At 59.5% G+C, this 57,671-nt stretch carries 51 protein-coding genes (1 of these 51 cut by a window edge); 33 read left to right on the forward strand and 18 right to left on the reverse strand.

Annotation, left to right across the window (positions count from 1 at the left end; translation table 11 throughout):
- Positions 1-102 precede the first annotated feature (102 nt).
- The 5 genes from B7Y89_RS00755 to B7Y89_RS00775 all read left to right on the forward strand — a co-directional run bounded on the left by B7Y89_RS00755 (position 103) and on the right by B7Y89_RS00775 (position 11,716).
- Positions 103-1,536 (forward strand): aldehyde dehydrogenase family protein, encoded by a 1,434-nt coding sequence (locus B7Y89_RS00755; protein ID WP_292934805.1) that lies wholly within the window; start codon positions 103-105, stop codon positions 1,534-1,536.
- A 247-nt stretch (positions 1,537-1,783) separates the two neighbouring features.
- Positions 1,784-3,133, forward strand: coding sequence for a multiheme c-type cytochrome (locus tag B7Y89_RS00760; protein WP_292934807.1), 1,350 nt, complete (start codon positions 1,784-1,786; stop codon positions 3,131-3,133).
- Positions 3,133-5,121 carry a heme-binding protein gene (locus B7Y89_RS00765; protein WP_292934808.1) on the forward strand — a complete coding sequence of 663 codons (1,989 nt, stop codon included), beginning with the start codon at positions 3,133-3,135 and terminating at the stop codon, positions 5,119-5,121. Before B7Y89_RS00760 ends, B7Y89_RS00765 begins: the two co-directional genes overlap by 1 nt.
- Positions 5,121-7,136, forward strand: coding sequence for a hypothetical protein (locus B7Y89_RS00770; RefSeq protein ID WP_292934809.1), 2,016 nt, complete (start codon positions 5,121-5,123; stop codon positions 7,134-7,136). The genes B7Y89_RS00765 and B7Y89_RS00770 overlap by 1 nt, the downstream gene beginning before the upstream one ends.
- Positions 7,137-7,147: 11 nt before the next feature.
- The gene (locus B7Y89_RS00775) at positions 7,148-11,716 is read left to right on the forward strand and encodes a hypothetical protein (protein ID WP_292934811.1); all 4,569 of its coding nucleotides are present in this window, start codon (positions 7,148-7,150) and stop codon (positions 11,714-11,716) included.
- Positions 11,717-11,770: 54 nt separating this feature from the next.
- Here B7Y89_RS00775 and B7Y89_RS00780 read toward each other — a convergent pair whose 3' ends face one another.
- Together B7Y89_RS00780 and B7Y89_RS00785 are read right to left on the reverse strand one after the other, a co-directional pair.
- The gene (locus tag B7Y89_RS00780) at positions 11,771-12,148 is read right to left on the reverse strand and encodes a hypothetical protein (RefSeq protein WP_292934812.1); all 378 of its coding nucleotides are present in this window, start codon (positions 12,146-12,148) and stop codon (positions 11,771-11,773) included.
- Positions 12,138-12,326, reverse strand: coding sequence for a hypothetical protein (locus tag B7Y89_RS00785; RefSeq protein ID WP_292934813.1), 189 nt, complete (start codon positions 12,324-12,326; stop codon positions 12,138-12,140). The genes B7Y89_RS00780 and B7Y89_RS00785 overlap by 11 nt, the downstream gene beginning before the upstream one ends.
- A gap of 120 nt (positions 12,327-12,446) precedes the next feature.
- On the opposite strand from B7Y89_RS00785, the gene B7Y89_RS00790 reads away from it, so the two are divergent.
- Both B7Y89_RS00790 and B7Y89_RS00795 read left to right on the forward strand, forming a co-directional pair.
- On the forward strand, positions 12,447-13,157 hold the full coding sequence (locus tag B7Y89_RS00790) for a S24 family peptidase (RefSeq protein ID WP_292934815.1): 711 nt from the start codon (positions 12,447-12,449) through the stop codon (positions 13,155-13,157).
- 46 nt (positions 13,158-13,203) lie between these two features.
- A complete protein-coding gene (locus B7Y89_RS00795) occupies positions 13,204-13,872 on the forward strand; it encodes an MBL fold metallo-hydrolase (protein ID WP_292934817.1) in 669 nt (222 codons plus the stop codon).
- Between the two features lie 61 nt (positions 13,873-13,933).
- Here B7Y89_RS00795 and B7Y89_RS00800 read toward each other — a convergent pair whose 3' ends face one another.
- Entirely contained in the window at positions 13,934-14,326 is a 393-nt protein-coding gene (locus B7Y89_RS00800; RefSeq protein ID WP_292934819.1) for an MAPEG family protein, read from the reverse strand.
- Positions 14,327-14,586: 260 nt separating this feature from the next.
- Here B7Y89_RS00800 and rpmF point away from each other — a divergent pair, with 260 nt between their 5' ends.
- The 5 genes from rpmF (at position 14,587) to B7Y89_RS00825 (ending at position 17,684) form a co-directional block, all read left to right on the forward strand.
- The gene (gene rpmF / locus B7Y89_RS00805) at positions 14,587-14,766 is read left to right on the forward strand and encodes a 50S ribosomal protein L32 (RefSeq protein ID WP_054106339.1); all 180 of its coding nucleotides are present in this window, start codon (positions 14,587-14,589) and stop codon (positions 14,764-14,766) included.
- 27 nt (positions 14,767-14,793) lie between these two features.
- Positions 14,794-15,876, forward strand: a complete 1,083-nt coding sequence (plsX, locus tag B7Y89_RS00810) for a phosphate acyltransferase PlsX (RefSeq protein ID WP_292934821.1) — start codon at positions 14,794-14,796, stop codon at positions 15,874-15,876.
- Complete coding sequence (locus B7Y89_RS00815) at positions 15,873-16,850, forward strand: beta-ketoacyl-ACP synthase III (protein WP_292934823.1); 978 nt, start codon at positions 15,873-15,875, stop codon at positions 16,848-16,850. Before plsX ends, B7Y89_RS00815 begins: the two co-directional genes overlap by 4 nt.
- Positions 16,851-16,971: 121 nt before the next feature.
- Positions 16,972-17,268 (forward strand): integration host factor subunit alpha, encoded by a 297-nt coding sequence (locus B7Y89_RS00820; RefSeq protein WP_292934825.1) that lies wholly within the window; start codon positions 16,972-16,974, stop codon positions 17,266-17,268.
- An 8-nt stretch (positions 17,269-17,276) separates the two neighbouring features.
- Positions 17,277-17,684, forward strand: a complete 408-nt coding sequence (locus B7Y89_RS00825; protein WP_292934827.1) for a MerR family transcriptional regulator — start codon at positions 17,277-17,279, stop codon at positions 17,682-17,684.
- Here the strand turns inward: B7Y89_RS00825 and B7Y89_RS00830 are convergent.
- Together B7Y89_RS00830 and B7Y89_RS00835 are read right to left on the reverse strand one after the other, a co-directional pair.
- Positions 17,681-18,226, reverse strand: a complete 546-nt coding sequence (locus tag B7Y89_RS00830) for a histidine phosphatase family protein (RefSeq protein ID WP_292934828.1) — start codon at positions 18,224-18,226, stop codon at positions 17,681-17,683. The two genes, B7Y89_RS00825 and B7Y89_RS00830, sit on opposite strands and share 4 nt — an antisense overlap.
- Entirely contained in the window at positions 18,223-20,943 is a 2,721-nt protein-coding gene (locus B7Y89_RS00835; protein WP_292934830.1) for a helicase C-terminal domain-containing protein, read from the reverse strand. The genes B7Y89_RS00830 and B7Y89_RS00835 overlap by 4 nt, the downstream gene beginning before the upstream one ends.
- Before the next feature lie 169 nt (positions 20,944-21,112).
- On the opposite strand from B7Y89_RS00835, the gene B7Y89_RS00840 reads away from it, so the two are divergent.
- Together B7Y89_RS00840 and B7Y89_RS00845 are read left to right on the forward strand one after the other, a co-directional pair.
- The gene (locus tag B7Y89_RS00840) at positions 21,113-22,006 is read left to right on the forward strand and encodes a flagellin (RefSeq protein ID WP_292934832.1); all 894 of its coding nucleotides are present in this window, start codon (positions 21,113-21,115) and stop codon (positions 22,004-22,006) included.
- Positions 22,007-22,144: 138 nt separating this feature from the next.
- Positions 22,145-23,752, forward strand: coding sequence for a lysine--tRNA ligase (locus B7Y89_RS00845; RefSeq protein ID WP_292934833.1), 1,608 nt, complete (start codon positions 22,145-22,147; stop codon positions 23,750-23,752).
- A 3-nt stretch (positions 23,753-23,755) separates the two neighbouring features.
- Here B7Y89_RS00845 and B7Y89_RS00850 read toward each other — a convergent pair whose 3' ends face one another.
- The 6 genes from B7Y89_RS00850 to B7Y89_RS00875 form a co-directional block, all read right to left on the reverse strand.
- On the reverse strand, positions 23,756-24,901 hold the full coding sequence (locus B7Y89_RS00850; protein WP_292934834.1) for a glutathionylspermidine synthase family protein: 1,146 nt from the start codon (positions 24,899-24,901) through the stop codon (positions 23,756-23,758).
- A 3-nt stretch (positions 24,902-24,904) separates the two neighbouring features.
- The gene (locus tag B7Y89_RS00855) at positions 24,905-25,315 is read right to left on the reverse strand and encodes a hypothetical protein (protein WP_292934836.1); all 411 of its coding nucleotides are present in this window, start codon (positions 25,313-25,315) and stop codon (positions 24,905-24,907) included.
- Between the two features lie 3 nt (positions 25,316-25,318).
- A complete protein-coding gene (locus B7Y89_RS00860) occupies positions 25,319-25,726 on the reverse strand; it encodes a DUF350 domain-containing protein (RefSeq protein ID WP_292934837.1) in 408 nt (135 codons plus the stop codon).
- Positions 25,727-25,774: 48 nt separating this feature from the next.
- On the reverse strand, positions 25,775-27,640 hold the full coding sequence (locus B7Y89_RS00865) for a DUF885 family protein (protein WP_292934838.1): 1,866 nt from the start codon (positions 27,638-27,640) through the stop codon (positions 25,775-25,777).
- Complete coding sequence (locus B7Y89_RS00870) at positions 27,631-28,308, reverse strand: 2OG-Fe(II) oxygenase (protein WP_292934840.1); 678 nt, start codon at positions 28,306-28,308, stop codon at positions 27,631-27,633. Before B7Y89_RS00870 ends, B7Y89_RS00865 begins: the two co-directional genes overlap by 10 nt.
- 108 nt (positions 28,309-28,416) lie before the next feature.
- Positions 28,417-29,394, reverse strand: coding sequence for an RcnB family protein (locus B7Y89_RS00875; RefSeq protein ID WP_292934841.1), 978 nt, complete (start codon positions 29,392-29,394; stop codon positions 28,417-28,419).
- Positions 29,395-29,529: 135 nt separating this feature from the next.
- Between B7Y89_RS00875 and B7Y89_RS00880 the strand changes: the two genes are divergently transcribed.
- Positions 29,530-30,120 (forward strand): flavin-binding protein, encoded by a 591-nt coding sequence (locus B7Y89_RS00880; RefSeq protein WP_292934843.1) that lies wholly within the window; start codon positions 29,530-29,532, stop codon positions 30,118-30,120.
- A gap of 34 nt (positions 30,121-30,154) precedes the next feature.
- Complete coding sequence (locus tag B7Y89_RS00885) at positions 30,155-30,637, forward strand: DUF6265 family protein (RefSeq protein WP_292934845.1); 483 nt, start codon at positions 30,155-30,157, stop codon at positions 30,635-30,637.
- A gap of 22 nt (positions 30,638-30,659) precedes the next feature.
- Here the strand turns inward: B7Y89_RS00885 and ettA are convergent, their stop codons facing one another.
- Positions 30,660-32,333 (reverse strand): energy-dependent translational throttle protein EttA, encoded by a 1,674-nt coding sequence (gene ettA, locus B7Y89_RS00890; RefSeq protein WP_292934846.1) that lies wholly within the window; start codon positions 32,331-32,333, stop codon positions 30,660-30,662.
- A 148-nt stretch (positions 32,334-32,481) separates the two neighbouring features.
- Here ettA and B7Y89_RS00895 point away from each other — a divergent pair, with 148 nt between their 5' ends.
- Entirely contained in the window at positions 32,482-33,816 is a 1,335-nt protein-coding gene (locus B7Y89_RS00895) for a M28 family peptidase (protein WP_292934848.1), read from the forward strand.
- Positions 33,817-33,818: 2 nt separating this feature from the next.
- Here B7Y89_RS00895 and B7Y89_RS00900 read toward each other — a convergent pair whose 3' ends face one another.
- Positions 33,819-34,835, reverse strand: a complete 1,017-nt coding sequence (locus B7Y89_RS00900; RefSeq protein WP_292934850.1) for a DUF4118 domain-containing protein — start codon at positions 34,833-34,835, stop codon at positions 33,819-33,821.
- Between the two features lie 102 nt (positions 34,836-34,937).
- Positions 34,938-36,185, reverse strand: coding sequence for an acetyl-CoA C-acetyltransferase (locus B7Y89_RS00905; RefSeq protein WP_292934852.1), 1,248 nt, complete (start codon positions 36,183-36,185; stop codon positions 34,938-34,940).
- A 314-nt stretch (positions 36,186-36,499) separates the two neighbouring features.
- On the opposite strand from B7Y89_RS00905, the gene B7Y89_RS00910 reads away from it, so the two are divergent.
- From B7Y89_RS00910 to trxB, 3 genes are read left to right on the forward strand one after another with little or no spacing between them, the layout of a single operon-like run.
- Positions 36,500-36,871, forward strand: a complete 372-nt coding sequence (locus tag B7Y89_RS00910; protein WP_366415407.1) for a hotdog fold thioesterase — start codon at positions 36,500-36,502, stop codon at positions 36,869-36,871.
- 44 nt (positions 36,872-36,915) lie between these two features.
- Positions 36,916-37,101: a hypothetical protein gene (locus B7Y89_RS00915; RefSeq protein WP_292934856.1), complete on the forward strand. Its 186-nt coding sequence runs from the start codon at positions 36,916-36,918 to the stop codon at positions 37,099-37,101.
- A 54-nt stretch (positions 37,102-37,155) separates the two neighbouring features.
- A complete protein-coding gene (gene trxB / locus B7Y89_RS00920) occupies positions 37,156-38,124 on the forward strand; it encodes a thioredoxin-disulfide reductase (protein ID WP_292934858.1) in 969 nt (322 codons plus the stop codon).
- Between the two features lie 116 nt (positions 38,125-38,240).
- Here trxB and B7Y89_RS00925 read toward each other — a convergent pair whose 3' ends face one another.
- Genes B7Y89_RS00925 through B7Y89_RS00940 form a run of 4 tightly spaced genes read right to left on the reverse strand, consistent with a single transcriptional unit; the run spans position 38,241 to position 40,998 of the window.
- A complete protein-coding gene (locus tag B7Y89_RS00925; protein WP_366415410.1) occupies positions 38,241-39,110 on the reverse strand; it encodes a hydrolase 1, exosortase A system-associated in 870 nt (289 codons plus the stop codon).
- Entirely contained in the window at positions 39,029-39,700 is a 672-nt protein-coding gene (locus B7Y89_RS00930) for a hypothetical protein (protein WP_292934860.1), read from the reverse strand. The genes B7Y89_RS00925 and B7Y89_RS00930 overlap by 82 nt, the downstream gene beginning before the upstream one ends.
- The gene (locus B7Y89_RS00935; RefSeq protein WP_292934862.1) at positions 39,697-39,966 is read right to left on the reverse strand and encodes an acyl carrier protein; all 270 of its coding nucleotides are present in this window, start codon (positions 39,964-39,966) and stop codon (positions 39,697-39,699) included. The genes B7Y89_RS00930 and B7Y89_RS00935 overlap by 4 nt, the downstream gene beginning before the upstream one ends.
- Positions 39,967-40,005: 39 nt before the next feature.
- Positions 40,006-40,998 carry a GNAT family N-acetyltransferase gene (locus tag B7Y89_RS00940; protein WP_292934864.1) on the reverse strand — a complete coding sequence of 331 codons (993 nt, stop codon included), beginning with the start codon at positions 40,996-40,998 and terminating at the stop codon, positions 40,006-40,008.
- A gap of 23 nt (positions 40,999-41,021) precedes the next feature.
- Here B7Y89_RS00940 and B7Y89_RS00945 point away from each other — a divergent pair, with 23 nt between their 5' ends.
- The 13 genes from B7Y89_RS00945 to B7Y89_RS01005 all read left to right on the forward strand — a co-directional run.
- Entirely contained in the window at positions 41,022-42,575 is a 1,554-nt protein-coding gene (locus B7Y89_RS00945) for an acyl-CoA ligase (AMP-forming), exosortase A system-associated (RefSeq protein WP_292934866.1), read from the forward strand.
- Positions 42,572-43,798 (forward strand): pyridoxal-dependent decarboxylase, exosortase A system-associated, encoded by a 1,227-nt coding sequence (locus tag B7Y89_RS00950; RefSeq protein ID WP_292934867.1) that lies wholly within the window; start codon positions 42,572-42,574, stop codon positions 43,796-43,798. The genes B7Y89_RS00945 and B7Y89_RS00950 overlap by 4 nt, the downstream gene beginning before the upstream one ends.
- A 212-nt stretch (positions 43,799-44,010) precedes the next feature.
- A complete protein-coding gene (locus tag B7Y89_RS00955) occupies positions 44,011-44,658 on the forward strand; it encodes an XrtA/PEP-CTERM system exopolysaccharide export protein (RefSeq protein WP_292934869.1) in 648 nt (215 codons plus the stop codon).
- Between the two features lie 25 nt (positions 44,659-44,683).
- Positions 44,684-46,201, forward strand: coding sequence for an XrtA system polysaccharide chain length determinant (locus tag B7Y89_RS00960; protein WP_292934870.1), 1,518 nt, complete (start codon positions 44,684-44,686; stop codon positions 46,199-46,201).
- Between the two features lie 13 nt (positions 46,202-46,214).
- Entirely contained in the window at positions 46,215-47,192 is a 978-nt protein-coding gene (locus B7Y89_RS00965) for an AAA family ATPase (RefSeq protein WP_292934871.1), read from the forward strand.
- Entirely contained in the window at positions 47,189-48,907 is a 1,719-nt protein-coding gene (locus B7Y89_RS00970) for a preprotein translocase subunit YajC (RefSeq protein WP_292934872.1), read from the forward strand. Before B7Y89_RS00965 ends, B7Y89_RS00970 begins: the two co-directional genes overlap by 4 nt.
- A gap of 18 nt (positions 48,908-48,925) precedes the next feature.
- Complete coding sequence (locus tag B7Y89_RS00975; protein WP_292934873.1) at positions 48,926-50,191, forward strand: XrtA/PEP-CTERM system-associated ATPase; 1,266 nt, start codon at positions 48,926-48,928, stop codon at positions 50,189-50,191.
- Positions 50,192-50,216: 25 nt separating this feature from the next.
- A complete protein-coding gene (locus B7Y89_RS00980; RefSeq protein ID WP_292934875.1) occupies positions 50,217-51,098 on the forward strand; it encodes an XrtA system polysaccharide deacetylase in 882 nt (293 codons plus the stop codon).
- On the forward strand, positions 51,095-52,150 hold the full coding sequence (locus tag B7Y89_RS00985) for a FemAB family XrtA/PEP-CTERM system-associated protein (protein ID WP_292934877.1): 1,056 nt from the start codon (positions 51,095-51,097) through the stop codon (positions 52,148-52,150). The genes B7Y89_RS00980 and B7Y89_RS00985 overlap by 4 nt, the downstream gene beginning before the upstream one ends.
- Positions 52,147-53,376: a TIGR03087 family PEP-CTERM/XrtA system glycosyltransferase gene (locus B7Y89_RS00990; protein WP_292934879.1), complete on the forward strand. Its 1,230-nt coding sequence runs from the start codon at positions 52,147-52,149 to the stop codon at positions 53,374-53,376. The genes B7Y89_RS00985 and B7Y89_RS00990 overlap by 4 nt, the downstream gene beginning before the upstream one ends.
- Positions 53,363-54,931, forward strand: a complete 1,569-nt coding sequence (xrtA, locus tag B7Y89_RS00995; RefSeq protein WP_292934881.1) for an exosortase A — start codon at positions 53,363-53,365, stop codon at positions 54,929-54,931. The genes B7Y89_RS00990 and xrtA overlap by 14 nt, the downstream gene beginning before the upstream one ends.
- A 10-nt stretch (positions 54,932-54,941) precedes the next feature.
- Entirely contained in the window at positions 54,942-56,831 is a 1,890-nt protein-coding gene (locus B7Y89_RS01000; RefSeq protein ID WP_292935055.1) for an XrtA/PEP-CTERM system amidotransferase, read from the forward strand.
- 82 nt (positions 56,832-56,913) lie between these two features.
- Positions 56,914-57,671 carry the beginning of an EAL domain-containing protein gene (locus tag B7Y89_RS01005; protein WP_292934883.1) on the forward strand. 1,528 nt of this gene lie beyond the right edge of the window, so the window shows 758 of its 2,286 coding nt (coding positions 1-758); the start codon lies at positions 56,914-56,916; the stop codon falls past the right edge of the window.

Here is a 57,671-nt window from a genome sequence, read left to right on the forward strand (position 1 = left end):
ACGAAGCAATCCAGCGTCGCCGTGCCTATCCTTCTGGATTGTTTCGCTGCGCTCGTAATGACGAAAAAATTGGGGCCGATGTGCTCCTCGCAGAGGTCGAATATGAAACTCAAAGACGTCTACCCGCTTTACCTGAACAACAAGGCGGTGCAGCCTAACACCGATCTTGCTGTGACCGACAAGTTCACCGGCGAGATCGCCTTCCGCACGGCCCTTGCCACGCCCGATGTGATTGACGAGGCCATTGCCGGTGCCGTCCGGGCAACGGAGCCAATGGCGCGGCTAGCCAGTTATGAAAAACGCGATGTTTTGGACCACTGCGTCAAACGCTTTACCGAACGCAAGGATGAACTGGCCTATACGCTGTGCATCGAAGCTGGCAAACCCATCGCCGATTCAGAAGGCGAAGTGGGGCGGTTGATCGATACCTTCCGGATTGCTGCCGAAGAAGCGACGCGCAATTACGGCGAAATCCAGCCGCTCGACATAAGCCCGCGCGCCAAAGGTTATATGGGCATGTGGAAGCGCGTGCCCATCGGGCCTTGCAGCTTTATCTCGCCGTTCAACTTTCCGCTGAACCTTGCCGCGCACAAGATCGCGCCTGCCATCGCAATGGGTTGCCCGTTCGTGATGAAGCCCGCCTCGATGACGCCGCTGGGCGCAATCATCATGGGCGAGGTTCTGGCCGAATGCGATGTCTTGCCCGAAGGCGCGTTCTCGATCCTTCCCGCCAGCCGTGATGGGGCCGACCTGTTCACCACGGACGAGCGTTTGAAGCTGCTGTCCTTCACCGGATCGCCTGATGTGGGTTGGGCTTTGAAGGCAAAGGCTGGCAAGAAAAAAGTTGTGCTGGAACTCGGCGGCAATGCGGCGGTCGTGGTTGATAAGGACGCCGATCTGGATCATGCGCTCGCCCGCATCGTGTTTGGCGGGTACTACCAGTCCGGCCAATCATGCATCCACGTGCAGCGCGTGATCATCCACGCCGACATTTATGACCACTTCCGCGATATGCTGGCGGCCAAAGTCAAATCGCTGAAATCCGGCGATCCCAAAAACCGTGATACCTTTATCGGCCCGATGATCTCGGCCAAGGAAGCGCAGCGGTTGAAATCGTGGATTGATGCTGCCGTGGCGGGCGGTGCCACCCTGCTGGCGGGCGGGCAATGCGATGGCAATATGCTGGCCGCCACGCTGCTCGAAGGCTGCTCGCGCGATATGGATGTCTATACCCAAGAGGCTTTCGGCCCTGTCGTGATCCTGTCCAAGTTCACAGACTGGGACGCTGCTCTTGATGAGGTGAACGACAGCAAGTTCGGCCTTCAGGCGGGCTTGTTCACGTCCGATCTGCACAAGGTCATGGAGGCGTGGGACCGGCTCGACGTTGGCGGCATCGTGGTCAACGACGTGTCCAGCTACCGTGTCGACAATATGCCATATGGCGGTGTGAAGGATTCGGGGCTGGGCCGCGAAGGCATCCGCTTTGCCATGGAAGACATGTCGGAAATCCGCAATCTGGTGATCCGCCGTCAGTGATCGGATAAAGGGGGTTGTTCCTGTGTCCAGAAATCTGTCGGAAACATGAATAGCCCCTTGAACCTTATGGGCGGTCTAGCCTAGTCAGCGTCATCGGGGTCGCATTGCAGCACTTCTGGCAAACGCGCAGCACAGGGCAAAAGTCGGGCTGCGGGTGGACCAGTGGGGACTAAGGGCAATGCTCGACAAATTTGTGTCTTTTCGGCGGCTGATTGCGGCATGCCGGGCTGTGCCGCGTTCGGGTGCGATGGCGGCAGCCGCGTGTCTGGCGATGGCCGGAGCCGCGCTTGGCGCAGCGACGCTGGTGTCCCCGGATGCAGTTCAGGCGCAAAGCGCAGGAGATACCTTGCGTGGCCATCAAGGCGTGGCTTCGTGTGCAGGCTCAACCTGCCACGGACGTAGCGCGGCCGATGGCGCGGTCGTTCGGCAGGATGAAGTGCTACGCTGGCAGGAAGATTCCTCGCCATCAGGTGCCCACAGCCGCGCATGGAAAGTGGTGCAAGAGCCTCGCGGGCAAGCAATCGTGCGCCGCATGGGGCTTGATGGCGCAGGCGTGCAGCGCGAATGCGCCGGATGCCACACATCACCGGGCACTGCCCGCGTTTCCGATGGCGTTGATTGCGAGGCTTGCCACGGTGCTTCGGGCGGTTGGCTGGCCAGCCACTACACCGTCGGTGCCAGCCACGCCCGCAATGTGGCCCAGGGCATGACCGATCTGACGCGACCGCAGGTCAAGGCGCAAGTCTGCCTCGATTGCCACTTTTCGGGCGATGCGAAGGGCCAGTTCATCGCGCACCGCATCATGGCGGCAGGCCACCCGCGTATCTCGTTCGAGTTGGACCTGTTCACCACGCTCCAGCAGCACCACGATGAAGATGCCGATTATGTGCAGCGCAAAGGCGGCAAGACCAACGGCATGCGGATGTGGGCCGTGGGGCAGGCCGAAGCTGTAAAGCGCAGCCTTGAATTATTCAGCCAGCCTGCGCGCGCGGTTGATGGCATTTTCCCTGAATTTACCTTTTACGATTGCCACTCGTGCCATCGCCGCATTTACGATGGTGATGATGGCAAGGTAACCGCCGTGCCCAATCCGGGCCGCCCGATCCACCTCGGCGCGCCGCCCTATAATGATGAAAACATGATCATGCTGCTTGCCGCTGCTCGCGCGGTTGCGCCCGATGCCGCCGCAAACTTTGACGCGAAAAGCAAGGCCTTCCATCGCGCGATGGGCGCAGGCCGTGCAGAAACGGTGATGGCTGCCCAAGCATTGCGGCAGTCTGCCGATCAGCTTTCTGCGCGCTTCTCGTCAGCTGCGTTCACCCGTGAACAGACGTTCGCGATCATGGAAACCATCGCCAGCGAAGCGATTGGCGAACGCTTCACAGATTATGAAGGCGCTGTGCAATCGGTCATGGCGGTCGATACGCTGCTGAATGGCATGGTTAATCAAGGCATGGTGTCCAATGCCTCGGCGGGCGCACTGCGCGTCCAGATCAATCAGGCCTACGGCGCGGTGCGCGATCCCAACGGGTTCCAGCCGCTCGCCTTCCGCCGCGCGCTGGGCAATGCAATGCGTTCGATCCGGAGCTTGCGCTGATGCGGTCTGCACCGGTCTTGCGTCAATCGACCGCGCTGGTCGCCTCACTGTCGTTGGCTCTGGCCGGTTGTGGTGGGGGTGATTCCGGATCGGGCAATACGTTTGCGCCAACGCCTACGCCTACGGCACCGTCGCGCTTCTTTGCTGATCCCGCGCAGGAATCGCTCAGCGCGGCAGATGTGCAACTGGTGATCGCCCAATCGGTGGGCGAGGCGCAGGCGCGCGGCAAGCCTGCAATCATCAGCGTGGTTGACCGCGTGGGCAACGTGCTCGCCGTGTTCCGCATGAACGGCGCGCCCACGCGTATGGTCACCAGCCGCCGCACCGCTACCGGCGAAATATCGCCGCGCGGTGTGGATGCCCAAGGCCTTGATGTTGAAGCGACGATGGGCGCTATTTCAAAGGCGGTTACGGCCGCTTACCTTTCATCCAGCGGCAATGCTTTCTCAACCCGCACTGCCAGCATGATTGTGCAAGAGCACTTCCCGCCAGCGCCCAATACGCCGGGGCTTGAATCGGGGCCGCTGTTCGGGGTGCAGTTCAGCCAGTTGCCCTGTTCCGATCTGAACTCGCGCTTCATCCCCGGTAACGCCGGTTCCGCTGCGTTAATCGGCCCGAAGCGTTCACCGCTCGGCCTTGCCGCAGATCCCGGAGGCTTGCCGCTTTACAAGAACGGTGTGGTGGTAGGTGGCGTCGGTGTGATGGCCGATGGCGACTACGGTTACGATCCCAATGTGGCAGATTTCGATGACGATGCCGAAGAATACATCGCGCTTGCGGGCATTCAGGGCTTCTCGCCAACAGATGACATAAAAGGGGACCGCATCACTGCCGATGGTACGACCTTGCGCTTTGCCGATGCGCGGGTTGACCGGCTAAGTCCTCTGCAAACCAACTTCGCCGCGATCAACACCGTGAGCGGCACACTAATCGCGGTGCGCGGGTATTATGATGGCGCAGCAGTAGTGGCAGGTGCGGTTTATGGCACCGAGCGCAGTGGCATTCGCCGCGTCACGTCTTCGGAGTTCAGCCTTGCCGATGCCTATCTCCTGACTGATGGATCAGGCGCACCGCGCTATCCGGTAAAGCCCGGCACAGATGGGGGGGCCGTAGGTCAAGCGCTGAGCGCAGCCGAGGCCCGCGCTTTGCTGGAAGAGGCGTTCACGGTGATGACCCGCGCCCGCGCGCAAATCCGCCGCCCGCTTGATAGCCGTGCGCAAGTGACGATTACCGTGGTCGATACTTTCGGCGAAGTGCTGGGCCAGGTGCGCAGCCCCGATGCGCCCATCTTCGGGATTGACGTGTCCTTGCAGAAAGCGCGCACGGTGGCGTTTTTTTCAAACCCTGCGGCTGCACAACAACTCACTGGCAATACTGATGCTGAAATCCCGGCTTTTGCCCAGCGGTTCCGGGATTTTCTGGGTGATCAAAGCGCGTTAACCGGAGCCAAGGCATTTGCTGCCCGTGGCGTTGGCAACCTCGCACGACCCCATTTCCCCGATGGAGAATTGGGCCGCCCCAACGGTCCGCTCTCGCGTCCCATTACCGATTTCAATCCCTTCGCCACCGGCCTGCAAGTGGCGCTGGTGAAGGCGAACATCGCCCAGCACGCGGGCTTTGTGCAAAATGCAGCGGGCGTCAGTGATACCCCGCAGACCTGCTCGGCCTTGCCCGATACGGCCACCGGCAAAAAGCGTCTGGCCAATGGCATCCAGATTTTCCCCGGTGCCGTGCCCATCTATCGCGGTACGCGTCTGGTCGGCGCTATCGGCGTTTCGGGCGATGGCATCGATCAGGACGATATGATCTCGTTCCTTGGCGCGCACAACGGTGGGGCCAAAGTCGGCGGAATTGGCAATGCTCCCAAAGAGATACGGGCCGATACAATAGTCGTGGCGGTCGGATCTGGTGTAAGGCTGCGGTATGTGAACTGCCCGTTCGCACCGTTCCTTGATACCTCTGAACAGAACGCTTGCGAGGGCAAGTGATGCAGCAGGTCATCGCCCTTATCGCGCCTGCCTTCGGCATGAACCAGCCGCTGCCTTTGCCGATGATGCCGTTTCAGGTGCTGGTAGATGGCGAAGCGCAAGACCCGGGCGCAATGGCACCGCAAGAGGCCGCATCACCCGCTTCTGAAGTGGCTGCGCAAACTTTGCCCGGCGGTGAAACCGAAGCGGATGAAGCACTGATCGACGGTCGCCGCCGACCAGGTTTCAACAAACAGCTCCCTGAAAAGGTGGAGCAAGACAACCCCGGCGCTGTCGGTGCGCCACCGCCCGAGGCCTTTTACGACAAGTATGATGGCGAAGGCCCGATGGGCGATCTGGGCCTTGATGTCGGCGTGCCGGATCGCTGGCGCATTATGTCCTCGCTCTGCCCGAAAACGGACGCGGCGACAGGCAAGAAGGACCGGTCACTTTACACGCTGTTCCCCCGTCTGGAATTCGTCTGCCATCCGCAAACCGATCCGTTCCATCACAACCTGTTGAAGGGTGACAGGCCGCTGGCCAAGGGCAAACGCCCCGGTTTCCTGAAAGGTGAAGACTGGTTCATCATCGCAGGGGCGGTGTCCGATACCGTGGTTGAACCGCGCAGCTTCCCCATTCCGGTGGGCAACCAGACAACCGCAAACCCTAATGCGATAGACACTTTCGGGCGCAGCAACAGCCTTGTCCTGTCGCAAACCTTCATCGCCAGTGTATCGCTGCTGAAGGGCATGACTGCGTTCAAACCGCCTGCCATCGAATACCGCATCGCCGTGGCAGCCAACATCAATCATGTGCAGGTGCCTGAACGGCGCGTGTTGTTTGTCGAACCATCGAAGGGTACGCGCCGCACCGATGCGTTTATTGGCCTGCAGGAAGCCTTCATTGATTATCACATCGGCAAATATGATTCCAAACGCTACGATTTCATCAGCGTTCGTGCGGGCATCCAGCCGATGCAGTCTGATTTTCGCGGGTTCCTGTTCAGCGATAACCAGCTTGGCATCCGCCTGTTCGGCAACCGCGATAACAACCGCTTCCAGTTCAATCTGGCGGCGTTCTGGCGCTTGGAGAAGGAAACCAATTCGGGCCTGAACGATGTGAGCCAGTCACCGCGCAATGATTTCGTTCTGATGGCCAATCTCTATCGGCAGGATTTTCCGGTCGTCGGCCTCACGAGCCAGATTTCGGCCACGTACAACATCAACCGCGAACGCAACGATGTGCACATCGATACCAACGGCTTCCCCGTGCGTCCCGCCTTGCTGGGTGATTTGCGAGGCCGTGAGTATGATGTGGTCTATCTGGGGTACGCTGCTGATGGTCGGATAGGGCGGATCAACCTTACGGGGCAGATCTATGCCGCGCTGGGCAAGGACCGGAACAATTTTCTCACCAGCCAGCCTGCTAACATCAAGGCGTTCATGGCGGCAGCCGAACTCAGCTATGACATTGACTGGACCCGTATCCGCTTGTCCGGCTTATGGGCCAGCGGCGATAAAGACCCCTACGACCAGACCGAAGGCGGCTTTGACGCAATCTTTGAAAATCCGCAGTTTGCAGGGGCCGATACCAGCTACTGGATCCGCCAGACGATCCCGTTTGCAGGCGGAGGCCGTGCGATTTCGGTCAATGGCCGCAACGGCATTCTCAATTCGCTGAGGTCCTCCAAAGAGCAGGGGCAATCCAATTTCACCAACCCCGGCACGATCCTGCTGGGGGTGGGCACAGATTTCGATCTGACGCCGCAATTGCGCGTATCGACCAATATCAATCACTTATGGTTTGAAAACACCAAAGTCCTGCAAGTGCTGCGCAACGAAGGTTCGATCCCCCGCGAGATCGGCTTTGATGCTTCGGTATCAGCGATATGGCGACCCAAAGCCTCGCAAAACCTCGTGTTCCGCTTGTCAGGCGCGATGCTTGAACCCGGTCGAGGTTTTGACAACCTGTTTGCCCAACAGGGCAAGGCTAGCCGTTTCTATTCCGTACTTGCCAACGCGACGGTGGCTTTCTGATGACCCAGCCCATGAAACTTCCGCGCCGCTTTCGCAAACTTCCGCTGGCCTCGGCCATCGCCGCGCTTGCTGCGCTCCTGGTGCCAAGCGCGCTTTACGCCTCGGGTGAGGAAATCGCGCAGAAGATCACGCATACCCGCGCTCCTGCCGCGCCGCGCGGTCAGCCGGGCGATACGGTGGAAGAGCAATGGGCCTTCGTTGATAAGCAGAATGCCGGCTGCGTCAGCTGCCACACCAAAAGTGATCACAGCACGATGCACGCCAGCCCTGCCGTGGTGCTGACGTGTGTTGATTGCCACGGCGGCAATACCAAAGTGGTGGCTGACCGTTCGTGGAACGCCAATTCAATGGAATACATGGGCGCGTTGAAAGACGCGCACGTTCTGCCGAAATACCCTGTCGCGTGGGGCTGGCCATCCTCGGCCAATCCGCAGCGGTCCTATGCCTTGCTGGCCAAGGAAAGCCCTGAATTCATCCGCTTCGTGAACCCGTCCGACTATCGCGTGGCGCGCGATTCCTGCGGGGCTTGTCACATGTCGATCATCGAGGCGTCGGAACGTTCATTGATGACCACCGGCGCGATGCTGTGGGGCGGGGCGGCCTATAACAACGGCATCGTTCCGTTCAAGAATTACATGTTCGGTGAAAGCTTTACCCGTGCGGGCGAACCGGCGCTGCTCAAATCCGGATCGAAGGAAATCGGCCCGGATGGCAAGCCGATGTGGGGCACGGTAACCCCGCAGGAAAAGGCCCGCGGCGCGCTGCCGGTGATGTATCCCATGCCCAAATGGCACACCATTCCGCCCGGTGACGTATTCCGCGTGTTCGAAGACGGCGGGCGCACAATCAACCCGCAGTTTCCCGAAATCGGCCTGCCCAATTCCACCGGCCTGATCCAGCGTCTGGATGAACCGGGACGGCCTGATCTGAAGCAGTCCAACCGTGGCCCTGCTACCGGCCTGCGCGTGGCCATTCCGGTGCTGAACATCCACAAGACGCGCCTGAACGACCCGTTCCTGTACCAGATGGGCACCAATGACCAGCCGGGCGATTACCGCTCTTCAGGCTGCGCTGCCTGCCATGTGATCTATGCCAATGACCGCGAACCGCGCCACAGCCTGAACTTTGGCAAATGCGGCCGCGACGGACAAACGATCACGGCAGACCCCACGATCAACGCTTTGCGCGAAGGACAGCACCGCAAGGGTGCGTATGGTTCGTATGATGCGGCCAAGCAGGAACACCACGACAAGGTTCGCGGCACCGTGCTGGGCGGCAAACGCGGCTATCTGGGCGGCGACAAGTCCGTACCCGAACAGTCGGCAGACATGGAGGGCGATTGCGCCCGCGCGATCTCGTCAGCCGAACAGCTTGTCTACGCTCCGGCCAAAGGCGTCGCGCCGCATGGCACGATGGACCATGAGAAGATGGATCAGGCATCGGCCCACGCGTTGGCCGGACTGGACAGCAAAGGCCACGCCAAGCAGACTGATGGTCACGCTCCAACCGGCCCTGTCGCCATGCAAGACCGTGAACGCGGCCACCCGCTGGTCCATGCCTTCACCCGCGCGATTCCCACTGCACAGTGCATGAACTGCCACATGCACCAGCCCAATATCTTCCTCAATTCCTACCTCGGTTACACGATGTGGGATTATGAATCAGATGCCGATTCAATGTGGCCGGGGCCGGAAAACCGCGCCCCGCGCCCTGCCGGAATGTCGGACGCAGATTACGCCAAATATTTCAAAAAGCAGTTCCAGCCGACGATTGACGAACAGCGCGAAGTGCTCGACCGCAATCCCGAAGGCGCTTCTACGCGCGGGCTGTGGCGCGATGTCGAATTTCTGCGCAACGTCTATGATCTCAACAGCCAGACCAAAGACACCCAGTTTGCCGATTACCACGGCCACGGCTGGAACTTCCGCGCCATCCTGAAGCGCGATCGTCGCGGCAACCTGCTCGATGATGATGGCGATATGACGACGTACGGCACGGACAAGGCCCACATCATCGATCCGGTTGACCCTGAAAAATTCCGTAAGGCGGGCGAGGGCAAGTTTGTCGATGCAGGGCCGGACAACCCCGGCAAAGCGGTCCACATGATGGACATCCATGCGCAAATCGGCATGCAATGTGCCGATTGCCACTTTGCGCAGGACAGCCACGGCAACGGGCTGATCTATGGCGAAGTGGCGAATGCGGTGGAGATCGGGTGCAAGGATTGTCACGGCACGCCCGATGCTTATCCCACGCTGCTCACATCAAACCTCGCCGCGCCGGAAAAGGGCAACAACCTTGCACTGCTGCGCAATGCCGATGGCCAGCGCCGCTTTGAATGGTTCAATCAGGCTTATGGTCGCCGCGTTCTGGTGCAGCGTTCGATCATCGATCCCAAGCTTTCATGGGAAGTCAGCCTCGTCAAAGATTCGGTCGATGCGCGCTATCAGGGCACTATGGATGCGGCGGGCAAGCCGGTGTTCAATCCCAAGGCCGCCCGCGCCAAACTGATGGCGAAATCGGCCTCGGATGATGGCGTTTACAAGTTTGGCACCGGCGTTGCCAAGGAAGCGCGCGCCCACCGTGACGATGATATGGCCTGCTTCACCTGCCACTTGTCGTGGACAACATCTTGCGCAGGCTGCCACTTGCCGATTGAGGCGAACTGGAAATCGGCCACGCACAAGTATGAGGAAGACTACACCCGCAACTATGCGACCTACAATCCGCAGGTTGCGCGCGATGACATGTTCCAGCTTGGCAAGCATCAACGCAACAAGTCATCGGGCAGTGATCCGGTCCAGTTCGATGCGGCCGGAAACCCGGTTTCGGGCAATGCAATCACCGCGCCGATCCGCTCAACCTCGGCGCTGATACTGTCATCGACCAATATCAACCGTGAACGCATCTATGTGCAGCAACCGCCGATTTCCTCGATAGGCTATTCGTCACAGGCTTTTGCGCCGCACTTCCCGCACACCGTCCGCAAGAACGAAACGAAGCAATGCACCGATTGCCACGTCAGCCAGGACGAGGACAACAACGCCACGATGGCGCAATTGCTGCTGCTCGGCACCAATTACGTGAACTTCGTGGGCATGAACGCATGGTTTGGCCTCAGCGGCGGGTTTGAAGCCGTCCGCGTGACCGAATGGGATGAACCCCAGGCCGTTATCGGATCGTACCTGCACCGCTATGCCTATCCCGATTACTGGAAACAGCACGTCGACAAGAACGGGCGCGAGCTGAAGAACTGGACACGCGGCAAGCCGTTTGACAGCAAGCTATCGGGCGAAACCACGGGGCAGGAGCAATTCGCCAACGTAGTAGAAGGCACGAAGGATGCGGTGCGCTGCTTGCAAATGCGCGGTGAATACATGTTCGTGGCCGAGGGCAAGGGCGGTTTCCGCGCTTATGATATCGCCGCCATAGGCGACAAGGGCTTCTCCGAACGCATCGTCACCGCACCGTTCTCATCGCTCGGCCATGATACTCATGTGAAAACCGCCAACGCCACCTGCATGGCGCTGCCCACCAATCAGGCGATTGCGCCCACCCGCAATTCGCCCGAACTGCGCGGCATCAATCAGGAACAGCCATTCTCGCCGATCTACAGTTATGCGTTCGTGACGGACTCGGTCGAAGGCCTGATCGCGGTCAATGTCGATACGCTGGCCGATGGCGAGTTTCGCAACAACTTCTTCACCCGCGCCCTCACGTTCAATCCCGATGGCGTCCTCACCAGCGCGCGGCACATCACACTGGCAGGCGATTATGCCTATGTCGTCACTGACAAGGCGCTGGTCACGGTTCACCTGACGAAGCCGTGGAGCCCGGAAAAGCCCTGCGAGGTGAGCGCGGCCAAGGGGGGTGAGACCTGCCTTGATCCGCGCGTCACCTCGGTCGTTCCGCTGCGTGATCCGCGCGCCACCGCCGTGCAGTTCCGTTATCTCTGGGCCACCACGGCGAACGGGCTTGAACTGATCGATATCACCAACCTTGCCCAGCCAAAGCAGGTGGCAGGCGCTGTTGTGCCATTGGCCGATGCGCGCCGCGTCTACCTTTCGCGCACATACGCCTATGTCGCGGCAAAATCGCAGGGACTGGTCATCGTAGATATTACCGCACCTACGCGGCCATCGATCTACGCCACTTATACCGCTGGCGGGCAGTTAAATGATGCCGAGGATGTGATCGTCGCATCCACCAACGCCTCGCTGTTTGCCTATGTTGCCGATGGCCGCAACGGCATGAAGGTGCTGCAACTCACCTCGCCATCCAGCCAGCCCAATTTCTATGGCTTCTCACCCGAACCCAAGCCCGAACTGATCGCTTGGGCGCGCACGCCAACGCCTGCAATCGCGCTGTCAAAGGGGCTGGACCGGGATCGCGGGGTGGATGAAACCGGCGGGCAGATGGCCGTGTTCGGACGGCTTGGCTCCCGCCCGTTCAATCGCAAGGAAATGGAAGAGCTGTTTCTCAACGCCAAGGGCGAGGTCTTCCGCGTCTCGAACGCGGTGGACATGAGCTTGTGGGTCGGCGCGAAATCTGCACCCTTGCTGTCCCGAATGGATCGCTAAGCTAGTTGGAGAGGAGACCGGGCGTCCGCGCAGGCGCCCGGCAATCCTTCCGGATCAATTCTGATCCAGCAGCAACAATTCGCATTCCACTTCCATCAGCGGCGCGGGCAGAACGTCGTGATCAACGCGGGTCACGCTCGCATCAGCCACCAATCTGCTGCGCAACTGGAATTCATGGTCGGGCAGGGCTGCAATGAAGCGCTCGCCATCACTCACGGCATCGCTGCCCGCAAAACGCAGCACAACCGTGTGACGCGCGCCGGTAAAGGTAATACTCGCCCATGGCGCTTCATGGTGGTTGATGACGTCGGCCAGCGGACCTGCCAATTCACGTATCTCGCGTAGCAGCCGTTCACCGGCAGAAAGCCTGCGTGGCGGCGGGGTCGTTGCTGCTTCAGACGTCGTTTCAAAGCTGCGCGGTTCAAGCAACATGGGCGTTTTCTCCAAAAGTGTTCATGAAATGTTCTACGCGCTTCACCATTGCAGAACGCGGTTCGCGGCCATTGCGCAAATCTTCGACCAGGCGAGGGTCGTGCGCAGCAAGGCGGCCAAACTTGGTGACGGGCATACCGGTCTTCTGAATGAATTTTTCGACTTTGCGGATGAGCATTGGCTGTTTGACCCTCCGAAATGTGATGAATAAGAGACGACTCGAAATAGGATAAATCCTATGTTGACGGTCAAATCCTACATAGCTAGGAAAAGTCCTTCGAAAGTGGAGGGACGCCTGATGGATGTATCAAGCCTCACAGAAGCGGATGGTGATGCCGGAGCGCGTGCGCGGCTCGTTGCGCTTTCCGCTGCGCGAGGCGTCAGTCTCGCTGCACTGTCCGCGCTGATCGGGCGTAACACCACGTATCTCCAGCAGTTTGTGCGCAAAGGCAGCCCGCGCAAGCTGGAGGAAAATGACCGGCGTACACTGGCCCAATTCTTCGGCGTCGCTGAAACAGAGCTTGGCGCAAGCAATCGCGAATCTGTGGTCGTGATTGAAAAGAGCGGCGCTTCCACCGTGCCAGTGGGTCTGCGCGCGCCGACGGCGCAATGGGCGGACATCCCACGCCTGCCGCTCGGCGCATCAGCTGGCCCGGGCGCTCATGCGGCAGAGGAAATTCCCTCTGGACGTCTGCGCTTCTCCAATCGTTGGCTGAAAGGGCAGGGGCTTGAACCGGCCATGCTTTCGGTAATCGAGGTTGAGGGCGATTCGATGGAGCCGACGCTGCGTGATGGCGATGAAATCCTCGTCGACCGCACACCGCGCCCTTTGCGCGCCGGAATTCATGTCATCCGGCTGGATGATGTGCTGCTGGTCAAACGGCTCGAAACCGGCCCTGGCGGCACATTGCGCATCATTTCCGATAATGCAGCCTATCCGCGCATGGAACGGTTGGCGCAGGATGTGGAACTGATTGGCCGTGTCGTCTGGAAAGGGGGGCGGCTTTGATTGGTCCAGTCTTGCCAAGCGTGGCAACAGACGCCATCTCGCCATCATGAGCCAAACACCTGCCGAACCACCCATGAAGGTGGCCATCATCCCCGTCACGCCGCTCCAGCAGAACTGCACGCTGGTTTGGTGCACCAAGACGATGAAGGGCGCTTTCATCGATGCTGGCGGTGATCTGGACAAGTTGAAGCTGGCGATCGAACGTTCAGGCGTGACCATCGAAAAGCTGCTCGTCACGCACGGCCACATCGATCACTGCGGGATGACCGGTATTCTGGCCAAGGAACTGGGTGTGCCCATCGAAGGACCGCATGAGGCGGATCGCTTCTGGATTTCCCAGCTGAAAGAAGACGGTCAGCGTTGGGGCATCCAAGGTGAGGTGTTTGAACCTGATCGCTGGCTGACTGATGGCGAAACCGTTACCGTCGGCGATCTTGTGCTGGATGTGATCCACTGCCCCGGCCACACCCCCGGCCACGTCATTTTCTATCACGCGCCTTCGCATTTTGCGATTGTCGGGGATGTGCTGTTCCAGGGATCGATTGGCCGCACCGATTTTCCGCTCGGCAATCATCAGGACCTGATTGATTCGATTACGCAAAAGCTGTGGCCGTTGGGCAACGATGTGACCTTCGTTCCCGGCCACGGCCCTAACAGCACCTTCGGGCGTGAACGCCAGACCAATGCTTTCGTGAGCGATTATGCTTTAAGTTAGGTTTTGGGGGTTAAGTTTTTGGGCGGGGCCTCCGGACACTCCTGAGGCCCCGCCACAACGCTTACATATCTAGCACAATCGATACGGCCCACACGCCAAGGCCCAGCTGTGTCAACATTGTGATCAGCGTACCGGGGCCGCGTAAAAAGCCCATGGGTCCGCCGTCCATGCCCATGCCATGGGCGACGCGGCCCAGCATATAGATTGCGGCGGCACCTAACAGAAACGGGTTGCCGGTACGTGCCAATTCTATTGTGGCAATCAAAATCAGAACAATCGGCGTGTTCTCTATAAAGTTTGCGTGCGCGCGCATGCGGGCAATCAGGTTCATGTCCCCGCCATCACCGATGCTGATTTTTTTCGATGCCCGGATCATGCCGACGCGGATGGAAAGCCATGTGTTGATAGCCGCTGCTGCCGCTGCTGCACATAACGTGATGGGCAAAATCATCATTTTGGTAAAAACTCCCCCGTTTCAAGCCGCCGATACTATTGGCTGTGGCCCAGACCTAGCGTGCTCAAGCTTGCAAAGCATCAGAAAATCCGTATAGGCGCGCCTTCGCCCGTGTTTGGCGAATCCCGTTCCTGCTGCGCTCGTCGCTGCGTGCGGGTCCAGCGTCCGGCTATTGCTGTCGGGATTGGGCTTGTGCGATGGTTCGGTATTCCCTATCGCGCCCGCAACAAACGTACACAATTTCAGGAATAGGTGCCGCGATGGCCGTCCCCAAAAGAAAAACTTCGCCCTCACGTCGGGGCATGCGCCGCAGCCATGACGCTCTCAGCGTTGATGCATTTCATGAATGCTCAAACTGTGGTGAACTCAAGCGCCCGCACAACCTGTGCAATGCTTGCGGTCACTACAACGGTCGCGAAGTCATCGCCGTCGGGCTCTAAGCCCATCAACGGGGGGGATTCGGGAACATGAGCCTGCCGCGTATCGCCGTCGATGCGATGGGCGGGGATGAGGGTGTGCGCGTCATGGTTGAAGGCGCGGCAATTGCCCGCCGCAGCCATGATCGCTTCAAGTTCCTGCTTGTCGGGGATGAAGAGCGCATCAAGCAAGCGCTCGATCATCACCCGAACTTGCGCGGGGCGTCGGAGATTCTCCACGCCCCTGACACCGTCAGTGGTGACGAAAAGCCTACGCAAGCCTTGCGTCGCGCCAAAACCACATCGATGGGATTGGCGATCAATGCGGTGAAGCAAGGTGACGCCGGCGCTGCGGTCAGCGCGGGCAACACCGGCGCGCTCATGGCGATGGCCAAGCTTGCGCTTCGCACAATGCCCGGCATTGACCGGCCTGCATTGTCAGGCTTGCTGCCGACATTGGGCGATACTGACCTTGTCATGCTTGATCTTGGCGCAAACACCGATTGTGATGCACGCAATCTGGTTCAGTTCGCGATCATGGGTGCGGCTTACGCGCGGATCGTCAACAACCTGCAATCCCCACGCGTGCGCTTGCTCAACATCGGTTCGGAAGAATCGAAGGGCACCGAGACGCTGCGCGATGCGGCAAACCAGCTCAAGGCGCTGGCTGATGATCTGGCGATGTCGTTTGATGGGTTCACCGAGGCGGACAAACTGTCGCGCGGGGACGTTGACGTTGTCGTGACTGATGGTTTCTCTGGCAATATTGCCTTGAAATCAATGGAAGGCGCCGCGCGCTTCGTGGCCGATCTGCTGCGTCGCAGCTTTTCGTCATCGTTGCGTTCGAAGCTCGGCTTCCTGATCTCGCGTCCGGCCACCGAACTGCTCAAGCATCATCTTGACCCCAACAATCACAACGGCGCAGTGTTCCTTGGGCTCAACGGCATTGTTGTGAAAAGCCATGGAAGCGCTTCGGCTGTTGGCGTTGCGAATGCAGTGGCCGTTACGGCACGCCTGTTGGAAGAAAACCTGACAGAGCGGATTCAGGCCGACCTTGCCCGCTTGGGTGCCGAGGCGATCCGCACGACTGGCCGCGCCCGCGCTGCAACGATTAATGGTGAGAATGCAGCATGAGCTTGCGCGGTGTAATCAAAGGTAGCGGTTCGGCACTGCCAAGGCGCGCAGTATCGAACGCTGAAATGACCACGATGGTCGACACCACCGATGAATGGATTGTCGAACGCACGGGCATCCGCAACCGCTATATTGCGGGCGAGGGTGAGACGACCGCAAGTTTGGCAACCGAGGCTGCGCGCCAGGCGCTTGCCAGTGCCGGGATTGATGCGGCGCGGGTTGATCTGATCGTGCTGGCAACGGCAACACCTGATCAGACTTTCCCCGCCACCGCCACGATTGTGCAGCATAACCTTGGTTGCAATGGCGGGATCGCGTTTGATGTCGCAGCGGTTTGCTCGGGCTTTCTATATGCGATGGCCACCGCCGATTCGATGTTGCGCACCGGCATGGCCAAATGCGCGCTCGTCATTGGTGCAGAAACGTTCAGCCGCATCCTCGATTGGGAAGACCGCACCACGTGCGTCTTGTTCGGCGATGGCGCGGGCGCAATTGTGCTCGAAGCGCAAGACGTCGATGAAGCAGACCCATTGGCCCCCGGCATTATCGCCACCCGGCTTCATGCCGACGGCGCACATAACGATCTGCTTTATGTCGATGGCGGACCTTCCACCACTGGCACGGTCGGAAAATTGCGGATGCGTGGACGCGAAGTGTTCCGGCATGCTGTTACCAATCTTTCCAGTGTCCTCAAGGAAGTGCTTGAAACTACCGGTCATGACGCAGCCGAAATTGATTGGGTTGTTCCGCATCAAGCAAACTTGCGTATCCTCGATGCAACGGCACGCAAGCTGGGGCTTCCCGCTGAAAAAGTGATCGTCACGGTTGACCGGCACGCCAATACCAGCGCTGCATCTGTGCCTTTGGCCTATGATACCGCAGTGCAAGATGGCCGGATCAAGCCCGGTAACCTTGTTATGTTCGAAGCAATGGGCGGCGGTTTTACGTGGGGCGCATGTCTCGCGCGGGTGTAATTGCTGATTCTGTGCCATAAAAGCGCGTTTTCGTTTATATCCAAGTCATTGCATTGCGTTCTTGGCAAAGGGCGTTATTGTACTTGCTTGGTTAATTTGGACGAATAGGAGGACGAGGGGGATGCGTTCAATTGGTACCCTTACGCGGGCCGATCTCGCTGAAAGTATCAACCGTCGCGTGGGGCTCTCACGCGCTGACTCGCTTGATATGGTTGAATCCATTCTGACACACATGTGCCACGCTTTGGCTGATGGCCAGAACGTCAAGATTTCAGGCTTCGGCACTTTCCTGTTGCGCGATAAAGCGGAACGGGTGGGGCGTAATCCCAAGACCGGTATTGAGGTGCCTATCACCCCACGCCGTGTCTTGAGCTTCCGCGCCAGTCAGATGCTGAAGGACCGCATCGGCGAAGCCTGAGCTTCGGCATGATTGCACCGATTGATTCTGATCCGCTTGATGGCAAAGATGCAATTGCATTTCGGACAATAGGCGAGGTGGCGAATGCTTTGGGCATTCGCCAACACGTCTTGCGATATTGGGAAGAACACTTTCCTAAGCTGCGCCCGCTCACCCGGGCAGGTGGCCGACGTTATTACCGCCCAGAAGATATTGCCCTGATAATGGAAATCGACCGGCTGCTTAACCGCGAAGGCTATACCATCAAAGGTGCCAAACAGGCCCTTCGCGGAGGCAAAGCAACTATGACGCAACAAAGCGCTGTTTTGCCACCCGCCCCCTCAGACGACGTCGATCATGGCAACGCCACCAATGGCGGCCTTGCAGCAGCGCTACTTGCGTTACGCAATCGACTGGCAGCAGCGCTGAACGATTAATCGATCAGCGACGGGCCTAGTGCCGGATCAAGATCGCGCGGTCGTTTAAGCTCAACCAATCGGCCACAGCCATCGGCAATATCGCTCCACCGGTCAACATCCAGTTCCAGCACTGCAAAAGTCGCTGTCGGGAATTTCTGCTCGACCACATCGCGGAGCGGCGATGATCCATCATCCGGCACCAGGTCGAAAATCAGGTCTTCAAGGCTGGGGTTGTGGCCAATCATCAACACGCTGGCAGGATCACCATCCAACTCTTTCAGCAAATCCATCAACGTCGCTGAACTCGCCAGATAGATTCGCCGGTCCCATTCCACCTTGAACGAGCAGCCCCACGCTTTGCTTGCCTCTTCCACTGTTTCTGCTGCGCGCACAGCAGGCGAGGCAATCATGCGGTCAAAGTGGTGCTTGGTGGATTTGATATATTCGCCCATCGCCCGCGCGCCACGCTGGCCACGTTCGTTCAATGGCCTGTCAAAATCGCGCGCGCGCGCATCGCTCCAGTCCGACTTGGCGTGGCGGAAGAGAGCGAGAGTTTTCACGATATCTCCTGAGGATGGCTGGGCATAAGTTCAGGTTTAGAAACACTGCCAGCCACGCTTTGTAAAGCCACATCCAGCGTGACACGGCGGATCGGCGTTCCCGGCGGAAAAGCGCTCAGCAAACGTGAAGGGAACGCTGCCGATAGCACAACAAAATGGCCCTTGTCCCCGATAGAGCGGATCAACCGGCCAAACGCCTGTGCCAGCCGCGCGCGAATGATCCGGTCATCATAAGCCTGCCCGCCACCTGCCAGTCTGCGGGCACGATGCAATATCGAAGGCTTGGGCCATGGCACTTGCTCCATCACCACCAGCCGCAAGGAATCGCCCGGCACATCCACCCCGTCGCGCAAAGCATCAGTGCCGAGCAGCGATGCGCGCGGATCATCGCGGAAAATGTCGACCAGCGTTCCGGTATCGATAGGATCAACGTGCTGCGCAAACAGCGGCAACCCGCCGCGCGCCAACCGGTCCGCAATCCTGCCATAGACCGCGCGCAATCGCCGGATCGCGGTAAACAGCCCCAGTGCCCCGCCGCCCGATGCCTCGATCAGCCGCCCGTAAGCTGCTGCAAGGGCTGGAATATCGCCTTTGGCCACATCGGTCACAATCAGCACTTCGGCTTGCGAGGCATAGTTGAACGGGCTTTCGGCTGCAAACAGGCGCGGCGCTACTTCGATATGGGGTGCGCCACTGCGCGCAACGGCGCTGTCCCAGTCTTCGCCATCGCGCAACGTGGCCGAAGTCATCATCACGCCATGCGCGGGGGCCAGAACGGTATTGGCAAAGGGCTTCATCGGATCAAGGTAATGGCGGTGCAGCCCGACATCCCATTCACGCCCGTCGGACCGTTCCACCGCCACCCAATCGACAAAATCGGGGTCACCGGGGCCACCCAGCCGCGCCAGCAGCGCAATCCAGCCCGCCAGCAGATCGGTGCGCCAGCCGATGGCACCGCGCGCGCCTTCAATCCGTGCGCGGGCAGGGCCGTCCAGCCAGTCCGGGCCGTCCTCGATCAAGGCTTCCAGCCGTAAACCCAACCGGACCAATGGTTTACGCAAAGCCTCCAGCGCCTCTTGCGCGCGGCCTGCCACTTCGATGAACGGTCCGTCCAATTGCGCCACTTCAGTCTCAAGACCATAGCCCGCATCCTGCCCGCCGCTTTCATCGCGGGCATATGTCAGCGCACGCGCGGCTGAGAGCAATTCCTCCAATGGCCCTGATGGCGTGCTTTCCACAACACGCGCCAGCCAACCGTCGCCAGGCAGCGCTTCGGCCGCTTCGCGCGCCTGGGCAATTGCGCGCTCACCTTCTTCGTCATAGCTCGCAACATCGGCAAGCCGCGCAGATAGCCCGCGCCTGCGCCCGCGTGACTTGGCTTCGGGTCCAATGACCCAGCGCCGCAACTCAATCGTTTCAGCCCCGGTCAGCGCGGCAGCGAATGTCGAATCCGCCGCTTCAAATACATGGTGGCCTTCGTCAAATACGATTCGCGTCGGACGCTGCGCCGCATCTCTTCCACGCGCGGCATTTACCATGACCAGCGCATGATTGGCGATCACCAGCTCTGCCTCGGCAGATGCACGGGCAGAGCGTTCTATGAAGCATTTGCGATAATGCGGGCAGCCTGCATAAACGCATTCGCCACGCTGGTCGGTCAGCGCCGCGATCCCGCGTTTGCGGAACAGCGTGCCCAGCCATCCCGGCAAATCGCCACCAATCATATCGCCGTCCTGGCTATAGGCGGCCCACCGCGCGACCAGCTGCGCCAGAATGGCCGCCCGCCCGCCAAATCCGCCTTGCAACGCGTCTTCAAGGTTGAGCAGGCACAAATAATTCTCGCGCCCCTTGCGCACCACCACCGGCGGCTTGCCATTCCTCTCGGCCGGAAAAGCACGGCGGCTTTCGCGGCGCAGCTGGCGTTGCAAGGCTTTGGTATAAGTTGAAACCCACACCGTTCCGCCTGATTGTTCGGCCCATAGCGAAGCCGGTGCTAGGTAGCCGAAGGTCTTGCCTGTGCCGGTCCCCGCTTGCGCCAGCACCATATGCGGCTGGCGCTGCGTGCTGCGCGGTGCAAAGGCTTTGGCTGCTTCGCGCGCGTACTCTTGCTGGGCAGGGCGCGCCTCTGCGCCTTTTCCGGTCAATTCGGCAAGCCGTGTGGCAATCGCCGCATCGCCCAGCGTAACTTGCGCAGGCTGCGGACGTTCCGCCGCCTCTTCCCATTCGGGCAATTTCGCAAACAGCCAACGCTCTGCCTTTTCCGGCTTCCTGATACGCGACGTCAGCAAGGGTGCCCATGGCCAGCGCATTCGCACCAAGGATTGCAGGCCAGTCCACGCGCCTTCGCGCTCGGCCCAATCGTCGCTTTCGCAAACCGCCAACAGGGCTTCGGCGGCTTGTTGCAGCAGCAGCGGCACGCTGTCATCGCCGCGCGGTTCATCAAGGCCCAATGCATGGGCCAGCCCCTTGGGCGTTGGTACCACAAAGCGCGCGGGGTGAATGAACGCATAAAGTTCCAGCAGATCGAGGCCGGACAAATCGGGATAGCCCAAGCGGCTGGCCACCAGCGGCGCATTCAGCATTAACAGGGGTGTATCGGCAGCGGCCACAATGGCGTCGCCTTTGCCCACGCCGCGCGTTGCAAAGCAATCGCGCAGCCAGCATCCGCCATGGCTTGCATGAATCGCTGGAAGCGAAAGGGCGGGCCGGTCCGTCACAACACTGCGTTAGAACAGGAATGGAACAAAGGGCAAGTGCCATCCGGTCCTGCCAAAAGTTGACAGCCGATTCACTAAAGCCCTTAATTGATCGGGCCATCCGCCGTTCTTCACCTTGGGACCAATCGCGGAGCGCAACCCGGCTTCGCCCCATAGTGGAGAATGGGACATGGCAGTAATCAATACGAATATCAGCGCCATCCGCGCTACCAACGCTTCGAATTCCGCCGCCAAGATGCTTGGCATGGCAATGGAACGCCTTTCGACCGGCAAGCGCATTAACGGCGCCAAGGACGATGCAGCAGGCCTTGCCATCACCACCACAATGACCTCGCAGATCAGGGGCATGAGCCAGGGCGTACGCAACGCCAATGACGGCATCAGCCTTGCGCAAACCGCCGATGGCGCGCTGAACGAAGTCACCGCGATGCTGCAACGCATCCGTGAACTGGCCGTTCAGTCGGGTTCGGGTACGTATCAGGGATCGGATCGCGATGCGATGCAGTCCGAAGTCGAGAACCTGACCAGCCAGATCAGTGAAGTTCTGACCAAGTCAGAATTCAACGGAATTCCTCTGTTTTCAATCGCTACTGCGCCGACACCGGCCACGGATCGTACATTTACCATCCAGACCGGTGCCGAGACCACTGACACTGTTACGCTGCGCAGCGTGACTTTCGACGGTGACGTGCTGTTCGGTACGGGCGCTGTCCAATACACCGCAGGTGGCGCGCAGTCGCTTAAAGTCAACGACACGGTCGCTGGCGATAACAGCGGCGCAACAAATGCCAGTGCAACCATCACCAATGTCGATGCTGCGCTCACCTCGGTCAGCGCAACCCGCGCCGGCCTCGGTGCAGGCCAGAACCGCCTTGAATCGGTCGTGAACAACCTCAACGACAACGTCACCAACTTGTCGGATGCCCGCTCGCGCATCGTCGATACCGATTACTCGGCTGAAACGACCGCGATGGCCAAGGCGCAGATCCTGTCGCAGGCATCGACCGCGATGATCGCGCAGGCCAATCAGGCACAGCAGAACGTTCTTTCGCTCTTGAAGTAAGCCTCCCTCAAGAGCACCTCCACGGAAGGGCGGAACCGCGTTGGCGGTTCCGCCCTTTCGGTGTTTTCCTGACGGCTGCCGGGCAGTAGTCAGCTTTTGCTTGCGAAACCTGAACGTCCGCGCAAAAGGGCGAGCATTATGACAGACGCTATCCACACCGCCGCCCAAACCTCCAAGGCATGGCCATTCGAGGAAGCCCGCAAGATCGCCAAGCGGTTTCCGGGCGGCAAACGCGATGCGGCTGGCAACCTTGTGCCCGTGTTATTCGAAACCGGCTATGGGCCATCCGGCCTGCCGCACATCGGCACTTTCCAGGAAGTCTTGCGCACCACGCTGGTCCGCCGGGCCTATGAAACGCTCACAGGCGGGCACCCTACCCGGCTGGTCGCGTTTTCCGATGATATGGACGGCCTGCGCAAAGTGCCCGACAATATCGAGAACAAGGCCGTTCTCGAAGCGCACCTTGGCCACCCGCTCAGCCGCATTCCCGATCCGTTCGGAACGCATGAAAGCTTTGCGCATCACAACAACGCGATGCTGCGCGCTTTCCTTGACCAGTTCGGCTTCGATTACGAATTCGTCTCTGCGTCAGACCGCTACAATGCGGGCGAATTTGACGATGCGCTGCGCAATGTCCTGCGCAATTGGCAGCCGATCATGAACATCATGCTGCCCACCTTGCGCGAAGAACGCCGCAAGACATATTCGCCCGTCCTGCCCGTATCGCCCACCAACGGCCAGGTGCTGCAAGTGCCGGTCGAAGTGGTCGATGCCGAAGCCGGGATCGTCCGGTTTGAAGACGTAACGGGCGAAGTGATCGAACACACTGTGCTCAGCGGCTGGTCCAAGCTGCAATGGAAAGTCGATTGGGCGATGCGCTGGGTCGCTTTGGGCGTCGATTATGAAATGTGCGGCAAGGACCTGACCGACAGTGTCACCCAATCGGGCCGCATTGCGCAAGTGCTCGGCGGTCGCCGTCCCGAAGGCCTGATCTACGAACTTTTCCTCGATGAAAAGGGCGAGAAGATCTCAAAGTCCAAGGGCAACGGCCTGACGATTGAGCAGTGGCTGGAATATGGCAGCGATGAATCGCTAAGCTTCTACCTTTTCCGCGATCCCAAGAGCGCCAAATCGCTCCACGTCGGCATCATCCCGCGCGCGGTTGATGAATACTGGCAGTTCCGCGAAAAGTTGCCTGAACAGCCTGTCGAACAGCAGCTTGGCAACCCCGTCTGGCACTTGCTCCGCGCCAATGGTTACACCGGCGGTGAGGGTGACAAGCTGCCCGTAACGTACGGCTTATTGCTGAACCTTGTCGGCGTTTTGGGGGCAGGGGCCAGCCGTGATCAGGTCTGGTCATACCTTGGCAATTACGTTGAAAATGCCGACCCCGCTGCACACCCTGCGCTGGATGGCTTGGTTACGCGCGCTTTGGCTTACAACCGGGATTTCATTGCCCCCACGCTGGTCCGCCGCAAGCCAGAGGCAGGAGAGGCCCTCGCTTTGGCTGCGCTGGACGAGGAACTGGCGGCCACGTCGGACGATGCAACGGCAGAACTGCTGCAAAACATCGTCTACGAAATCGGCAAGGATCCGCACTACGGATTTGAAACGCTGCGTGACTGGTTCAAATGCCTGTACGAAACACTGCTGGGTTCTGCTCAAGGCCCCCGCATGGGCAGCTTTATCGCGCTCTATGGCGTTGGCAACACCCGCAAATTGATCGCCGAAGCTTTGGGTGATTGAAGCCTAATCAACGATGATGTGGGGGACAAAGCGGGCCCGGTTGCTGGTGATCAGGCCATCTTCGCGGATGCCAAGGCCAGCTGCCTCGCCGCCCACGATCCAGCTTCCCAACACAGGATACCCCTTGCCGAAATCGCGCAAAGGGTATCGCTGCTGGTAGACCAGCCTGCCGCGATCATATTCACCGCCGGTGCGCGCAATGACCTGGCCTGCAGACACGACCTCGATATTGGCGCCCTCACGTGCCAGCACAGGCTTGGATACATAGTCGCCGGTAATCGCTCCGGGATCGAACGAAGCAGGCAGCAAGTTGGGATGACCGGGGAACATCTCCCACAAGATCGCCAGTACCGCCTTGTTGCTCCACATCATTTTCCACACCGGCTCCAGCCAGACCGTGTCATCGAAGTGTGCAAGAACCTGTTGGCCGAAATCCTCAGCCGCCAACCATTCCCACGGGTATAGCTTGAACAGCGCGGAAATCAGGTAATCGTCCTGATCAACAATCCGCCCGTCGGCATTGATGCCGATCTGGTCAATCAACAACCCGCGCGTTTCCAGCCCTGCCTGCTGCGCCAGATCGCGGAGATACGTCGTCGTAATCGTGTCTTCGTGAACCGCATCGCCCACATGGGCAAACCACACCCGGCGACCGGGCAGGGCAGGTGCAAGCATCTGCCAACGCGCAATCAGGCGCTCGTGCAGACTGTTCAGTTGATCGGCTTGCGGAAAGACGGCCTCTTTCCAGTCCCACTGGATGATCGACGTTTCGAGCAACGACGTGGGCGTGTCGCAATTGTATTCGAGCAACTTGGGCTCACCCGTGCCATCCCACGCCAGATCAAACCGGCCATAATCCAGCGCGGGCCGGTTGCTTTGCCAGGCATCGCGCACCGCCGCATGATAGCTTGACGGAATTCCGCAAGCAGCCAGCAATTGGTCATCGCGCGAAATACGCTCGCCCGCTTCCCGATAAAGCTGGTGCAATGCCTCGGTTGCGGCCTCGATCGTTTCGATCTGGGCCATAGTGAATTGATAACACGCGGTTTCATCCCAATAGGGGCCATCGGTATCACTGTGCCACAACAGCCCCAGTTCCTCGACCGTCGCTTGCCATTCCGGGCGCGGCGTAAGGGGTAACCGTCGCATCGATCAGGACCGGCCACCACCAAACGATCTGCCGGTTGATCCAAAGCCCCCGCGCGATACCGAAGTGGTTCTGACAAGGTTCGATTTTGCAGGTGCGTTGGCGTATTGCGCGCCTTTGGTGGGGAAGTAGCTACCTTTGAAACCAAGCCGTGGATCGTTCACGCGGTCACCGTAATAGGGCACGCGATTGCCGCGCCCGACGTAATACCAGAGCAGCGCGCTGGAGCCGATCCCGCCCATGCCGCTACGCTGTCCGCATCGGTTATCCTCAACCCTGTAGCCATTCTGGTCCACGCAGACACGCGTATCGCGGTCAACGACCACATCATCGCCCCATTCATTCTGTGAAGAACATCCCGAAAGTCCTGCCAGCGTTGCCGCCATCGCCGTGGTCAGGGCAAGGTGCTTCTTCATCGCTCAAGGCACCATGCAGGCGGCTTGAAGAATGCCGACGCCAATGCCGATCCCGCCAACAAACTGGCCGGACGCCGCGCAATTCTCCGTGATCTTATGGGAAATCTCTTTGAACAACAGGCGCGCGATAACCACGAACACCACAAGCTGCACAATTGCCGCCACCGCGCCCCAAAGCAGCATGTCAGGGATGCTCACAGAATTGCCGATGACCACCGCCACGGGGATTGCAAAGCCGATAAAGGTGCCCGTCAATTGAAGCGCCGCGGCAGAGTTGCCCTGCCGGATCAGTTCGAATTCGCGGTGCGGAGTGAACCGTGAATAGAGGAACAAAAACGCCGCCGCCAATGCCATCGCTGACGCAAAATAGCCCAGAAAGTGCGGAAGTGCCGCAATGAAATAGCCGAGCATTGATTTCCCCAACGGTTACGCTGCGCAGGTTACAGCAGGATCGCTAGGTCAGCGCAAGTAACCTGCGGGGCCCCCTGCCGTGATCCAGCGCCGTACCTTGGCTTCCAGTACCGGCATCGGCAAAGCACCGCTGCCCAAGACCTGATCGTGGAACAGGCGAATGTCGAACCGGTCTGCCAACGAGGCCTCTGCCTCCTTGCGCAACCGCTGGATGGTCAGCGCGCCAATCTTGTAGGCCAGCGCTTGCCCCGGATTGGCGATATAGCGGTCAACCTCGGCCTCGGCATCACTTCGGCCCATGCCCGAATTGGCGAGCATGTAATCAACCGCTTGGTCGCGGCTCCAGTCCTTGGTGTGCAAACCGGTGTCTACGACCAGACGCATGGCGCGCAACATCTCGTCATCCAGTGTGCCCCAATGCTGCATGGGGTCTTTGTAGAAGCCCATCTCATAGCCCAGCGTTTCGGCATAGAGCGCCCAGCCTTCGATATAGGCGGTATTGCCGCCAAACCTTTGGAAGTCGGGCAGGGCGGTGTTTTCTTGTGCAAGGCTGATCTGGAAGTGATGGCCCGGCGCACCTTCATGCAAATACAGCGTTGAAACGCCGGTCAAAAACCGGCTTTTCAGATCGTAGGCATTGAAGAAGAACACGCCCGGTTGTGCGCCGTCCGCCGTGCCTTGGGCATAGCTTCCACCCGCTTCAAACTTGGCGCGATAGGCAGGGTAGGGTTGGATGTTCAGTGGTGTACGCGGCAAATTCAGGAAGTATTGCGGTGCCAAGGCATCAACCCGGCGGCCAACCGCGCGGAACCCTTCGGCAAGGTCTTCCTCGGTGCGGGGATGATAACGCGGGTCTGTGCGGATGTGGTCGAAAAAGGCACCCAGTGGGCCATCAAAGCCCAATTCCAGCTTCACCGCGACCATACGTGCTTTGATTTGCGCCACTTCATTGAGGCCAAGCTGGTGCACTGCGGATGGATCAAGATCGAGCGTGGTGTGATAACGCGCAAGCAAGCGGTAGAGCTGGTCGCCGCCCGCAATGGCCGATAAGCCAACCTGCTCGCGTGCCACAGGGCGATATTCTTCGGCAAGGAAGCGGCGCAAGGCGCGATAGGCCGGATAGACTTCGCGCTGGGTTGCACTGGCAAGCTCATCGCTGATGCGGCTGCGCTCTGACGCCGGAATACTATCGGGAAACTGCCGGACAGGGCCCATGAACGGGGATTGGTCCACCGGTTGCGCCAAAAGCCCGTCGATTTGCACGATCATGTTGTCAACGGTGAGCCGCGGCGCGGTTACCCCGCTAGCCATGCCTTCACGAAAGCGCGCGATGGCTTGGCTGAACACATGATCCAACGCCCGATGGCGCGCGATCAACTGGTCAAAATCGGCAACCGAGGTCAGTGCCGCCGCAGTGCCCGGCCCGGAAAGCTCGGGATAGGCAATGTGAAAGCCGCCGAAGTGATTGAACGGCTGGACTGCCGTCAGCGCTTGGACTTCGGGCCTCAGCAGCGCTTGTTCTTTGCGCTTGGTATCTTCAAAGACCGCATAGGAAATGCGGTGCCCGGGATCAAGCCGCGCTTGATCAATCCGCGCCAATGTGGCCAGCGTCCGCGCATTGGCTTCACGCCGCCTGCGCGCCAGTTCGGGCGTGAACAGCAGGGCAAATTGCTGGATCGAAACGCGCTGGCCCTGTTCCAGCGCACCCAGTGGATCAAGCGCCATGGTTTGCCGCGCATCTTCGGCAAAGAGGCGGTCGAGCATGGTGTTGGCGGAAAGCTGCGTGGCTTTGGCTGGGGCCGCATCAAGCCGTGCGGGCGCTAAAGAGGCTTCATGTGCAAGCAGTGGTGCGGGGTGCACCATTGCCGTCGCCAGCAATGCGGCACCCATCCGGGCAGACCATTTCAGCGCCATGGGCGTGACCGGTACCACTTGGTCAGCACATATTTCATGCCGCGCACCACCGGCATACCGGCATGCATTGCTTTGGCGTTGGGGGTGCCATCGGGCTTCATATTGTTCCAGATTAACAGCGCACCCGGCTGAGGCGGGATCGACAGATCAATTTGCGTAAAATCGGTGCTACCGCCTTCTTCGACTGTATTCAGATAGGCCATCGCGGTCCAACTACGCTGTCCGCCGCGCTTTTGTTCCGAATCCCAGAACGATTGTGATGGCAGAAAGTGATCATAATGCCCGCGAAATTCCTGTCCCGGCGCATAACGCTGGCCCTGGATCGTTTCGCCAAACGATGGATCAATGCCCATCAGATCATCAATGCGCCGTTGCAGCATCAGCACGAAGGGATCTGACGGATCGACATCACCGGTGTAGCTGGTCCGGCCCGACCCGTCCGTGCCTTTATAGGTTGGAGAGGGCCGCGCCACCGCATCTACCGCTTCGATCAGCCGGTTACATTCGGCCGCTGTGAAAAAATCGGCGACACCGAATATCTCCAGTCCATCGACCGGAATGCGATAGACGCCCGGATCACTGCAAAGCCGTTTGCGCACAACCTCGCCAACGTTTTTCAAGGCTTGCTGTTCATCGGTTGAACCGGATTTGCGACGAAGCGTGATCATGATTGTGGTTACATGCGTGATTGAATGGACAGGTGCAAGAGACAGCGAAGGCCCCGTGCACAGTGTGCCGGGGCCTTGCCTGATTGCGTTGAGAAATGGACTGGCGTCTTACCAGAAGAAGTTGTGGATCACGTCAGCAACTTCGCCGGTATAGGTATCAACCAAAATCACGTCGTCGTAGTACCGGATCCAGCGGTACCCGGCATAAGCGGGTGGCAAGCGATACGACCACGGATCATTGATCCAGTAGTTGCTGCCATAAAAGCCTGAGCCAAGGACAAACCCGATCGAAAGGCGGCTGTAATTGTAGCCACGATAGGGGGCGAAGTAGCGCGGCATCCGGTACAGGTTGCGGTTGGAACTGCGATATCCGCTCCAGTCATAACGCCGGTCCTGGCGCCAGTTGTTGCTCCAGCGCCGGTCATTGTCGCGGCTGTTCCAACCGTTGCGGTTGTTCCAGCTATCGCGACTGCTCCAACCATTGCGGCTGTCATCGCGGCGATAATTGGTGTTGCGATCACGGTCTGAATAGGTCGGATTGCGGCCATTCCATGCCGGGTTCTGCCCGCGGTTGCTGCTGCTCCAGTTCCTGTCGCGACTGCTATCGCGGTCGCGATCACGATCACGATCACGATCACGCTCCCAATTGCGCCCTTCTACCGCACGTGCTTGTGAAGGGTTAGTGGGGTTCCAGCGCGTGCCATCCCAGCCGGGCTGGCGCGCAGTTGATCGTTGTTCTTGGGCTGAGCGCTCGGGCCGAGCAGTTCCGTTCCAACTTTGGCGCTGCTGTGGCGCTGTCTGGACTTGCGGCTGTGGTGTCTGAATTTGCGCAGTGCCGCGATTGCGGAACTCCGCCCCACCGCGTTGCACATCACCGCGCTGCATATCACCGCGCGGCATATCCCTGCGTTGCATATCAGGACGGACACCACCTTCGCGACGGGCTTCACCACCGCCCCATGACCGGCCACCGCGTTCAGCGCGGCGTTCGTCCTGGGCGAATGCGGTTGCAGGGATCGCTGTCGTCACCAAAGCTACGGCGAGTGCGCTGAGCACGCCTTTTCCGAAAATTGAACTGGCGGACATGATGCCGACCCTTTCCCGATTGTGCCTGCCGCAAAACCTTTTGCAGCCTGTTAACGATGTTCTACTGGAGTCGCGCTGTCCGATGGCTGAACCGGATTGGTAGCCTTCTGTTCATATTGATCAAGGAATTCCTGAATGGATTTGACGTTCGCCGGTGTGCTGGCCGATGCGGCAACACGGCTGGGTGAGGCATTGAAAAGCGCCCGCCATCCCATGCACGCGCTGGTGATCGGCACGGCTGACGGTGATTTGCGGATCATGGTCCTGCGCGAAGCGACGCCAGACTTGTCATGCCTGCGCTTCAATACCGATTGGCGCAGTCCAAAAGCGCGGCTGATTGCGAATGGCGGCCCTGTGTCCGTGCTGGCTTATGATCCCGCCGCGCGGGTGCAATTGCGAATGCAGGGGCAGGGCCGGATTGAACGTACCGGCCCCATTGCCGACGCCGCGTGGAGCGCCGCGCAATTGTCGAGCAAGCGCTGCTACCTCGCCTCCAGCGGGCCGGGCGCGGTGCTGGATGGCCCGGGTGCAGCGCTGCCCGAAGACTTGCTCAACCGTTCACCGACGGCTGACGAGGCTGAGCAGGGGCGTCAGAACTTTGCCGTCCTCCTTGTCGAAGTGCGCGCACTGGATTGGCTGCAATTGACGCATCACGGTGGTGTCCGTGCGCGCTTTGTGCGGGCTTCGGCTGGTGAAGATTGGCAGGCGTCATGGGTCGCGCCATAAAGCACCTTCCGAAGCGATCATGATGGAGAGGTGTATGAAGGCCGCAATGCTTGGTTTTGCCGCGCTGGTGTCATTTTCAGGCACCAGCTTTGCTGCTGCTCCACCGGCCAAACTGGCAGATCTTTCATGGCTGGCAGGATCTTGGGAAGGCGAAGGGATTGAGGGCGCGCCCGCGCTTGAGGCCTACGCCCCGGCGGCTGGCGGCCAGATGGTTGGCCATTTCCGGCAGTTGAATAAAGACGGCTCGGTGATGTTTTACGAGATCATCACCATAGTTCAGGACGGCAACTCGCTGGCTTACCGGCTAAAGCATTTCAATGCAGATTTGACCGGCTGGGAAGAGAAGGACAAAGTTGTCGTCTTCCCGTTGTCCGCAGTAGCCAAGCAACGCTGGGATTTTTCCGGCTTAGCCTATGAACGCACCGGGCCCAACGCGATGACTGCATCAGTCATTGTGCATGGCGACGGCGGCAAGGAAGAAACGCTGGTGTTCCGCTTCCGCCGCAAAGGGCGGTAGCAGAACACCATGTCGCTGAAAATCAGCGCGTGAGTTTCTTGTAAGCAAGGCGCGTCGGCCGGTCAGCGGCATCGCCCAGGCGGCGGCGCTTGTCTTCTTCGTAGGCAGCAAAGTTGCCTTCGAACCATTCGACGTGGCTGTTGCCTTCAAAGGCAAGGATGTGCGTGGCAAGACGATCGAGGAAGAAGCGGTCGTGGCTGATGACCACGGCGCAACCGGCGAAGTTTTCAATCGCGTCTTCCAGCGCGCCCAGCGTTTCCACGTCAAGGTCGTTGGTCGGTTCGTCAAGCAGCAGGACATTGCCGCCAGCTTTCAGCATCTTGGCCATGTGCACGCGGTTGCGTTCACCGCCTGAAAGCTTGCCGACGTTCTTCTGCTGGTCAGCGCCCTTGAAGTTGAACGCCCCGACATAAGCGCGGGTCGACATTTCCTGCTTGTTGACGGTCATGTAATCCAGACCGTCAGAGATTTCCTGCCAGACGTTGTTCTTGGGGTCGAGATCATCGCGGCTCTGGTCAACAAAGCCCAGATGCACGGTCGATCCGATTTCCACGGTGCCGCTATCGGGCTGTTCCTTGCCGGTCAGGATCTTGAACAGGGTTGATTTACCCGCGCCGTTCGGACCGATGATGCCGACAATACCGCCCGGTGGCAGCATGAACGACAGGTTTTCGAACAGAAGCTTGTCGCCATAAGCCTTGGTGATGTTCTTGGCTTCGATAACCTTGCCGCCAAGACGCTCTGGCACCTGGATGACGATCTGGGCCTTGCCGATAGGGCGGTTGTCCTGTGCGTTCTGCAATTCTTCAAACTTGCGGACACGGGCCTTGGACTTGGTCTGGCGGGCGGCTGGCGTCTGCCGGATCCATTCGAGTTCGCGGGCCAGTGCTTTTTGCTTGCCGCTCTCCTCGCGTTCTTCCTGCGCCATGCGCTTGGCCTTGGTTTCAAGGTAGGTCGAGTAATTGCCCTCGTAAGGGAAGTACTTTCCACGGTCGAGTTCGAGGATCCAACCCACCACATTATCAAGGAAGTAGCGGTCGTGAGTGATCATCAAGACCGCGCCCGCGTAATCCTTCAGGTGGTTTTCCAGCCATTCGACCGATTCTGCGTCAAGGTGGTTGGTTGGTTCGTCAAGCAGCAGAATGTCGGGCTTCTGGATCAGCAGACGCGTCAGCGCGATACGGCGCTTTTCACCGCCTGAAAGGCTGTCCACAGGCCAGTCGCCGGGAGGGCAGCGCAGCGCTTCCATCGCAATTTCAAGCTGGTTGTCGAGCGTCCAGCCATCGACCGCGTCGATCTTGTCCTGCAACTCGCTCATCTCTGCGCCAAGCGCGTCGAAATCGGCGTCTTCCTCGCCCATTTCCATGCCGATCTGGTTGAACCGGTCAACCATGTCAGCGGTCGCGCGTGCGCCTTCCTTGACGTTTTCCAGCACGGTCTTGGTATTGTCGAGCTGCGGCTCCTGCTCAAGATAGCCGACGGTGATGTGTTCACCCGGCCAGGCCTCACCGGTATAATCCTTGTCGATCCCGGCCATGATCTTGATCAGCGTCGATTTACCGGCACCGTTGGGGCCGACAATACCGATCTTGGCACCCTGATAGAACTGCAAGCTGATATCGCTGAGTACCGGCTTTTGAGCGCCGGGGAAGGTCTTCGTCATGTTCTTCATGACGTAGGCATATTGGGCAGCCATAACGGATCCTTGATGGAATGGCGTGAAACGGTTGCGCCGCCTCTATCCGAGCGCGTCGGCGCGGGCAAGCGCGGGTTCTCAAAGAAGGGTGTTGATCCGGCGCCATAGGGGCTTGGCAGGGGCAGGGCATAAATATAGGCTTGGTTTCATGCGAAACAAACTCTGCGCTGCGGCGCTTCTAGCTGCGGTCGTCCCCTTTGCTACACAGGCGCAAGAGCCCGTGGGCGATGTTGCATGGGACATTCTGGCAGGCCTCACCAGCGAAGTCGGCCCGCGCATGCCCGGAAGCGAGGCAGAAGCGCGCGCACGCGTCTGGGCCGAGGCACGGCTTAAAGCGCTGGGTTTCAGCAACGTCACCAAAGAACCATTCCCCATTCGTGGCTATGTGCGCGGACGTGACGAGGCGAGCTTGACCGCACCGTTTCCATACAAGCTGGCGGTAACGGCGCTGGGCTACAGCGGAACAACGCCGGAAAAAGGCATCGAGGGTGAACTTGCCTATTTCGCCACGCTTAATGCCCTGAAGGCCGCGCCTGCCGCATCGCTCACCGGCAAGATCGCGTTTATCGATCACGCGATGAAGCGCGCGCAGGATGGCAGCGGTTATGGGCCCTATGGCCAGGTGCGCCGCGCTGGCCCTGCGATTGCTTCGGGCAAGGGTGCAATTGGCGTGATCATCCGCTCGATCGGCACGGACAGCCACCGCAACCCGCACACCGGCGGCACGACATTTGCCGATGGCGTTAAGCCTATTCCGGCAGGTGCGGTGTCAAACCCGGATGCCGATTTGATCGCGCGTATCGCCCGCAGCGGTAAGCCGATCCGCGCGGGCCTGACGCTAACAGGCAAGACGGTGGACAACCTGCCATCGGGCAATGTCTTTGCAGATATGCCGGGGCGCGATCCTGCCTTGCCGCCGATCCTTGTGGGCTGTCATCTGGACAGCTGGGATTTGGGAACCGGTGCCATCGATGATGCGGCAGGCTGTGCCATCATCACGGCCGCCGCGCTCAAGGCGCAACAAGGCGGCAAGGCGCTGCGCACCATCCGAGTGCTTTGGGCAGGCTCTGAAGAGCTCGGCGGCTTTGGCGGCAGGGCCTTTGCCGAAAAACACGCTGAACCCTATGCGCTTGCGATGGAGAGCGATTTCGGCGCAGCCAAAGTCTGGCGTGTCGGTTTCAGCTTTGGTGATGTGAACAAGCCGCTGGCTGACCGTATTGCCGCAGCGCTTTCCCCAATGGGCATCGTGCGTGGCGATGGCAAAGCCAGTGGCGGAACCGATGTCGCGCCAATGATCGCCAAGCAAAAGCTGGCCGTCGTCGATCTCGATCAGGACGGAACGCATTATTTTGATCTGCACCACACGCCCGATGATACGCTGGACAAAGTCGATCCGGCAGAACTGGCGCAAAATGTTGCAGCGTGGACAGAGGCGCTGAAGATCGTTGCGAACGAGGCAGGACCAATTGCGCCTACGCCCTAAGATCAGGGCCGCTCTTCGGGGAACTCAACAACGGTCGTCACGCCGTTGCTGCCATCGACTTTCAATGTGCCGCTTAATTGTGCGGCGAACCCTTTGATAATGGTCGTGCCAAGCCCCAGCGGCCTGCCTGTGGCCGTGGTGGGCGGCTGCTCAGCCATCCCGCAGCCATTGTCTGCAATCGTCAGACGCAGATTTTCGGCGCTGATACGTTCCAGTGTCAGGCGTACTTCGCCGGGATGATCTGCGGTAAAGGCGTGCTTGATGCTATTGGTCAGCACTTCGGTGACCAGCAGCATCAGGGTCATCATACGATCGATGCTGATGCGCGCATCAACTGCGTTGACAATCACTTGAATATGGCTCGCACCGGCCACTTCCTGGGCCTGCTGCACGACATGCTGAAACTGGTCAGGCAGGGCGAGGTCCCGCGCCGCAGGATCATAAAGTTGGCGATGGACGCGGCCCATCAGCTCAATCCGTGTATTGGCGCTATCGACAATGGCCAGTGCAGCAGATGGATCATGCTCGATCCGTCGGCGTTGCAAGCGCAGCATCGATGAAATCGAAGCCAGATTATTGGCCACACGGTGCTGCAGTTCCTTGAACAGCAGCGTCTGGTGATCGGCCATTTCGCCCAGCTTTCGTTGACTTTCAACAAGCTTTTCCTGGCGCAGCAGCAGGCCATCAATCAGCGCAATATCCACCGCCACAACCAGCGTATAAAACAACAGTGCGGTCAGCACCGGGCCGTCGGTCTGGAAGCTTTCGAATGGGGGGATGAACCAAAACCAGGCGGCAAGGCCGCTTAACAAGGCACATAGAATCCCGGGGCCGCGGCCCGCCAAAAATGTGCAAATGATGACGACCGGGAAAAATGTCAGAAACGGAAAGCCCGGTGGCAACATCGCGTCGACCAGAAAACGCGCAGCCGGACCCAATCCCGCAAACAGGATCGCCGTGCCATAGCGCGGCAAAGTACCGCGTATAGGCTGGAAAATTGCGCGCGGCAGCCAAGTCATCGGTGGTGGATATGCACTTATGCCGTAACCGATGCAACCGCATCAAGCCGAAGGCTCACCATTGCTGGGAGCCTTCGTCAAGAAGAAGGTTTTTTCGGATTCTTAGATGCGCTCGATTATGATCGCAGGAGCCATCCCGCCTGCCGCACACATCGTAACCAGACCATACCGCCCGCCAGAGCGTTCAAGTTCATCCAATGCCGTGCCGATGAGGATGGAACCGGTCGCGCCTATCGGATGGCCCAATGCCATCGACCCGCCGTTTATATTCACTTTCGCGCGGTCCAGTTCCAAATCGCGGATGAATTTTTCGGCAACAACGGCAAACGCTTCGTTGATTTCCCAAACGTCGATGTCGGCTTTGGAAAGTCCGGCCTTGGCCAGCACCTTCTTGGCGGCCGGGACAGGTGCGTTCAGCATCAACGTGGGATCATCGCCCTGGTTGGCATATGCCACAATCCGCGCCCGCGGCTTTAGCCCATGCTTTTCTGCATATGCCGGCGAGACGATCAATACTGCCGCCGCGCCATCGACAACGCCCGATGAATTGCCGGCATGGTGGAAATGTTTGATTTCCAGATCCGGGTAGCGGCGATTGATCTGTTTGCGGAACGTCGTGCCGCCAAGGTCAAAGTCGGCCATCCCGGCGAAGCTTGGCTTCAATGCAGCCAGACCTTCGGCTGTTGTTTCAGGCCTTGGGAATTCCTCATGATCCAGAGCCACGGAACCGTCGTCATTCAGGACCGGCACGGTAGACTTGGTAAAGCGGCCTTCCTTGATTGCCATGTCGGCGCGCTGTTGGCTAACCAAGGCCAGCGCATCCAAATCTTCGCGGCTTATACCATCCATCGAAGCGATCGCATCGCCGCAGATTCCCTGATGCGATTGCGGATGGATCGTATCGAGCGCCATATTGCCAGAACCCATCCCCAATGGCGCAAATCCGGCGTTTGCCTGCTGTGCGGCATGTGATGCAACAAAGCTCATCATCTCGGTCCCGCCTGCGATGACGCAGTCTTCCATACCGGACATGATCGAAGCGCAAGCCAGGTTTACCGAAGTGATCCCGCCGCCGCAGAACCGGTCAAGCGTAGTGCCGCTGGCCGTAACGTCATAGCCTGCCGCCAGCGCTGCCATCCGGCCAAGGTCGCCGCCTTGTTCGCGCGCTTGGGTCGAGGTGGACCAAATGATGTCATCCACGGTTGCTGTATCAAGGTTGTTGCGGTCCCTGATCGCCTTCAGGACAGTAGCTGCCAAGTGCTGCGGGTGCAGGTGGGAAAGCGCGCCCTTGCCAGGCTTGCCCACACCGCGCGGGGTGCGGACTGCATCGATAATGTAGGCTTCGGCCATCGCAAGCTCTCCGTCTATGGCGTTTAATCGTACGATTAACCTGTTAGCAAAGGATGTGCAAGTTGTATTCCAAGCGTTCGACGGTGTTGCCGCACCATGCCAGCTTTGGACATTGTCTTGCGGTCATCGTAACGCACAGCGGGAATATGGCAGGCCCGGATTGCCATGCACATATTGCGCATTGTGATGGACAAAGGCGTTCTGCAGCCCGCACGGCGATCCTGGCCGCGGCTCGTGTTGAAAGGTTTTGTATGATTTGGTGGAATGGCAAAATCCCTGAGATAGAGCGACTGACCCGCCTTGGCTCAAGTTCCATGCCAGCCCACCTTGGCATTGAATTTGTCGATTGCGGCGAAGACTGGGTGAAGGCGCGAATGCCGGTAGATCACCGGACGCATCAGCCATTCGGAAGATTGCACGGTGGTGCATCGGTGGCGCTGGCTGAAACGATCGGATCAATGGGCGGGGCGATGGTTGTCGATCCCGAAAAGTTCGTGACAGTCGGGCTGGAGATCAACGCCAATCACGTAAGGCCTGTCCGTGAAGGTTGGGTCTATGCCACCGCACGGCCCGAAGCGTTGGGGCGAACAACCCACGTATGGTCCATCCGCATTGAGGACGAGGCAGACAGACTGGTGTGTCTCTCTCGGCTTACCCTTGCGGTCATTAGCATCGACCGTAGTTGACGTGCAGCAATTCCCACCCAAGCACCACCAGAAGGGATAAATCCATGAACAGCATGATGATTGCGTCTCCCGAGCAGGATCGCGTGCTGCCCATGGCAGGCATTCACAATTTTCGCGATTATGGCGGATATGCCGCACGGGGGGTGTCGGGGCCGCGATTGCCTGCAAAGCAGCAACCATCGTCCCCCAAGAAATTCTGTCCATACATGCGGGAAAAGCAGGCGGCATAGACTCGCTTTTGCGCTGCCCACACCTTATCTCGCGAGGCCAGTGGAGGAATTCTCATGGCGACGACACATAAAACCCGCATGCTTATCATCGGTTCAGGTCCGGCAGGTCTTTCGGCGGCGATTTATGGCGCGCGTGCGGGGATGGAACCGATTGTGGTGCAGGGGCTGCAACCCGGCGGCCAGTTGACCATCACCACCGACGTTGAAAACTACCCCGGTTTCCGCGACGTGATCCAGGGCCCGTGGCTGATGCAGGAAATGCAGGCACAGGCCGAACACGTGGGTACGCGCATGATGTGGGACACCATCCTCGAAGTCAGCATGGAAGGCTCGCCGTTCCGCGCTATTGGCGATAGCGGCGACATCTATGAAGGCGACGTTCTGGTTATTGCCACGGGCGCGCAGGCCAAATGGCTTGGCGTGTCCGGAGAACAGGAGTTTTCTGGCAAAGGCGTTTCTGCTTGCGCCACTTGCGATGGCTTTTTCTATCGCGGCAAGAAGGTGGTCGTCATCGGCGGCGGCAACACTGCGGTTGAAGAAGCGCTGTACCTGACCAACCATTCGCCAGACGTCACGCTGATCCACCGCCGCGATAGCCTGCGCGCCGAAAAGATCCTGCAAGACCGCTTGTTTGCGCATCCCAACGTCAAAGTGCTCTGGAACGCCAAAGTCGATAGCTTCGTTGGTGAAGCGGGCAAGGGCCTGACCGGGGTAAAGGTCATCGACACGGTCACCGGCTCAGAGTCCATCGTTGAAACGGACGGCGCATTCGTCGCCATCGGTCACGCCCCCGCGACCGAACTGTTCAAGGGCAAGCTGGAACTCGATGAAAACGGCTACATCATCGTCGAACCCGGCACGCCCAAAACCGCCATTCCCGGCGTGTTCGCCTGTGGCGATGTGATGGACCACGTCTATCGTCAGGCTGTAACCGCAGCTGGCACAGGCTGCATGGCGGCGCTTGATTCCGAACGCTTCCTTGCCGATCTTGATTTCAAGGCGACGCAGGCTGTTCCTGCTTGATATCTTCACGTCGTCCCAAATTTCGTTCGTCTTTGCGAGCGTAGCGAAGCAATCCAGAGGTTGTTGCCTGACGCTCTGGACTTCTTCGCTACGCTCGCAGTGACGAATAGGAGTGATCAGCCTTCCAGCGTATCGACAAGGCGCGCGAACAACCATTCGCGCGCCGCGTCATCCGAAAAACTGTGCGATGCGCTGTCAATCCGCGCGACACGCGCATCGGATTTGTCCCAAGCCGCTTCAAACATTTGCGCAGTGCGATCTTTGCTTGCCAGCAAAATCGCGGCTGGGCCATGAAATGCCGCCAACCCCGCCTTCATTTCGGCCACCAGCCCGGTAGGCGCTGTTTGTGATGCCGCAGCCCCGCGCAAACCTTTTGCCAGCTTGGCCAGATTGACCCCTCCCGTCAGCAAGCGCCAAACCTCGCGCGGATTGGTCAACTTGGCCAAGTATCGGCTGCGGATGGCCGCAGCAGGCATGGCTTGCGGCGCTTCTTCGCCATCGATCGTCCATGGATTGGCGAGCACCAGCCCATCAATCGCCAGCCCATGCGCAAACAGCATCAAGGCCGCTGCCGCATCGCAATTCCCGAATGCTACCACCTGTCTCACATGCGGTGCATTGGCGCGAAAGGCAGCAACTGCCGCTGCGATGTCTTGCCCGGAATGGCGGAATGTGGGGTTATCGCCCTCGCTATCGCCCACGCCGCGCCGGTCATAGCGGAACACCGGAAAGCCCTGCTGCGCCAATCGCGCCGCCAGTTGGGCTTGTCCGCCCCATGCGCCGCCGCGCAGTTCATTCCCGCCCGAAACCAGCAGCAGCCCTGTTCCGCCGCTCGCCTGCGCCACGTCGAGTGTGCCAACCAGCGTCGCGCCTTCGCAGGCAAAGGTCAGATGCCGCCGCGTGGTCATGCGCCAAGATCCGCTGCGATCAACCGCGCCAAAGCTGCCGATTGCTCGGGTGCTGCGGCAGGCTCGGCGCGCAGCCATAATCCGCCTCCGCCAAGTTCGGCCTGGGTAATGATCCGCTGGCCTTCGATCTGCGGCAGAGCATCTTGCAAGCCCGCGATCAGCGAAGCCCCGCAGCGATAGCCAGCGAGTTCCAGCCCTTCGGTGCGGCCTTGTTCAAGCAACACAGCGCTATCTTCATGCCGCCCCGCCTCGCGCGCTGCAATTACGCGGGCGCGCAGCATCTGGCGCAAGACCGACGGCCCCTTGGCCGGTTCCAGCACCCACCCCGGCATCGCTGCAGGATAAACCAACGCGCCGCCGCGTATGGCCAGAATATCAGTGACCCTGAAATGCCGCGCTGCGTTTTCCATGGCTACGCGCCAACCTTGCAGGCTTTGCGCGGTGAAACTCTGTGTGCTTTCATTGCAGCCCGGCAGATCAGGCAGAAACGTATCGATCCCGTCAGCATCCAGCAGCCGCATCGTATCGACCAGCATCCGCCGCATGCGGTTAGCTTCATCGAACAGGGCAGGGACGATCAGGACCCGGCGGTCACGCCCCCGATCAAAGGCCAGCGCGTATTCTTCGCAATGGCCGGAGTGTCCGGGGCAGGGCCACGTGGCAATCACCCCAACTGGCTCTGGGCGACTTTGCCTTCGAGAAACATCAGCAAGTTGCCATAAGTTTCCAGCAATTCACCATCGACTTCATCATCTTCGATCACGATGTCGAGGCGATCTTCGATTTCGGTGAGCAGGCCGGCCACGGCCATCGAATCAAGCTCGGGCAAATCGCCGAACAGGCCGGTTGTGGCATCGAACGCTGCCACGCGCTCTGCCGAAAGGCCAAGCACGTCTTGCAGGATCGCGCGCAGGATGCTGTCGGTACTGTTCATTGGGGTCCTGAGCATAAAAGAGGACGGTTCAATGGGCCTTTAACCATCGCGGTTCGCAGAAACAAGAGGTTGGAGCAATTGCCGCCCCAAGGCGCGCGCCAGCGACGGCCAATGCCGCACCGCAGAGCGCCGCCAGGCCCGCACCCGCCAGCGCGTGCGCACCGCGTCCATCCAATCGCGCTTATAGGGATCGTCGCCGGTGCCGAAGTCGACCAGGTCAACGCCGTCCACATCAAGCACATGCGCAAACATCGCGGCCGTCAGCAGCGTTCCGGGCGATTGCTTGCGGAAGCGTTCATCGTGCGCCAGCTTGTGAATGAAGGCAGTCCTGCCCTCGACCGTCCAAAATTGCGCCGCCACCGGCTGCCCGTCAATTTCGGCAATGCCCAGCCGCAAACGCCCTGCCGCGCCATCCATCCGAGCCCACTTGCGCAAAAAATCGGGGCTGCCTTCACCGGGCTTCCAACTGAGTGTGTAGATCGCCTCGTAAGCATCCCAATCTGCTTGGGAAAATGCTGTGGTGATGCGCAGTATAACATCGCCCTTTTTGCCCTTGCGGCGCACCGTTTCGCGCAAGGCGCCAGGCCTGCTTGCCCAATATTCGGCAAAGTTGCGGCCTTTCACCTCAAGCACATGATTCGCATCGCACGGTTCGCAAATGACGACCCAGCCCGCGTCGCGCATTGCCGCAGAGAGCGCTGCCGCATCGTCTTCAGGCATCGGTGCAATTGTCGCACGCCCATGCGGCAAACTTCGCACCAAGCCTGAAAGAAGGGTGCTATCTCCAATGGCACGAACGAAAAAATTGTACCAGTTGGCCAGCGCTTCAACCTGCCCATGGTTCTCACGCCACGGCAGCGCGGCAACATTCGCACCATCTACAGCCACGGTAACTCGCGCTTTTGCGGGATCAAGGCATGCGTCTGCCAGCAATGCCAGCCAGTCAAGCCGCTCAAACGGCGACCCGCACGCCACGGCCATTACCCGCAGGTCTGCTTGCGCTTCTTTAAGACTGACGTGATAGACGTCCAATTCGCAACCGTCCTTTGGCCCAAATGTTTGAGACCCGCAGCGTGCCCGCCGATCCCGATCCTACTGTATATCCGCTTGATCACCTTGCCCTGCGCGGGTGCCGGACGGCGCCTGCGCTGGTGCTCAAGGATCATACACTTAGCCATGAAGCGTTAAACGCACGTGTAGGACTGCTTGCGGGGTGGCTAAAATCGCAAGTGCCCCAAGCGGGTGCGCGCATCGCCACATGGCTTCCCAAAACCGAGCTGTCCTGCCTTATGCCGCTGGCTGCAGTGCGGGCAGGACTGGTCCATGTGCCGATCAACCCGTTGTTGAAGCGGGCGCAAGTTGCCCACATCATGGGCGACAGTGGTGCAGCGTTGTTGATTGGCAACAAGGGCCGGATAGACACGCTGGAGCATGGCGACGCAGCCTGCGCGGTTTTTGAAGAGCCTGAGGTATGGGCGCAAGCCGAAGCGCTCAACACGAACCTGCCGCCCAGCGATGCCGCACCCGATAGCCTCGCGGCGATTCTCTACACCAGTGGCTCGACCGGACGCCCCAAAGGCGTGATGTTGAGCCAAGCCAACTTGTGGCTTGGCGCAGTCAGCGTCGCGCATTATCTTAAAATACAGCCGCATGATCGTGTGCTGGCCGTGCTGCCTTTGGCGTTCGATTACGGCCAGAATCAATTGCTCTCTACATGGTATGCAGGTGGCGCGGCGGTCCCGCTTGATTACCTGACGGCCCGCGATGTGGTGAAGGCTGTTGCCCGCCATGGTATCACCACCATTGCCGCAGTGCCGCCGTTGTGGCTGCAATTGACCGAACTTGATTGGCCTGTGGAAACCGCAGGTCAGCTCAAGCGCCTGACCAACAGCGGTGGTGCGCTTACCCCCTTGCTGGTCCGCGCGCTTCGCACCAAATTTCCGCAGGCTGATCTTTATCCGATGTACGGCCTGACCGAAGCATTCCGCTCAACCTATCTTGATCCGGCTTTGGTGGATGAACACCCGACCTCTATCGGGAGTGCCATCCCCTTTGCAGAAATCCTCGTGGTGAACGATGCAGGCCAACCTGCCGCGCCTGATGAAGAGGGCGAACTGGTGCATACCGGCCCGCTGGTCGCGCAAGGCTATTGGCAAGATGCCGAGCGTACCGCCGAACGCTTCAGACCTGCGCCATCCTTCGCCATGCTTGGCGGAATGGCGGTGTGGTCGGGTGACCGTGTGCGCCGTGACGCGCAAGGCTTGCTTCATTTCGTCGGGCGGCGCGATGCCATGATAAAGACGAGCGGCAACCGCGTTAGCCCACAAGAAGTCGAAGAAGCAGCCATTGCAACGGGACTTGTTGCCGAGGCTGTCGCGCTTGGCCTGCCCGATCCGCAACTGGGTGCTGCGATCCATCTTGTCGTTCGTGCTTCAACCGATGCAAATGTTGCGCGCGAGGCGTTGATACCGGCGCTCGCGCGCGCGCTGCCCAATTTCATGGTGCCGCGCCATGTACATTGGCGCGAGGCGATGCCGGTCAGCCCCAATGGTAAATTGGACCGGGCGGCATTGGCCGTAGAACTTTCAGCAGGGGACGCCAAGTCATGAAGCCACTTGGTCCAATCCCGGCAGGGTATGATGCTTTGAATGGCGAACTCGTCATTGCCGGGCAAACTGTGACAGCGCTTGTGGCAAAGGCTGGCGGAACCCCTCTATTTGTCTATTCGCGTGAACTGCTTGACCAGCGCGTTGCCACTTTGCGCGCAGCAATGCCAAAGCGGCTTGCGCTGCACTATGCGGTGAAGGCCAATCCGTTTGGACCCGTGCTGGAACACATGGCCGGACTGGTCGATGGCTTTGATATCGCCTCGGGTGGGGAACTGGCCATCGTTCAGGCCGCCGGGATTGATCCTGCGCGGGTAAGCTTTGCAGGGCCTGGCAAGCGGGACGCCGAACTGGAAGCGGCGATTGCTGCAGGGGCAACGCTGAACCTTGAATCCGAGGGGGAAGCTGCCCGCGCTCTCGGCATCGCAAATCGTCTTGGCATCACGCCAAAGCTCGCCATTCGGGTCAATCCCGAATTCGACCTCAAAGGGTCCGGGATGAAGATGGGCGGCGGGGCGAAGCCTTTCGGGATTGATGAGGCCCGCGTTCCCGCACTTGCCCGCCACTTGATTGCCGAGGGTGTCGATTGGCGCGGCTTTCATATCTTTGCCGGAAGTCAGGCGCTTTCGGCCGACGCCATCATCGAAACACAACGGCAGACTTTGGCGCTCGCCGCGCGGCTGGCCGAAGAATCGGGTGCCGTGCTGCCAAAGTGCAATCTGGGCGGAGGCATTGGCATCCCCTATTTTCCCGGGGACGAGCCGGTCGACATTGCCAAGGTTGGCGCTGCTTTGGCAGAGCGTTTTGCCGATCTGCCGCCAGTGCTGCAAGGCACTGCATTCGTGATGGAACTGGGCCGCTATCTTGTCGGCGAAGCGGGCGTTTATCTGGCACAGATTGTTGACCGCAAGGAAAGCCACGGCGAGGTCTATCTGGTGACTGACGGGGGCCTGCATCACCAGCTTGCCGCCAGTGGCAATTTCGGCACGGTGGTGCGTCGCAATTACCCCAGCGCCATCGCCACGCGCTATGGCGCAGCGGTTGAAGAAGAGGCCAGTATCGTCGGTTGCCTGTGCACGCCGCTTGACCGTTTGGCCGATAAGGGCGGCTTTCCGCGCGCCGATGTGGGCGATATTATCGCTATTTTTTGCGCCGGAGCTTATGGTGCCAGCGCCAGTCCAGCCATGTTCCTGGGCCAAGGGCCTGCGCGCGAAATGCTTGTCTGACAAGGCTATGCCGCACTTGCGTTAACACCTGCGCCAACCCAAGTCCCGTTTTGGGACGGCGGCAAATACCTGCCGGTGGCCGCCTTATCTGCAATCAAAGCTAACGCAATATTCACCCTTTTTGGCGATAGCCGAGAGTGAATTGCAGACCTTTGTCCCTGTCATGCATTTGCAGCCGGGTTTCAAAGTTCCGCAAAAGACAAGGATAGGCCATGCCTTTGAATTTGCGCGTTACCCGTATTCTCGCCAGCACGGCCATGTTGAGCCTTGCCTTGTCGGGTTGCGGCGGCGTGGGAGGCGGGCAGCAATTGCCACCAGCCTCATTCGTTGCGCTTCAGGAAGGTCCCGGCGAGGAATATGTGATTGGCCCGCTGGATGAATTGACCATTTTCGTCTGGCGCAATCCGGAACTTGGCGCTTCGGTACAAGTCCGCCCGGACGGGCGCATCACGACGCCGCTGATCACTGATATGCCTGCTGTGGGCAAGACGCCGTCGATGCTGTCCGAGGACATCAAGCTGCAATTGTCGCAGTACATCCAGGAGCCGATCGTTTCGGTCATCGTCAACAAATTCGCAGGCACGTTCAGTCAGCAAGTGCGAATTGTCGGTGCAACGGAAAAGCCGGCGTCGATCCCCTTCCGCGCCAATATGACGCTGCTTGACGCGATGATAGCCGTGGGTGGCCTGTCCGAATTTGCGGCGGGCAACAAGGCGCGCCTGATCCGGTTTGACAAGCAATCGGGCAATCAAAAGGAATACGCGGTGCGCATCGGTGATCTGCTGCGCAAAGGCGATACCAAGGCCAATGTCCTCCTGATGCCGGGCGATGTGATCATCATCCCCGAGAGCACGTTCTGAGCAGCGGGCGGGGGACACGGCAGCGATGACCAATATTTACGAAGAGTTGCGCATTGCGCTTCACGGCATCTGGCTGAGGCGCTGGATTGCGCTGGGCATTGCCTGGGGCGTTTGCATGATGGGCTGGCTGGTCGTGGCCATGGTGCCCAACAGCTATGAATCCAAAGCGCGCATCTTTGTGCAGATTGATGATGTCCTGGCCGACCAGATCGGCATCGGCGGTGATCGCAAGCGGGACATTGAACGTGTGCGTCAAACGCTGACCAGTTCGGTCAACCTTGAAAAAGTCATCCGCGCCACGCGGCTTGGCGACAATGTCACCGATGACAAGCAAATGCAGGCCGCTGTTGCCGGTCTGAACAAGCGCATTGCCGTGGTCAGCCAGCAAGACAATCTTTTCCAGATCACCGGCACCGCTGGTGGCGGGGGACGCAACGACGCTGAAAATGCCAAGCTGGCGCAGGACATCGTGCAGAAGATGATCGACATCTTCCGGGAGGAAAATCTGGCGGGCGGTCGCGGTGAAATGACCGACACTTTGGCGTTCCTTGACCAGCAGTTGTCCGACCGCAAGAAAGCGCTCGAAGCCGCTGAGCTGAAGCGCACGGAATTTGAAGCCCGCAATGCCGATATGATCCCCGGCAGCGGCTCGGCCATTACCAAGATCGAAGCTGCGCGCGGTGAAATGCGCGATGTTGAATCAAACTTGCTTGCCGCTCAAAGCGCGCTGGCCTCGATCAACGGGCAGCTGTCCGGCACGCCACAGACCATCGCCATGCCCGGTGTTGCAGGCGGAGCCAAAGGCGCGCTGCAACAAGCCTTGTCCGAACTTGGATCAATGCGCGCGCGCGGCTTGACCGACAGCCACCCTGACGTGATCTCCGCCAAAGCGCAGATCGCCAGCCTGCAGCGTTCGGCGAGCGCCGAAGGGCCGGGCGGTGGCGCACCCAATCCCGCCTACAGCTCGCTCATCTCGATCAAGGCCGATCGTGAAGCCAGCCTCGTTGCGCTGCAATCGCGCAAGGCATCGCTCATGGCCGAAGTCGCGCGGCTTTCGGCCCAGCAATATGGTGAGCCCGCCATTGCCGCCGAAGCCTCGCGCATCGGGCGCGATTACGATGTGCTCAAAGAACAGTACGACAAGCTGCTGCGTGACCGCGAAGCGCTACGCCTGCGCGGGCAAGTGGAAACGGAACGTGATGCGGTAAAGTTCGAAGTGATTGATCCGCCAACGATGCCAGCAAGCCCCGCTGCGCCTGATCGTCCGATGTTGTTGATGCTCGTGCTTGTCGCAGGTATTGGCGCGGGCTGTGCCGGCGCGTTCGCCTTTGGCCAGCTTAAGTCTGCTTATTCCACCACAGGCCAGCTTGAACGGGCCACCGGCCTGACCGTGATAGGCTCAATCTCTGAAGCCATTACGCGCAATACCCGCATGCAACGCGCGCGCCGTCTGAAATGGTTCGCCGGTGGCTTTGCCGGATTGTTCGTCGTCCTGTTCGTCCTGCTCGGCATCGAGATGCTGAAGCGCGGCATGGTAGCGTAAGGGAGAACGGCCGATGACCGACCATACCAGGATCCCGTTGCCACCGTCTGGCCCCTCGTTGATCGAGCGGGCTTCGGGCAGCTTTGACTTCCGCACTCTTACGCGGCCACCTGTTGCAGACCTACCGCCCGTGGCCCCAGTTATGCCCCGGCCAGTGGCGAGTACTCCGTCCAATGAAGCGCAACCGGCCCCTGCTCAACCTGCTGTCCACCCGGTTGCTGCGCGTGTTGAACCTACTGAAACAAAGCCTTTCCGTGGCGAGTATCACAAGATTGACCGCGCGCATTTGCGCAATCAATGCCTGATTGAACCGGAAAGCGCGGTCACCGGCCTGCTTGAAGAATTCCGCATCGTGAAGCGCCAGTTGCTGCGCACGGCTGCTGAATCGCGAGATGGCCGGGGCGCTCCCAATGGCGAACGTATCCTTGTTTGTTCACCCCATCCGGGTGAAGGCAAGACGTTCTGTGCAGTGAACCTTGCATTGTCGATTGCCGCTGAAAAGGACAACGAAGTCCTTCTGGTCGATGCAGATTTTGCCAAACCGTCGGTCTTGTCAACGCTGGGACTGCCCGGCGGTCCGGGACTGATGGATGCGCTTGCCGATCCTGCGATGGCGGTCGAAGATTGCATCATCGGCACTGATATTGCAGGCCTTTATGTGCTGCCCGCAGGCAATGCCACGGGATCGGACACCGAATACCTTGCATCGTCGCGCACCGGCGAAGTGTTGGCGCGGCTGACGGCCCATGCGCCCAATCGCATCGTCATTTTCGATTCGCCGCCTGCGTTGGCGGCATCGCCCGCTTCCGTGCTCGCCAATCATGTCGGCCAGACCATCATGATCGTTCGCGCGGATATGACGGGCGAGGCCGCGCTGCGCGATGCGGTACAACTGCTTTCTGCCTGTGATGACATCAAGCTTCTGCTGAACGGCACCCGGTTTTCCACCACGGGCCGCCGTTTCGGCACTTATTACGGATACAAGGAATGAACCGTCCGTTGATTTTGGCGCGTCACGCGCTTGTCGCCAGTGCCGCGATTGCCGCCTTGTGCGCGCAACCTCTGCTTGCCCAGTCGATGTCTTATGAGCCGATTGACGGGGAAGGTTCCTCGTCAGGAAGCACGAAGAAGCGAGGCGGGCTGACAACGCGCGGCGCGGGCGGTGGTGCGCGCACGACCATCCAGCCTTACATCGAAGCGAACCAGAACGTCCTGTTCGAACTTTCGCCCGGCGATGACGTGCTGACCTACAGCACCATTGCCGCAGGGGTGGATATGGCCTTGAATGGCCGCCGGACCCAAGGCGCGGTATCTGTTCGCTATGAGCGGCGGATAGCTTACGGCAATAACAATCGCGGCATCAATGGTGACACCATATCGGGTCTGGCAAGGGTGAAACACGATCTGGTGCCACGCAAACTGGCTATTGAGGCAGGCGCCCTTGCGGTGCGTACGCGCTTTGAAGGCAACGGCGCATCATCGCTTAACCCTGTGGCCAATGGCGACGCTTCCAATCAGGTCTATTCGCTTTATGCGGGGCCTGCCGTGTCTACCAACGTGGGTGATGTCGCTTTGTCCGGTTCATACATGCTGGGCTACACCCGCATCGAACAAAGCTCCTCGCCGCAAAATCCGCCAGCAAACAACCTGACGCAGATTTTCGATGATTCGTTTGCCCAATCGGCGCAAGTCTCTGCAGGGATCGCAGCGGGCACGGTGCTACCGATAGGCCTCACGGCCACCGGTTCATTCTTTCAGGAAGACATTTCGAACCTTGATCAGCGCGTGCGCGATATGCGTGCCAGCGTTCAGGCGAACTATCCTGTCAGTTCGACCGTCGCGGTCATTGGTGCAATCGGATACGAAGACGTTTCAGTCTCCTCACGCGATGCCTTGCGTGATGCCAATGGTAATGGGGTGATCGGTTCTGATGGCCGCTATGTCACCGATACCAGCCGTGACCGCCAGATCGCTTATGAAACAGATGGTTTGACCTGGGATGCAGGCGTGATGTGGCGGCCCAGCCGTCGCACTGCGCTGTCTGCCTTCATTGGCCGGCGCTATGACAGCACGACTTATTACGGCAGCTTTTCCTACACGCCCAATGATCGTAGCGCTTTGACGATTGCGGTGTTCGACAACATTTCGGGCTTCGGCGGGCAGGTAAACCGCGCCTTGCGTGATTTGCCAACCGACTTCGAAGTGAACCGCGATCCGTTCAACGGACAGATCAGCGGCTGCGCCAATGGCGCGCAAAGCGGCGGATGCATCAACAATGCGCTGTCGTCAGTCTCGGCGTCGGTGTTCCGTGCACGCGGCGTGAATGCCACTTACTCGCGCAGGATTGGCCGGATGACGGCAGGGATCGGCGGCGGCTACATCCGTCGCAGCTTCATCGCACGCGAAGATTCGGTGCTGGGCGCAGCAAATGGCACATTGGATGAAAGCTTCTATGTCGATGCGGGCATCAATGGCCCGATCGATCGCCGGTCAAGCTTTGCCATTTCGACCTATGCCGCGTGGTTCCAAAACGGCGCGTCTGACCTGCAAGACATCAACACTGTCGGTGCAAATGCCTCCTACTTCCGCAATTTGACAGACCGTTTGGTTGCAACTGCTGCGGTCGGTTTAGTGTCTGTTAACCGTAAAGTGGTTGAAGACGATACATACGCATCTGGCCTTGTCGGCCTGCGCTATTCCTTCTGATGTCCGGAGACGGCCACGATGTATGATGAATTCTATGGCCTGACGGGCCGCCCGTTCCAACTGACACCCGATCCACGCTTTTACTTTGAAAGTGGAACGCATCGCAAGGCGCTGTCCTATCTCGGCTATGGCCTGGCGCAAGGTGAAGGCTTCATCGTTATCACTGGCGAAGTCGGCGCGGGCAAGTCCACGCTGGCGGCGCATCTGATGGCGACAGTGGATCGTCAACGCTTGACCGCAGCGCAGATCGTTACGTCGGCCTTGGATGGCGAAGAGCTTATCCACGTATCGGCGCGCGCTTTCGGGCTTGAAGTGGCAGGCCATGACAAGGCAACCGCTCTCGCCCAGATTGAGGCGTTCCTGCATCACGAAGCCCGTGAAGGTCGCCGCTGCCTGCTGGTAGTGGATGAATCGCAGAACCTTTCGGTCGAAGCGCTTGAAGAACTGCGCATGCTGTCCAACTTCCAACTGGGCGCGCACCCACTTTTGCAAATCCTGCTGCTTGGTCAGCCGGAATTCCGCACGCTTTTGCAGACGTCTGCCGAACTTGAACAATTGCGCCAGCGTGTGATCGCATCGCACCATCTGGATGCAATGGAGCCTTCGGAAGTCGGGCCTTATATTGAACATCGGTTGGCTTGCGTCGGCTGGCAGGGCAACCCTGCGTTCGATGCGCGGGTCTATGCCGATCTTGCCAAGGCCACTGACGGTGTTCCGCGCCGGATCAATCAGATCGTCAATCGCCTGCTTTTGATGGCGGCCATCGAGCAGCGCCAAAACATCGACGCGGGCTTGCTTCAGGCGGTTATGACGGACCTTGCAGGGGATGGCGGTCTGAATGCAAAGTCTGCGGTCACTCCTGTGCCCGCCAGCCAAGCGCCAGTCGTTGAAATGGCATCGGTACAGCAGTTCGCGGCTCAACCGGTTGCTGCCCCTGCTGCATTTGACGAATCAGCATGGCGCGCGGCCCTGGCAGAGCGTGACGAGCAAATCGCCGAACTTCAGCAAGCGATCATCGAACTGGCTGACATGCGCCCTGCCGTAGTTGCTGAACCTGTCGCCGATCCGGCAATCCTTGCGCAGTTGGAAGAAGCCAATCGCCGCATCGCAGCCCTTGAAGCGCGCGATGGCGATGAAGAAGTCATTGCGGCTCTGGTTGATGCCAATCGTCGCATCGTAGCGCTGGAAACACGTACCGCCGAACAAGAGCAGGCGATCCGGCACACGCTGACCATGTTGATCGAATGGATCGAAACCGAAGATTACCAGCGCGCCGCCGCATAAGGCGCCGCATAAGGGGATATTTGCGATGAACGCGCGGTCCGGGCCTGTGCTCAACGGCCTGTCGGTCGATGTCGAAGACTGGTTTCAGGTCGGCGCGTTTGAAACCGTGATCGACCGCTCCGCGTGGGACGGCCTCGCATGCCGGGTTGAGCGTAATTGCGCCCAAATCCTTGCTCTGTTTGACGATGCCAATGTCAAAGGCACCTTCTTTACGCTGGGATGGGTGGCGCAGCGCTATCCGGTGATGATGCGCCAGATTGCGGATGCCGGCCATGAAATCGCCAGCCATGGCTGGGATCATGCCCGCGTGTTCACTCTGGGCCGCCAAGCATTCGCAGCCGATGTCGAGCGCGCCCGCAAGGTTCTGGAAGATACGACCGGCCACAAGGTTACGGGCTATCGCGCGCCCAGCTTTTCCATCGACGCCCGCACGCCTTGGGCGCACGAAGTCCTGGCCGAACAAGGCTATGCCTACTCATCCTCGGTCGCGCCGATTGTGCATGATCATTACGGCTGGCGCGATGCGCCGCGCTTTGCATTCCGGCCTGTCGAAGGTGCAGATTTCATCGAGATTCCCGTGACCACCGCTGAAGTGGCCGGACGGCGCATGGCAGCAGGCGGCGGCGGGTTTTTCCGGCTGTTGCCCTATTCCGTATCGCGTTGGGCAATCCGGCAAGTCAACTTGCGCGATCACCGGCCAGCCGTCTTCTATTTCCACCCTTGGGAAATTGATCCGGACCAGCCGCGCCCCGCCAATGCGCCGTTGAAGTCACGCCTGCGCCATTACACCAATCTTGATGTCATGGCGGCAAAACTGTCACGGCTTGTCCACGAATTCCGCTGGGGCCGGATGGACGAAGTCGCCGTGATGGAAGCTGCGCGTACGCCTGCAAGGCTGGCCGCATGAACGCTCCATTCGTACCCACGCGCGTTGCCGTGCGCCTTGCCGATCCCGGCGATCGCCCTGCCATTGCGCGCTTTTTGGCAAACCATCCCGATACAACCGCGTTCCACCGTTTTGAATGGCTCGATGCTGTAGAGCGCGCAACCGGCCATCGAACCCACATTCTGGTGTCTGAACAAGACACCACAATTCGCGCCGTTCTGCCTTTGCATGAAGCACACAGTCCGCTGTTCGGGCGCGCACTTGTATCCACCGGCTTTGCGGTTGGTGGCGGCGTGGTGGGTGAGGGCGATCCGGCCTTGTTTGCAGCGGCACAGGAACTGGCGGTGCGCCTTCAGTGCCCCAGTCTCGAACTGCGCGGCGGTCCGCTGCCAACAGGCGCAGACTGGCATATCAAGCAAGATAGCCACGCAGGTTTCGTCAATCCGCTTGCTGCCGATGATGACGCGCAATTGCTTGCCGTGCCGCGCAAACAGCGTGCCGAAGTGCGTCGCGGGCTGGGCCACAATATGGAAGTGCGCATTGGCAGCGATGCTGACGCGCGTGCAATGCATTACGGGATCTACGCAGAATCCGTGCGCAACCTTGGCACGCCCGTATATCCCAAGTCATTGTTCGATGCCGTCATGGATGGTTTTGGCGATGATGCAGATATCCTGACGGTGCTGCATGACGGGCGGCCGCTGGCCTCGGTGCTCAGCCTTTATCATCGCGGTGCGGTGATGCCTTATTGGGGCGGCGGCGTATTTGCTGCCCGCACCACGCGCGCCAACGATGTCATGTATTATGCGCTGATGAACCACGCCCGCACCCGCGGTTGTGACCGGTTCGATTTTGGCCGCTCCAAATGCAACACCGGCGCTTATCATTTCAAGCGCAACTGGGGATTTGAGCCGCAGCCGCTGTCATATGCCAACTGGACAGCCGACGGCGCTCCACCGCGCGACGTCAACCCGCTTAGCCCGCGCTACAAAGCCAAAATCGCAGCATGGCAAAAGCTGCCACTGTCCATCGCCAATCGCATCGGGCCGTTCATTGCGCAGGGCCTTGCATGAGCGAGGTTCTGTTCCTTGCCCATCGCATACCCTTTCCCCCGGATCGTGGTGACAAGATCCGGTCCTGCCACGTGTTGCGCCACATTGCCGCGCTCGCCCCGGTCCACGTCGCGTGCTTTGCCGATGATGAAACCGATCTGGCCCATGAAGCAGAGCTTTCTGCCGTTGCGCAAAGCCATTGTCTTGTCCGCAGATCGCGTTCTTTGACGCTGGCGGGGATCGAAGCACTGCTGACCGGCAAGCCCGTGAGCCTCACCGCTTTTGCGGACAAGGCGCTTCACACTTACATCGCCCAACTGCTCGCCGAACGCCCGATCACCGCGATTTACGTGTTTTCTGGCCAAATGGCGCAATACATTCCGGCAGTTTTCACAGGCCGCGTCGTCATGGATTTCGTTGACGTCGATTCGGCAAAGTTCAATGCCTACGCTTCCCAAGCGCGCTTCCCGGCCAGCATGTTGTATTCCCGCGAAGCCCGCTTGCTCAGCCGCTTTGAAAGCCTCACCGCCCGCCGCGCTTCAACCAGTCTGCTGGTTACGCCAGAGGAGACGGACCTGTTCCGGTCGAGGCTTTCGGAAGGGCCTGCGCCAACACTGCAGCCGCTGTGCAATGGCATAGACACGACCTTTTTCGATCCCGCAAACGTGCCCGCTGCGCCAGAAATGGCGGGCGAGGGGCCACAAATCACCTTCACCGGACAGATGGATTACCCGCCAAACGTCGCCGCAGTTGAAATGTTTGCGCGCGAAGTCATGCCAGTCATCCGCAGCACCTTTGCCGAGGCGCGTTTCAACATCGTCGGTCGCGCGCCGGTTCCGTCAGTGCGCGCGCTGGATGGCGTGAACGGCGCAAGGGTGACGGGCGCTGTAATCGATGTACGACCGTGGATTGCCGGGGCCGATCTGGTCGTCGCCCCGCTGACCATTGCGCGCGGCGTGCAGAACAAGGTGCTCGAAGCCATGGCGATGGCCCGCCCTGTTCTGGCCACACCCGAAGCGGCGACCGGCATTCCCGCACGGGATGGCTACGATTTCATTGTTGCAAAAGGTGCTGATGCATTGGGCCGCCAAGCGCTCGGCTTATTGCACGATCCGGTGCGGGCAGCAGCCATCGGCCAATCGGCGCGCACGTTTGTTGTGCGCGAATGTGGTTGGGACCATGTGCTCGCCCCGCTTGCTGCACTGCTTGGACTGAACAGCGCGGAGGCTTCCAGTGCAGCCGCGTGATCTTGCTTTCAAAGCTCCGCTGGCGCGGGCATGGGCATCGCTGCCTGCGCCATGGCAGCGCCCGCTGGTCATGCTGTGCGTCGCGTGGGCAGGCAATATCGCCCTGTTCTTTGCTGATTGGCGGGCGATGGCCCTCCAGTGGTGGGATAGCTCGACTTACAATCACGTCCTGCTCATTCCGTTCATCCTTGGCTGGTTGATTTCACTCCGAGGACGCGAAGTCTTGCGCATCAGCCCCCAAGGCTGGTTGCCCGGTCTGGTCCTGTTTGGCGGCGCTGGGTTTCTCTGGTTGCTTGGCCATTTCGCTGGATTATCCATTGCCACGCAACTTGGCGTTGTGGTGATGGCTCAAGCCAGCGTCCTGACATTGCTTGGTCCCCGCGCGTCGGCAGCCTTGCTGTTTCCGCTGGCCTACATGCTGTTTCTCGTGCCCGTAGGGGATGAATTGGTCCCGACGCTTCAGACCATTACGGCCTCAATCACCATGACTCTGCTCGGTTGGGCTGGCGTACCAGCGCATATCGAAGGCGTGTTCATCACCACACCTGCGGGATATTTCGAGGTTGCCGAGGCTTGCTCAGGCGTCAAATTCCTGATCGCGATGATTGCTTACGGTGCGCTTGTCGCCAACGTCTGCTTCCGGTCATGGTCGCGCCGTGCCGCCTTCATGGCTTTGTGCATCACCATGCCGATTATCGCCAATGGCATTCGCGCATGGGGCACAATCTTTATCGCCGAATTTCACGGCATCGAATTTGCCGCAGGCTTCGATCACATATTCTACGGCTGGATATTCTTTGCCATCGTCATGGCGCTGGTCATGATCATCGCGTGGCGTTTCTTTGACCGCGCGATCGATGACCGCATGATCAATGCCGATGCGATCAACGCCAACACCATCCTTGCGCGCGCTGCCGGGTTCGCGGGTTATCAGGGCAGGGGCCTTGTGATCATGGCCGCACTCGCGCTGATTTTCACAGGGTGGGGGGCATGGGCCAACCGGCTTGAGGCACCTGTGCCACCATTGATCGTCTTGCCACAGGTCAGTGGCTGGCAACAGGTTGACTACGCCCCGCTTGCCCCTTGGCAGCCGTTGCACGGCGGCGCTGATCATGTGGTTCTGGGTCGCTATCAAGACGCATCGGGCCACATCGTAGACGTGTCTTTCGCCCTGTACGCATCCCAAGGTGATGAACGTGAGGCTGGCGGCTTCGGGCAAGGCGCATTGCCGCTTAACGGGCAGTGGTCGTGGGAAAGATCTGCGACGGCGCTTGGCCAGGGACAGGCTGACCGGATTCAAACCGCTGGACCTGTCTATCGCCTTTCAGAAACGTTTTACCGTTCCGGGCCTGTGCTAACCGGCAGCAATACACGGCTGAAAATCCAGAATATTATGGACCGCTTTCTCCTGAAAAAGCGCACCACAGCGGCATTGATCATCTCATCGGAAGATCAGGTGACCGGCCGTCCTCCGGCAGAAGACTCTCTCCGCGCGTTTTTGAAAGCCACAGGCCCCACCGATGTTTGGATGGACCGTCTGGCCTCTGGCCGATAGGGCTCGCAATATGTGCGGAATTGCCGGAATCTTCCATACCGAGGGCCAAAAGCCGGTTGACCCAGACCGGGTTCGCCTGATGTGCAATGCCATCGCGCATCGCGGACCCGACGGCGAAGGCGTCTGGACCGCGCCGGGCATTGGCCTGGGGCACCGGCGTTTGTCCATCATTGACCTCGCCGGATCGCCACAACCGATGGCGTCGGTTGAAGAAGATGCCGTCATCGTGTTCAATGGCGAAATCTACAATTTTATGGATTTACGCGCTGAACTTCAGGCGCTGGGTGCAAAGTTTCGCACCGATGGTGATACCGAAGTCATCCTTCAGGCGTGGCGGCACTGGGGCACTGATTGTCTGAAGCGGCTGCATGGCATGTTCGCCTTTGCGCTGTATGATCTGCGCCAGCGCACGATGCTGCTGGCGCGTGACCGGCTTGGCGTAAAACCGCTGTTCACGGCGCGGCTCGCCGATGGTTCAATCATTTTCGGTTCGGAACTCAAAGCCTTACTCGCTCATCCTGCGTTCCGGCATGAGATCGATCCTTTGGCGATCGAAGACTATCTTGCGTGGGGTTACGTGCCCGATCACCGCTCGATCCTGAAGGGTGTCGAGAAGCTTCCGGCGGGTCACTACCAATTGCTTCGCCACGATGCGTCAGCGCCAGCGCCCGTCCAGTGGTGGGACGTGTCCTTTGCTGATCGCGCCAAAGGCAATTCCGACGATCTTGGTGCGCATTTGCTGCACCATATGCGCGAAGCGGTAACGTCGCGAATGCTCGCAGATGTACCGTTGGGTGCGTTTCTGTCAGGCGGGGTTGATAGCTCTAGCGTCGTTGCGCTTATGGCCGAGGCGAGCACGTCGCCGGTGAAAACATGTTCCATCGGCTTTGATGTCGAGGCGCTCGATGAAACCGCTTATGCTGACAGGATTGCTGAACAATTCCGCACACAGCATTGGAAACGCAAGGTTTCTCCTGATGATTTCTCGTTGGTGGATCGCCTTGCCGGCATGTTTGACGAACCATTCGCCGATGCCTCAGCGCTCCCGACTTTCCGCGTATGCGAACTCGCGCGTCAGCATGTAACGGTGGCGCTTTCGGGTGATGGCGCGGACGAGGCATTTGCAGGCTATCGCCGTCAGACGTTCCAACACCGCGAAGAGCAAGTGCGTGCGCTGCTGCCATCAGCATTGCGCGGCCCTGTGTTTGGTACGCTCGGCAAGCTGTGGCCCAAAGCCGATTGGGCACCGCGCCCGCTGCGCGCCAAAGCAACCTTTCTAAGCCTGGCTACAAGCGGCGATGAAGGCTACGCGCGATCTCTTGCGGTAACTTCGCCGGAATTGCGTGATACGCTCTACACGTCCGATTTTCGGCGCTTGCGGGGGGAATATCGCGCAGAGCAGCCATTCGTTGATTTGATGCGCCACGCGCCAGTACGCAGTGGCCTTGACCGTGCCCAATATGCTGATCTGAAATTCTATTTGCCCGGTGACATCCTGACAAAAGTGGATCGGACAAGCATGGCGGTCAGCCTTGAAGCGCGCGAGCCGCTGCTTGATCATCGCCTGATCGAGTTTGGCGCGCGCCTGCCTGAAAATATGCGCGTTCGCGGCACGACAGGCAAGTGGTTGGTCAAAGACACTATGCGCCGGTACTTGCCCGAAGATGTCCTGTTCCGCCAAAAAATGGGCTTTGTCACGCCAATCGCGCAATGGCTGCGCGGCCCACTGGCCAATGAAGCGCGCGGATTGGCATCAAGTGGCGCTTTGGCCCGCACAGGCTGGTTTGACGCATCACAGATTGATGCAGTCGCCGAGGCCCATATCGCAGGCAGGGCAGACCACGGCCGGTTGATCTGGCAACTGCTCATGTTACGGAAATCATTGGACCGGCTTGGTTGATGCGGCGTTAACATCACGAGGCAGGTAAGAGGATATTCACCATTGCGGGCTACGACGGCGGTGAAACAACCGCTGATGGTCCATGCTGAAGAAACTGCGCTCACCGCTGTACCTCGCGCTGCTCTTGCCAGCATTGCTTGCGCTATACGGCGACGGCCTGGCTCCCCTTGACCATGTTTTTCTGAATGCTCGATCGAAGTTAGGGAAGCACGAAACGCCTCCATCGATTGTTGTGGTTTCCATAGATAGCAGCGCGAGCGGTCCGGATACGTCGACAACGTCAAGCCGCAAGCTGGCAAGTGCGCTCGAAGCTGTTCGGCGTCAAATTCCATATCGTGTATTCATCGATGCGCCGGTGAACTTTGGTCAAGACAAAGTCGGTGACGCCGAACTTGTAGCTGCGGTGAACCGGCTTGCTCCGGACGCAGCCTTCGTCGTGCGTCATGATAATTATGCCATCGAATCTTCGGAAGTCAGACTGAAAGACTTCCGCCTCCCCGATGCTGCATTATCCGGATCCGTCCCCATGGTTTTGTCTTCGTGGGACACCAATTTTTTTGATTACGCCTTGTCTTCGCCATACTCTTTCAAATTCGGTGACAAGACTTACCCGACTTTTGCAGCAGCTCTGACGCAAGTGGATTCAGGTTGGCAATCAAGCTTCAGGCCAGACTATCTGCTCAATCCAGACAGCATTCTGAAAATACGCGCGAGTGCATTAGACGCTGGAAACTTCAAACCAGGCCTGCTCACAGGAAGGACGGTCATTGTCACATTCGAGGGTACTGTTGCGCCGCTCGGCCTTTATGGCAGCGGGCGTCGCCATCCCCTGGATGTTGA

This window comes from Novosphingobium sp. 32-60-15 (assembly GCF_002280675.1).
Taxonomy (GTDB): domain Bacteria; phylum Pseudomonadota; class Alphaproteobacteria; order Sphingomonadales; family Sphingomonadaceae; genus Novosphingobium.

Excerpts from the sequence above, each read along its gene's own strand:
- B7Y89_RS00755 (WP_292934805.1), top strand. The coding sequence starts at position 103 with ATGAAACTCAAAGACGTCTACCCGCTTTACCTGAACAACAAGGCGGTG.
- B7Y89_RS00760 (WP_292934807.1), top strand. The coding sequence starts at position 1,784 with ATGGCGGCAGCCGCGTGTCTGGCGATGGCCGGAGCCGCGCTTGGCGCA.
- B7Y89_RS00765 (WP_292934808.1), top strand. The coding sequence starts at position 3,133 with ATGCGGTCTGCACCGGTCTTGCGTCAATCGACCGCGCTGGTCGCCTCA.
- B7Y89_RS00770 (WP_292934809.1), top strand. The coding sequence starts at position 5,121 with ATGCAGCAGGTCATCGCCCTTATCGCGCCTGCCTTCGGCATGAACCAG.
- B7Y89_RS00775 (WP_292934811.1), top strand. The coding sequence starts at position 7,148 with ATGAAACTTCCGCGCCGCTTTCGCAAACTTCCGCTGGCCTCGGCCATC.
- B7Y89_RS00780 (WP_292934812.1), bottom strand. The coding sequence starts at position 12,148 with ATGTTGCTTGAACCGCGCAGCTTTGAAACGACGTCTGAAGCAGCAACG.
- B7Y89_RS00785 (WP_292934813.1), bottom strand. The coding sequence starts at position 12,326 with ATGCTCATCCGCAAAGTCGAAAAATTCATTCAGAAGACCGGTATGCCC.
- B7Y89_RS00790 (WP_292934815.1), top strand. The coding sequence starts at position 12,447 with ATGGATGTATCAAGCCTCACAGAAGCGGATGGTGATGCCGGAGCGCGT.
- B7Y89_RS00795 (WP_292934817.1), top strand. The coding sequence starts at position 13,204 with ATGAGCCAAACACCTGCCGAACCACCCATGAAGGTGGCCATCATCCCC.
- B7Y89_RS00800 (WP_292934819.1), bottom strand. The coding sequence starts at position 14,326 with ATGATGATTTTGCCCATCACGTTATGTGCAGCAGCGGCAGCAGCGGCT.
- rpmF (WP_054106339.1), top strand. The coding sequence starts at position 14,587 with ATGGCCGTCCCCAAAAGAAAAACTTCGCCCTCACGTCGGGGCATGCGC.
- plsX (WP_292934821.1), top strand. The coding sequence starts at position 14,794 with ATGAGCCTGCCGCGTATCGCCGTCGATGCGATGGGCGGGGATGAGGGT.
- B7Y89_RS00815 (WP_292934823.1), top strand. The coding sequence starts at position 15,873 with ATGAGCTTGCGCGGTGTAATCAAAGGTAGCGGTTCGGCACTGCCAAGG.
- B7Y89_RS00820 (WP_292934825.1), top strand. The coding sequence starts at position 16,972 with ATGCGTTCAATTGGTACCCTTACGCGGGCCGATCTCGCTGAAAGTATC.
- B7Y89_RS00825 (WP_292934827.1), top strand. The coding sequence starts at position 17,277 with ATGATTGCACCGATTGATTCTGATCCGCTTGATGGCAAAGATGCAATT.
- B7Y89_RS00840 (WP_292934832.1), top strand. The coding sequence starts at position 21,113 with ATGGCAGTAATCAATACGAATATCAGCGCCATCCGCGCTACCAACGCT.
- B7Y89_RS00845 (WP_292934833.1), top strand. The coding sequence starts at position 22,145 with ATGACAGACGCTATCCACACCGCCGCCCAAACCTCCAAGGCATGGCCA.
- B7Y89_RS00850 (WP_292934834.1), bottom strand. The coding sequence starts at position 24,901 with ATGCGACGGTTACCCCTTACGCCGCGCCCGGAATGGCAAGCGACGGTC.
- B7Y89_RS00855 (WP_292934836.1), bottom strand. The coding sequence starts at position 25,315 with ATGAAGAAGCACCTTGCCCTGACCACGGCGATGGCGGCAACGCTGGCA.
- B7Y89_RS00860 (WP_292934837.1), bottom strand. The coding sequence starts at position 25,726 with ATGCTCGGCTATTTCATTGCGGCACTTCCGCACTTTCTGGGCTATTTT.
- B7Y89_RS00865 (WP_292934838.1), bottom strand. The coding sequence starts at position 27,640 with ATGGCGCTGAAATGGTCTGCCCGGATGGGTGCCGCATTGCTGGCGACG.
- B7Y89_RS00870 (WP_292934840.1), bottom strand. The coding sequence starts at position 28,308 with ATGATCACGCTTCGTCGCAAATCCGGTTCAACCGATGAACAGCAAGCC.
- B7Y89_RS00875 (WP_292934841.1), bottom strand. The coding sequence starts at position 29,394 with ATGTCCGCCAGTTCAATTTTCGGAAAAGGCGTGCTCAGCGCACTCGCC.
- B7Y89_RS00880 (WP_292934843.1), top strand. The coding sequence starts at position 29,530 with ATGGATTTGACGTTCGCCGGTGTGCTGGCCGATGCGGCAACACGGCTG.
- B7Y89_RS00885 (WP_292934845.1), top strand. The coding sequence starts at position 30,155 with ATGAAGGCCGCAATGCTTGGTTTTGCCGCGCTGGTGTCATTTTCAGGC.
- ettA (WP_292934846.1), bottom strand. The coding sequence starts at position 32,333 with ATGGCTGCCCAATATGCCTACGTCATGAAGAACATGACGAAGACCTTC.
- B7Y89_RS00895 (WP_292934848.1), top strand. The coding sequence starts at position 32,482 with ATGCGAAACAAACTCTGCGCTGCGGCGCTTCTAGCTGCGGTCGTCCCC.
- B7Y89_RS00900 (WP_292934850.1), bottom strand. The coding sequence starts at position 34,835 with ATGACTTGGCTGCCGCGCGCAATTTTCCAGCCTATACGCGGTACTTTG.
- B7Y89_RS00905 (WP_292934852.1), bottom strand. The coding sequence starts at position 36,185 with ATGGCCGAAGCCTACATTATCGATGCAGTCCGCACCCCGCGCGGTGTG.
- B7Y89_RS00910 (WP_366415407.1), top strand. The coding sequence starts at position 36,500 with ATGCCAGCCCACCTTGGCATTGAATTTGTCGATTGCGGCGAAGACTGG.
- B7Y89_RS00915 (WP_292934856.1), top strand. The coding sequence starts at position 36,916 with ATGAACAGCATGATGATTGCGTCTCCCGAGCAGGATCGCGTGCTGCCC.
- trxB (WP_292934858.1), top strand. The coding sequence starts at position 37,156 with ATGGCGACGACACATAAAACCCGCATGCTTATCATCGGTTCAGGTCCG.
- B7Y89_RS00925 (WP_366415410.1), bottom strand. The coding sequence starts at position 39,110 with ATGGCTGCGCGCCGAGCCTGCCGCAGCACCCGAGCAATCGGCAGCTTT.
- B7Y89_RS00935 (WP_292934862.1), bottom strand. The coding sequence starts at position 39,966 with ATGAACAGTACCGACAGCATCCTGCGCGCGATCCTGCAAGACGTGCTT.
- B7Y89_RS00945 (WP_292934866.1), top strand. The coding sequence starts at position 41,022 with ATGTTTGAGACCCGCAGCGTGCCCGCCGATCCCGATCCTACTGTATAT.
- B7Y89_RS00950 (WP_292934867.1), top strand. The coding sequence starts at position 42,572 with ATGAAGCCACTTGGTCCAATCCCGGCAGGGTATGATGCTTTGAATGGC.
- B7Y89_RS00955 (WP_292934869.1), top strand. The coding sequence starts at position 44,011 with ATGCCTTTGAATTTGCGCGTTACCCGTATTCTCGCCAGCACGGCCATG.
- B7Y89_RS00960 (WP_292934870.1), top strand. The coding sequence starts at position 44,684 with ATGACCAATATTTACGAAGAGTTGCGCATTGCGCTTCACGGCATCTGG.
- B7Y89_RS00965 (WP_292934871.1), top strand. The coding sequence starts at position 46,215 with ATGACCGACCATACCAGGATCCCGTTGCCACCGTCTGGCCCCTCGTTG.
- B7Y89_RS00970 (WP_292934872.1), top strand. The coding sequence starts at position 47,189 with ATGAACCGTCCGTTGATTTTGGCGCGTCACGCGCTTGTCGCCAGTGCC.
- B7Y89_RS00975 (WP_292934873.1), top strand. The coding sequence starts at position 48,926 with ATGTATGATGAATTCTATGGCCTGACGGGCCGCCCGTTCCAACTGACA.
- B7Y89_RS00980 (WP_292934875.1), top strand. The coding sequence starts at position 50,217 with ATGAACGCGCGGTCCGGGCCTGTGCTCAACGGCCTGTCGGTCGATGTC.
- B7Y89_RS00985 (WP_292934877.1), top strand. The coding sequence starts at position 51,095 with ATGAACGCTCCATTCGTACCCACGCGCGTTGCCGTGCGCCTTGCCGAT.
- B7Y89_RS00990 (WP_292934879.1), top strand. The coding sequence starts at position 52,147 with ATGAGCGAGGTTCTGTTCCTTGCCCATCGCATACCCTTTCCCCCGGAT.
- B7Y89_RS01000 (WP_292935055.1), top strand. The coding sequence starts at position 54,942 with ATGTGCGGAATTGCCGGAATCTTCCATACCGAGGGCCAAAAGCCGGTT.